This window comes from Dictyoglomus sp. NZ13-RE01, from assembly GCA_002878375.1.
In the GTDB taxonomy this organism is placed as follows: domain Bacteria; phylum Dictyoglomota; class Dictyoglomia; order Dictyoglomales; family Dictyoglomaceae; genus NZ13-RE01.
Window position 1 is genome coordinate 1 of record NIRF01000010.1, and the last position, 57,671, is coordinate 57,671.

General features: G+C 35.2%; 49 protein-coding genes (1 of these 49 running past the window's edge). 29 read left to right on the plus strand and 20 right to left on the minus strand.

From position 1 onward, the window contains the following. Positions 1-269: 269 nt before the first annotated feature. The 12 genes from CBR30_07195 to CBR30_07250 all read left to right on the plus strand — a co-directional run bounded on the left by CBR30_07195 (position 270) and on the right by CBR30_07250 (position 11,876). A complete protein-coding gene (locus CBR30_07195; protein ID PMQ01141.1) occupies positions 270-1,034 on the plus strand; it encodes a DeoR family transcriptional regulator in 765 nt (254 codons plus the stop codon). Positions 1,035-1,050: 16 nt separating this feature from the next. Next, positions 1,051-1,851, plus strand: coding sequence for an SgcQ protein (locus tag CBR30_07200; GenBank protein ID PMQ01142.1), 801 nt, complete (start codon positions 1,051-1,053; stop codon positions 1,849-1,851). Next, on the plus strand, positions 1,848-3,320 hold the full coding sequence (locus CBR30_07205) for a carbohydrate kinase (protein PMQ01143.1): 1,473 nt from the start codon (positions 1,848-1,850) through the stop codon (positions 3,318-3,320). Before CBR30_07200 ends, CBR30_07205 begins: the two co-directional genes overlap by 4 nt. 2 nt (positions 3,321-3,322) lie before the next feature. After that, on the plus strand, positions 3,323-4,105 hold the full coding sequence (locus CBR30_07210) for a 3-ketoacyl-ACP reductase (GenBank protein PMQ01144.1): 783 nt from the start codon (positions 3,323-3,325) through the stop codon (positions 4,103-4,105). Between the two features lie 24 nt (positions 4,106-4,129). Continuing rightward, entirely contained in the window at positions 4,130-5,200 is a 1,071-nt protein-coding gene (locus CBR30_07215; GenBank protein PMQ01145.1) for a spermidine/putrescine ABC transporter ATP-binding protein, read from the plus strand. Between the two features lie 75 nt (positions 5,201-5,275). Continuing rightward, on the plus strand, positions 5,276-6,385 hold the full coding sequence (locus CBR30_07220) for a hypothetical protein (protein ID PMQ01146.1): 1,110 nt from the start codon (positions 5,276-5,278) through the stop codon (positions 6,383-6,385). 61 nt (positions 6,386-6,446) lie between these two features. Continuing rightward, positions 6,447-7,277 (plus strand): hypothetical protein, encoded by an 831-nt coding sequence (locus CBR30_07225; protein ID PMQ01147.1) that lies wholly within the window; start codon positions 6,447-6,449, stop codon positions 7,275-7,277. 3 nt (positions 7,278-7,280) lie between these two features. Beyond that, positions 7,281-8,063 (plus strand): hypothetical protein, encoded by a 783-nt coding sequence (locus CBR30_07230; protein ID PMQ01148.1) that lies wholly within the window; start codon positions 7,281-7,283, stop codon positions 8,061-8,063. Between the two features lie 12 nt (positions 8,064-8,075). Continuing rightward, positions 8,076-8,789, plus strand: coding sequence for a hypothetical protein (locus CBR30_07235; protein ID PMQ01149.1), 714 nt, complete (start codon positions 8,076-8,078; stop codon positions 8,787-8,789). Next, complete coding sequence (locus CBR30_07240; protein ID PMQ01150.1) at positions 8,770-9,591, plus strand: ABC transporter permease; 822 nt, start codon at positions 8,770-8,772, stop codon at positions 9,589-9,591. The genes CBR30_07235 and CBR30_07240 overlap by 20 nt, the downstream gene beginning before the upstream one ends. 72 nt (positions 9,592-9,663) lie before the next feature. Next, positions 9,664-10,953 (plus strand): ABC transporter substrate-binding protein, encoded by a 1,290-nt coding sequence (locus tag CBR30_07245; GenBank protein ID PMQ01151.1) that lies wholly within the window; start codon positions 9,664-9,666, stop codon positions 10,951-10,953. Then, positions 10,950-11,876, plus strand: a complete 927-nt coding sequence (locus tag CBR30_07250; protein PMQ01152.1) for a sugar ABC transporter permease — start codon at positions 10,950-10,952, stop codon at positions 11,874-11,876. The genes CBR30_07245 and CBR30_07250 overlap by 4 nt, the downstream gene beginning before the upstream one ends. Positions 11,877-11,919: 43 nt before the next feature. Here the strand turns inward: CBR30_07250 and CBR30_07255 are convergent, their stop codons facing one another. The 7 genes from CBR30_07255 to CBR30_07285 form a co-directional block, all read right to left on the minus strand. Continuing rightward, a complete protein-coding gene (locus tag CBR30_07255; protein ID PMQ01153.1) occupies positions 11,920-14,232 on the minus strand; it encodes an alpha-glucosidase in 2,313 nt (770 codons plus the stop codon). A 45-nt stretch (positions 14,233-14,277) separates the two neighbouring features. Then, positions 14,278-15,018, minus strand: coding sequence for a sugar ABC transporter permease (locus CBR30_07260; GenBank protein PMQ01191.1), 741 nt, complete (start codon positions 15,016-15,018; stop codon positions 14,278-14,280). Between the two features lie 105 nt (positions 15,019-15,123). After that, the gene (locus CBR30_07265; GenBank protein PMQ01154.1) at positions 15,124-15,999 is read right to left on the minus strand and encodes a sugar ABC transporter permease; all 876 of its coding nucleotides are present in this window, start codon (positions 15,997-15,999) and stop codon (positions 15,124-15,126) included. Between the two features lie 55 nt (positions 16,000-16,054). Beyond that, positions 16,055-17,257 (minus strand): ABC transporter substrate-binding protein, encoded by a 1,203-nt coding sequence (locus CBR30_07270; protein PMQ01155.1) that lies wholly within the window; start codon positions 17,255-17,257, stop codon positions 16,055-16,057. Between the two features lie 49 nt (positions 17,258-17,306). Continuing rightward, positions 17,307-20,822: a hypothetical protein gene (locus tag CBR30_07275; GenBank protein ID PMQ01156.1), complete on the minus strand. Its 3,516-nt coding sequence runs from the start codon at positions 20,820-20,822 to the stop codon at positions 17,307-17,309. Positions 20,823-20,881: 59 nt separating this feature from the next. Then, the gene (locus tag CBR30_07280; protein ID PMQ01157.1) at positions 20,882-23,245 is read right to left on the minus strand and encodes a glycosyl transferase family 36; all 2,364 of its coding nucleotides are present in this window, start codon (positions 23,243-23,245) and stop codon (positions 20,882-20,884) included. A 68-nt stretch (positions 23,246-23,313) separates the two neighbouring features. Continuing rightward, entirely contained in the window at positions 23,314-24,330 is a 1,017-nt protein-coding gene (locus CBR30_07285) for a LacI family transcriptional regulator (GenBank protein PMQ01158.1), read from the minus strand. Positions 24,331-24,549: 219 nt separating this feature from the next. Here CBR30_07285 and CBR30_07290 point away from each other — a divergent pair, with 219 nt between their 5' ends. The 6 genes from CBR30_07290 to CBR30_07315 all read left to right on the plus strand — a co-directional run bounded on the left by CBR30_07290 (position 24,550) and on the right by CBR30_07315 (position 33,194). Next, positions 24,550-25,794: an ABC transporter substrate-binding protein gene (locus CBR30_07290; protein ID PMQ01159.1), complete on the plus strand. Its 1,245-nt coding sequence runs from the start codon at positions 24,550-24,552 to the stop codon at positions 25,792-25,794. Between the two features lie 58 nt (positions 25,795-25,852). Beyond that, positions 25,853-26,725, plus strand: coding sequence for an ABC transporter permease (locus CBR30_07295; protein ID PMQ01160.1), 873 nt, complete (start codon positions 25,853-25,855; stop codon positions 26,723-26,725). Positions 26,726-26,748: 23 nt separating this feature from the next. Beyond that, the gene (locus CBR30_07300; GenBank protein PMQ01192.1) at positions 26,749-27,573 is read left to right on the plus strand and encodes an ABC transporter; all 825 of its coding nucleotides are present in this window, start codon (positions 26,749-26,751) and stop codon (positions 27,571-27,573) included. Between the two features lie 95 nt (positions 27,574-27,668). Continuing rightward, the gene (locus tag CBR30_07305; protein ID PMQ01161.1) at positions 27,669-29,168 is read left to right on the plus strand and encodes a hypothetical protein; all 1,500 of its coding nucleotides are present in this window, start codon (positions 27,669-27,671) and stop codon (positions 29,166-29,168) included. A 54-nt stretch (positions 29,169-29,222) separates the two neighbouring features. Then, on the plus strand, positions 29,223-30,026 hold the full coding sequence (locus CBR30_07310) for a pullulanase (protein PMQ01162.1): 804 nt from the start codon (positions 29,223-29,225) through the stop codon (positions 30,024-30,026). Between the two features lie 18 nt (positions 30,027-30,044). Beyond that, positions 30,045-33,194: a glycoside hydrolase family 57 gene (locus CBR30_07315; GenBank protein ID PMQ01163.1), complete on the plus strand. Its 3,150-nt coding sequence runs from the start codon at positions 30,045-30,047 to the stop codon at positions 33,192-33,194. Positions 33,195-33,235: 41 nt separating this feature from the next. Here the strand turns inward: CBR30_07315 and CBR30_07320 are convergent, their stop codons facing one another. From CBR30_07320 to CBR30_07335, 4 genes are all read right to left on the minus strand, one after another. Then, a complete protein-coding gene (locus tag CBR30_07320) occupies positions 33,236-34,414 on the minus strand; it encodes a glycosyl transferase family 2 (protein PMQ01193.1) in 1,179 nt (392 codons plus the stop codon). A gap of 62 nt (positions 34,415-34,476) precedes the next feature. Beyond that, positions 34,477-35,226: a hypothetical protein gene (locus tag CBR30_07325; GenBank protein PMQ01164.1), complete on the minus strand. Its 750-nt coding sequence runs from the start codon at positions 35,224-35,226 to the stop codon at positions 34,477-34,479. Then, a complete protein-coding gene (locus CBR30_07330; protein ID PMQ01165.1) occupies positions 35,223-37,016 on the minus strand; it encodes a hypothetical protein in 1,794 nt (597 codons plus the stop codon). Before CBR30_07330 ends, CBR30_07325 begins: the two co-directional genes overlap by 4 nt. Next, positions 37,000-37,944 carry a hypothetical protein gene (locus CBR30_07335; protein ID PMQ01166.1) on the minus strand — a complete coding sequence of 315 codons (945 nt, stop codon included), beginning with the start codon at positions 37,942-37,944 and terminating at the stop codon, positions 37,000-37,002. Before CBR30_07335 ends, CBR30_07330 begins: the two co-directional genes overlap by 17 nt. A 38-nt stretch (positions 37,945-37,982) precedes the next feature. On the opposite strand from CBR30_07335, the gene CBR30_07340 reads away from it, so the two are divergent. Next, entirely contained in the window at positions 37,983-38,843 is an 861-nt protein-coding gene (locus CBR30_07340) for an endoglucanase (protein ID PMQ01167.1), read from the plus strand. On the opposite strand, the gene CBR30_07345 is transcribed toward CBR30_07340, so the two are convergent. Together CBR30_07345 and CBR30_07350 are read right to left on the minus strand one after the other, a co-directional pair. Continuing rightward, complete coding sequence (locus CBR30_07345) at positions 38,844-39,302, minus strand: methylglyoxal synthase (GenBank protein ID PMQ01168.1); 459 nt, start codon at positions 39,300-39,302, stop codon at positions 38,844-38,846. A 23-nt stretch (positions 39,303-39,325) separates the two neighbouring features. After that, positions 39,326-40,000 carry a hypothetical protein gene (locus CBR30_07350; protein PMQ01169.1) on the minus strand — a complete coding sequence of 225 codons (675 nt, stop codon included), beginning with the start codon at positions 39,998-40,000 and terminating at the stop codon, positions 39,326-39,328. 31 nt (positions 40,001-40,031) lie between these two features. Here CBR30_07350 and CBR30_07355 point away from each other — a divergent pair, with 31 nt between their 5' ends. From CBR30_07355 to CBR30_07380, 6 genes are all read left to right on the plus strand, one after another. Further along, complete coding sequence (locus CBR30_07355; GenBank protein PMQ01170.1) at positions 40,032-41,066, plus strand: alcohol dehydrogenase; 1,035 nt, start codon at positions 40,032-40,034, stop codon at positions 41,064-41,066. Between the two features lie 189 nt (positions 41,067-41,255). Next, the gene (gene tsaA, locus CBR30_07360) at positions 41,256-41,699 is read left to right on the plus strand and encodes a tRNA (N6-threonylcarbamoyladenosine(37)-N6)-methyltransferase TrmO (protein ID PMQ01171.1); all 444 of its coding nucleotides are present in this window, start codon (positions 41,256-41,258) and stop codon (positions 41,697-41,699) included. Next, entirely contained in the window at positions 41,696-42,454 is a 759-nt protein-coding gene (locus CBR30_07365) for an ATP-binding protein (protein ID PMQ01172.1), read from the plus strand. The genes tsaA and CBR30_07365 overlap by 4 nt, the downstream gene beginning before the upstream one ends. Before the next feature lie 11 nt (positions 42,455-42,465). Then, a complete protein-coding gene (locus CBR30_07370; GenBank protein ID PMQ01173.1) occupies positions 42,466-43,548 on the plus strand; it encodes a hypothetical protein in 1,083 nt (360 codons plus the stop codon). Continuing rightward, positions 43,514-44,626 (plus strand): iron ABC transporter permease, encoded by a 1,113-nt coding sequence (locus CBR30_07375; GenBank protein PMQ01174.1) that lies wholly within the window; start codon positions 43,514-43,516, stop codon positions 44,624-44,626. Before CBR30_07370 ends, CBR30_07375 begins: the two co-directional genes overlap by 35 nt. Further along, positions 44,617-45,372, plus strand: coding sequence for an iron ABC transporter ATP-binding protein (locus CBR30_07380; protein PMQ01175.1), 756 nt, complete (start codon positions 44,617-44,619; stop codon positions 45,370-45,372). Before CBR30_07375 ends, CBR30_07380 begins: the two co-directional genes overlap by 10 nt. On the opposite strand, the gene CBR30_07385 is transcribed toward CBR30_07380, so the two are convergent. Both CBR30_07385 and CBR30_07390 read right to left on the minus strand, forming a co-directional pair. Continuing rightward, positions 45,369-46,121 (minus strand): hypothetical protein, encoded by a 753-nt coding sequence (locus CBR30_07385; protein PMQ01176.1) that lies wholly within the window; start codon positions 46,119-46,121, stop codon positions 45,369-45,371. The genes CBR30_07380 and CBR30_07385 overlap by 4 nt on opposite strands. A gap of 4 nt (positions 46,122-46,125) precedes the next feature. Continuing rightward, the gene (locus CBR30_07390) at positions 46,126-47,337 is read right to left on the minus strand and encodes a serine/threonine protein phosphatase (protein ID PMQ01177.1); all 1,212 of its coding nucleotides are present in this window, start codon (positions 47,335-47,337) and stop codon (positions 46,126-46,128) included. A gap of 142 nt (positions 47,338-47,479) precedes the next feature. Between CBR30_07390 and CBR30_07395 the strand changes: the two genes are divergently transcribed. Next, a complete protein-coding gene (locus CBR30_07395) occupies positions 47,480-49,216 on the plus strand; it encodes a hypothetical protein (protein PMQ01178.1) in 1,737 nt (578 codons plus the stop codon). A 76-nt stretch (positions 49,217-49,292) separates the two neighbouring features. On the opposite strand, the gene CBR30_07400 is transcribed toward CBR30_07395, so the two are convergent. After that, a complete protein-coding gene (locus CBR30_07400; protein PMQ01179.1) occupies positions 49,293-49,748 on the minus strand; it encodes a lactoylglutathione lyase in 456 nt (151 codons plus the stop codon). An 89-nt stretch (positions 49,749-49,837) separates the two neighbouring features. Between CBR30_07400 and murQ the strand changes: the two genes are divergently transcribed. Further along, positions 49,838-50,734, plus strand: coding sequence for an N-acetylmuramic acid 6-phosphate etherase (murQ, locus tag CBR30_07405; GenBank protein ID PMQ01180.1), 897 nt, complete (start codon positions 49,838-49,840; stop codon positions 50,732-50,734). A gap of 2 nt (positions 50,735-50,736) precedes the next feature. Here murQ and CBR30_07410 read toward each other — a convergent pair whose 3' ends face one another. Continuing rightward, positions 50,737-52,509 carry a beta-glucuronidase gene (locus CBR30_07410; GenBank protein ID PMQ01181.1) on the minus strand — a complete coding sequence of 591 codons (1,773 nt, stop codon included), beginning with the start codon at positions 52,507-52,509 and terminating at the stop codon, positions 50,737-50,739. Between the two features lie 18 nt (positions 52,510-52,527). Then, positions 52,528-53,616 (minus strand): uroporphyrinogen III decarboxylase, encoded by a 1,089-nt coding sequence (locus CBR30_07415; GenBank protein ID PMQ01194.1) that lies wholly within the window; start codon positions 53,614-53,616, stop codon positions 52,528-52,530. A 149-nt stretch (positions 53,617-53,765) separates the two neighbouring features. Between CBR30_07415 and CBR30_07420 the strand changes: the two genes are divergently transcribed. Together CBR30_07420 and CBR30_07425 are read left to right on the plus strand one after the other, a co-directional pair. Beyond that, positions 53,766-54,461 carry a short-chain dehydrogenase gene (locus CBR30_07420; protein ID PMQ01182.1) on the plus strand — a complete coding sequence of 232 codons (696 nt, stop codon included), beginning with the start codon at positions 53,766-53,768 and terminating at the stop codon, positions 54,459-54,461. 18 nt (positions 54,462-54,479) lie between these two features. Further along, positions 54,480-56,204 carry an N-acetyl-beta-hexosaminidase gene (locus CBR30_07425; protein ID PMQ01183.1) on the plus strand — a complete coding sequence of 575 codons (1,725 nt, stop codon included), beginning with the start codon at positions 54,480-54,482 and terminating at the stop codon, positions 56,202-56,204. Here CBR30_07425 and CBR30_07430 read toward each other — a convergent pair. Both CBR30_07430 and CBR30_07435 read right to left on the minus strand, forming a co-directional pair. Next, complete coding sequence (locus tag CBR30_07430) at positions 56,190-56,954, minus strand: hypothetical protein (protein ID PMQ01184.1); 765 nt, start codon at positions 56,952-56,954, stop codon at positions 56,190-56,192. The two genes, CBR30_07425 and CBR30_07430, sit on opposite strands and share 15 nt — an antisense overlap. Then, positions 56,951-57,671 carry the end of a glycosidase gene (locus tag CBR30_07435; protein ID PMQ01185.1) on the minus strand. It continues 1,301 nt past the right edge of the window, so the window shows 721 of its 2,022 coding nt (coding positions 1,302-2,022); the start codon falls outside the window, past its right edge — the gene reads right to left on this strand; it ends in the stop codon at positions 56,951-56,953. Before CBR30_07435 ends, CBR30_07430 begins: the two co-directional genes overlap by 4 nt.

The following is a 57,671-nucleotide window of genomic DNA, read 5'->3' on the forward strand; positions in this document are numbered from 1 at the left end:
TTGTAGGCTCATAACTCCCTAATGCTTGCTTTATATTTCCAAATACCTTCCTCTTTTCCCCTTCTTTTTTTCTTCTCTATTTCTTTCATTAATATCTATCGTTCTCATCCTCATATTACATTATTTTAGCTTATTTCCTTTAGCAAAAAATTTTAAAGCAAATTCATTCCTAAATCAAAAAAAATTTTCTTGACAACAATCATTTTTTGTTTTAAAATGAGCGTAAAGCAATCAATTTTTGAACATAAATATGTTTGAAAGGTGAGCAAATGAATAAAAATGAGAGACTTTCAAAAATATTGGAGATCTTAAGAGCAGAAGGAAATGCATCTACGAAATATTTGGCAAATATCTTACAAGTTTCTGAAGCAACCATAAGAAGGGACCTATATAAACTCTCTTTAGAAGAAAATCTTCCTGTGAAAAGGGTTCATGGGGGAGTAATTTACTCCTTAGAAAAAATAGGATTAGAACCTATGTTTGACATCAAACTTTCCCAAAGGGTAGAGGAAAAAAAGAAATTAGCAAAGCTTGCCTCCAGTTTGGTAGAAGATGGAGATACAGTAATTTTAGACTCTGGAACTACCTGTTATTATCTTGCGAAAGAATTAGCCCAAATGAAGGGATTAAAGATTGTGACTGTAGATGTAAAGATAGCAGAAGAACTTGCAAGATATCCATCGATACAAACAATCTTAGTAGGAGGAGAAGTGAGACCTGGATATTTTAGTATTGGTGGGGAGATGGCTACAAAGTATTTATCTGAAATTCGAGCAGAAAAAGGGTTTTTAGCTACAGATGGTTGGGACATTGAAGGTACTTATAATGCGTCTATGTTTGAAGTAGGAGTAAAAAGGGCTATTATCAAAAGCTCTATAAAAACTTATCTTATTGCGGATCATACCAAGTATGGCAAGATTGCTTTTATTAAAATTGCTGATCTGAGTTCATTTGAAGGAATTATTGTAGATAGAGAATTACCTGAGGATGTAATGAAAATTCTTAAAGAGAAAAATATAAAAATAATTTTTTAAAGAAAGGAGATAAGTCATGGATATTGAAAAAATTTTTGGTAAGAAAAAGGTGATTATTGGAATGGCTCATTTCCCACCACTTCCTGGTTCTCCTCTTTATGATGACTCAAAAGGATTAAAACACATTATTGAATGGGTGAGGGAAGATGTAAGAAGCCTTCAAGAGGGTGGAATTGATGCCATTATGTTTTGTAACGAAAATAACAGACCTTATAAATTGGAATCAGACTATATAACTGTAGCTGTAATGGCAAGAGTAATAGGGGAAATTATAGATGAAATAGAAGTTCCCTTTGGTGTTGATGTTCTTTGGGACCCTATAGCTGCTATATCTCTTGCAAAGGCAGTAGGGGCTTCCTTTGTTAGAGAAATTATTACAGGAGTTTACGTCTCAGATATGGGACTTTGGAATACGAATGTAGGCGAAGTATATAGATATAGAAAATTAATTGATGCTAATAATATTGCCATCTTTTTCAATATTTCTGCAGAATTTGCATACAACTTAGATAGAAGACCCATAGAAGAAATAGCAGAAAGCGTAGTTTTTTCATCCTTAGCGGATGTAATTTTAATATCAGGTCCAAGAACAGGCTCTGCCCCATCTATTGAGATGCTTCAAAGGGTGAGAGAAAAAGTTAAGGATGTTCCAGTCTTTGTTAATACTGGGTTGAAACCAGAAAATGCCAAAGAACTTTTAAGTATTGCGGATGGAGCTATAGTTGGAACAAGCCTAAAAAAGGATGGAATTACATGGAACCCTATAGATAAAGAGAGAGTTAAAAGATTAATGGATATTGTTGAGGGGTTAAGATGAGGAACTTAGTTCTCGGTATAGATATTGGAACCACAGGAGTGAAGGCTATTTTGATTAATGAAGAGGGATCTATTGTATGGGAATCCTATAGACCATGTGACTTGATATCTATAAAACCAGGATTTGCAGAAGAGGATCCTATAAAGTGGTGGAACAATGTGGTTTCCATTTTGGAAGAGCTAAAAAGTACCAATTACAGGGATAAAGTAGGAGCAATAGGAGTTTCAGGTATGGTTCCCACCCTTATATTATTAGATAAAGAAGGGAATCCAATAAGATATTCTATTCAACAAAATGACGCCAGGGCTGTATCAGAGATTGAGTACTTCAAAAAAATTATTGATGAAGAAAAATATTTTGAGGTAACGGGGAATACCATAAATCAGCAGGTAATTTTTCCTAAATTTCTCTGGCTAAAAAAGAATGAACCTGAAAACGTTGCAAAAGCAAGATATATAATGGGCTCCTACGATTTTATATCCTATAAACTTACAGGCGTAATCCATACAGAATTAAATTGGGCTTTGGAAAGTGGTTTATGGGAAATAAAGGAAAGAAGATGGTATAAAGAGATTTTGGAAAAGGCAGAAATTCCAGAAGAGATGCTTCCTCCTGTGTATGAGCCTATCCAAATTATTGGAGAGACCAAAGATATTATTCCAGGAATACCTGTAATAGCAGGTTCTGCAGATCATATTGCTTCCGCTCTTGGAATGGGACTAAGAGAAGAAGGAGATCTTTTACTAAAAATTGGTGGAGCAGGAGATATTCTCTTTGTTATTGATAGATTAACCATAGATAAGAGGCTCTTTATTGATTATCACGATATCCCTTCCAAATTTGTACTTAATGGATGTATGGCTTCCAGTGGATCGATAGTAAAGTGGTTCAAGAATAATTTTGTTAAAGAGCTATCCTATGATGATCTTACAAGTCTTGCAGAAAATAGTAGTATTGGTTCCAATGGTTTAATTCTTCTTCCCTACTTCTTAGGAGAGAAAACACCAATCTTTGATCCCATTGCTCGAGGAGTAATTTTGGGGCTTGGACTTCACCATAATATAGGGGATATATTCAGAGCAATCTTAGAAGGGGTAGCCTATGGATTTTTGCATCACGTAGAAGTGATTAAGGAACTTAGCTTCTCCGTTAAGAGAGTATTTATATCAAACGGTGGAGCAAAGAATACTTTATGGCGACAAATTATAGTTGATGTCATAGGGAAAGATGCCATTTACATAGAAAACCATCCTGGCTCATCTTTGGGCGCTGCTTTTATAGCAGGAAAAGCTATAGGCTTATTTAAGGACTGGAAAGACATTGATCTATTCTTAAAAGAATCAAAGAAAGTGATCTATAATCCAGAGAATCACGAGAAATATAAGGAATTTTACAAGATATATAGAGATTTATATCCTATTCTAAAACCTTTTTATCAAAAACTTTATCAGATATCAGGAGGGAAATAAATATGAAAAGATTTCAAGATAAAAATATTTTTATTACAGGTTCAGCTCAAGGAATAGGAAAAGCAATCGCAACAGCCTTTGCTAAAGAAGGAGGAAATTTAGCCCTAACAGATATAAATCTTGAAAAATTAGAGGAGACAGCAAAAGAACTAAGAGAATTTGGCACTACTATAAGGACTTATCAACTCGACGTTACAAAGGAAGCTATGGTCAAGGAAGTAGTAGCACAGGCTATTAAAGATTTTGGTACCATTGATATCTTAGTAAATAATGCAGGAGTTTCCACTATGAATTGGTTTTGGAACTTAACGGAGGAAGAATGGGACTTTAATATGAATGTTAATGCAAAGGGAGTTTTTTTAGTCACAAAACACATAGTTCCCCATATGATGGATAGAAAAAATGGAAAAATTGTGAACATAGCATCTATGGCAGGAAAGATAGGAGCACCTCTTCTTGCTCACTATTCAGCATCAAAGTTTGCAGTAGTAGGATTTACCCAAGCTATAGCTAAAGAGTTAGCTCCATATGGGATTAATGTTAATGCAGTATGTCCAGGATTTGTTAAAACATCTATGCAGGATAGGGAAGTAGTTTGGGAGGCAAAACTAAGAGGTATTGACGATCCTGAAAAAGTTAGAGAGGAGTATATAAAACAGACCCCCCTTGGGAGACTTTGTTATCCAGAAGATGTAGCAAAGGTTGTTTTGTTCTTAGCTTCAGAAGATGCAAACTTTATGACAGGACAGGCTATAAATGTAACAGGTGGAGCCTGTATGCATTAATTCTAAATTAGAAGGTGGAGAAAAATGCAAAATGCAGTTGAGATTATTAATGTGACAAAGCGTTTTGGAGAGGTTACTGCAGTAAATAATGTATCCTTAGAGATTAAGGAGGGTGAGCTTGTTACTCTACTTGGTCCCAGTGGCTGTGGAAAAACTACTCTCTTAAGAATAATAGCAGGCTTTGAAAGGGCGGATAGCGGTATTATTAAAATCTTTGGAAAGATTGCTAATAATATTTCTCCTGAAAAGAGAGAGGTAGGAATGGTTTTTCAAAATTATGCTCTTTTCCCAAACATGAACGTGGAAAGGAATATTGCTTTCCCCATGAATATTGCCAAAAAACCAAAAGAAGAGATAGATAGAAAAGTAAAAGAGCTTTTAGATTTAGTTAAGCTTCCAGGATTTGAAAAAAGAAAAATTACAGAACTTTCAGGAGGGCAAAAACAAAGAATTGCCCTTGCAAGAGCATTAGCAAGAGAGCCTAAAGTTTTACTTTTGGATGAGCCTTTAGCAGCCTTAGATGCAAAGGTGAGATTAGAACTTAGGGTTGAAATAAAAAAGATACAGCAGAAAATTGGAACAACAATGGTCTATGTTACCCATGATCAGGAAGAAGCCCTTTCCATCTCTGATAGGATCGCAGTTATGAATCATGGAGTTATATATCAGGTGGGTACACCAACAGAAATTTATAATAATCCTTCCCATCCTTTTGTGGCACATTTTGTAGGTATCATGAACTTTCTTAATGGTAAAGTATCAGAAAATGGGGATGGAATAATATTAGGAGGAAAATTCTTTGCTTTCAAAGATGAAAAAATTAAGAATTTGAAAAATAAAGAGGTCCTTGTTGCTATAAGACCTGAAAGAGCCTATCTAAGTAATAGAGTTTCAAATTCTTTGGATATATTTATACCTGGAAAAATAACTGTGGTTAACTTTATAGGTTCCATCGTAAGAGTAGAGCTGGAACTCCCAGAAAATCAAGTATTCACTATAGACATGAGACCCGAAGAATTTTCAAGGGTAAATATATCTGAGGATCTTTATGTAGTTTTCTCTCCAAGCTCCACTATTATTTTTGAAAAAGAGTAAGGGGGGTGATATAGAAAAAAATGGAAATTTTCCGTTTAGAGCTTCAAAATAATAAAAAAGGAGGGAAAAGGAAAAATGAAAAAGCTAATATTAATTACCATTTTATTAGTTTCTCTCATTGTTTTTAGTTCCTCTGGTCAACAATGGACGTGGGATCAGATTTCAAAAGATCTACCTGAGGAGTTAAATACTCCTATCATTCGTGCTCTTTGGGAGAAAGCTATAAAAGAAGGAGGAGTAATTTTCTCCTATGGTATGCCCGATATATGGGCAAATTATGGAGGAATATTTGCAGAGTTTAAGAGATTATTTAAGATAGAGCACTCAGACATTGATATGGGAAGCTCCATAGTACTTGCAAGAATGACAGAAGAAAATGCAAGCAAGAATGATATTGCAGACTTGAAGCCATCTCTTGCTCAAGAATTGGCAAAAAGAGGATTAACTTCCAACTACAAGCCTCGTTTATGGTACCTAATCCCTTCAAATCAGAGGGGACAAGCAGATAATGGCAGTGTATGGCAAGCTGGATATAGAGGAACCTTAGGCTTCATTGTTAATACAACTATTGTAAAGAAAGTTCCAAGAAGATGGAAAGATCTACTGGACCCTCAATATAAAGGATTGTTAGAATATCTTGACCCAAGAGCTACAGGAACAGGAGTAAATACAGTAGAAGCAATATCATACGCAGTAAGTGGTGATCCATATAACTATCAAGCAGGAATAGACTTTTTGAAGAAACTACACGATATGGGAGTTGTACTTTCTGTGGAACCTAAGGTAGAAGTGGCAAAATTCCAAAGAGGAGAAACAGGAATATTAGTCAACTTTGACTATAACTTAATGAAATGGAAGAATGAGTTAGGGGTTCCATCAGAAATTGTAATTCCTGAAGATGGAACTGTTGCTTCTGGTGGAGGAATAATTATGGCAAAGAATGCTCCCCATCCAAATACAGCAAAGTTATTCATGGAATTTATCTTCTCAAAGTATGGGCAATCATTATTCTATGAAGGATATGTAACTCCAATTATACCTAATATTCCTGTACCTGAGAGATTAAAAGATAAATTACTACCTCCATCCGCTTACAAGAAAGTAGTATTTGTAAATTATACCAAAGATGCAGAAATAACTCCAAAACTTCAAGAATACTATAACAAAGTGATTGGAGGTAAATAATCAGAAGTTTGGGAGGGGAATTTTTCCCCTCCCTTATTTTTCTAAGGAGGCCTTTAGAATTATGTTAAAAAAATCATTATTAATATTTCTTCTCTCTCCAATAGTTATATTTATATTGCTTTTTATCATCTATCCATACATAAATATACTTGTAAATAGTTTTAAAACGCAGTGGACAAATGAATGGACTTTGAAAAACTGGAAAAATGTTTTTACCTATCCTCAGTATATTAATGCATTAAAAAATTCTATCCTTTTTGCAGGAAGTTCTACGCTAATTTCCGCCATATTTGGATCTTTAATAGGGTGGATCTCTCTTAGACTTTCTGATAAGAGTATAGATACCATAAGGTCCATTTTTTCAATTCCCATGACCCTTTCAGGACTTGTAGTTGCTTTCTCCTTTATGGTGCTTTTGGGTAGATCTGGAATATACAATACTCTTGTCTCTCTTTTAGGATTAGAATTTCTACATTTCAATCTCTATTCATGGGAGGGACTTTTGGTTGTCTACGCTTTTTATAACATTCCTCTTTTCTCTATAACAATGATAAGTATATTTAGAAATTTGGATATAAGTTTAGTAGAGGCTGCAAGAAATCTTGGTGCTAATAGAATACAAACATGGATTCATGTTATAATTCCCAATTTAGCTCCTGGATTTGTAGCTGCAACAGCATTAGTTTTTGCAAGTATGATGGGAGCCTTTGGAACTGCCCTTGCTCTAACAGGTCTTTCTAAGATTCTACTTTCTCTTCTTATCTGGTCTACCGCCTCGGAAAGTAATTTTAACATTCCTCAGGCAAATGCGTTAGCCATTCTTTTGGGCTTAACCATTTATATTACTCTCTATATCTTCATGAAAATTGAGAAAAAATTAAAAGGGGAATAAAATATGAAAAGTAGATTTCTGGACTATATAATAGTTTTATTAGCAATTTCCTATGTTTTAATCCCATTATCCATGCCAATTATTTATTCCTTTAGTGTTTTCTGGCAAGGGCTCTTTCCACAAGGGTTTACTTTAAAATGGTATTCTTTCTTGTATAATAACCCAAAGATTACGCCATCTTTAACCATCTCACTAATAGTTGCTATAAGTGCTGTTATCCTGAATATTATTGTTGTAGTTCCTGGTGTTTACGGAATTAACCATATCCCAAACCAAAGATTAAAATATTTGTTTAGACAGTTATTTTCTATTCTACCTTTGATATTTCCTCCATTAATTATAGGTTTGGGGCTTCTCCAAAGCTTCAATAAGCCTCCATTACAAATTTCAGGCACAATCTATATGGTTATAATTGCCCATTCTCTTTTAGGATTTCCCTTTATGTTTAGAAATGTTGATGCAGCCCTTAGAACTATAGATGAGGTTACACTTTCTGAAGCAGCAGCAAGTTTGGGTGCAAATTTTTGGCAAAGAATGAGACACGTAATAATACCTAATATAATGCCTGGAATCCTTTCGGGCTCTCTTCTTGTATTTGCCATATCTTTTGGAGAGTTCGAAGTAACAAGCATGGTAGCAGGTTTTAACACAAGAACTCTTCCTTTGGTTCTTTTCCAACAACTTAGAGATGATTTCAGAGTTGCAAGTGCCATGACCGCCTTTCTTGTGTATATCTCTCTTCTTGCCTTTACTTCCATAACTATCATAGGAAGAAAATTTAAGTAAGGAGTTTTAAAGATGCCGGATGTATATGCTCATATTATATGTGCAGATTTAGTAGCAAAGAATTTTAAATTAAAGTTGGATGACATGGAGAAAAAACTTTTATACTTTGGTTCCCAAGGACCAGACATAATAAGCTTTATATATCCAGATCTTTCGGAAAAAATGCACGGATATTATGAAGATTTCTTAAAAATTATGTTATCAAAATCAGAATTTCTACCTCTTTATATAGGATATCTATCCCATTTCAATCTTGATAAGATGTGCCATCCTATAATTGAATCCTATTCTGATTCTATGGAGGATCATCTTGCAATAGAAGCCTATTTGGATCAGGTCATAGTTAAACTATATTGGGATAAAGATATTAAAGATTTAGATCTTTCCCATTATATCCCATACGAAATACCATCTAATATAGCTTCCTTTATTTCACAAGTTATATATGATATCTATGCCTTCAGATTGCCTTTAGGATTCTGGGAGAATGCCCTGAGGAATTATCATGAGATATATAAAGAAGCCTCAAAAGGAAGAAGTAATCTAATTAAGTATTCTGAAAATCCGTTAAGCTCACTGGAGGAGATTTTAGGGAAAAAAGATACAAAGTGTATTTTATTATCCTTTAGAGATGCTGTGAAAAATACAGTGTACGCTCTAAATAGTACATTCAAATTAACTCTTTTTAAGGGAGTGAAAATTAAAGATGAAAAAATTGAGTTCTAAGAAAAAATGGAATGTATTTGCTCATTTAATTTTAATAGTTTTCTCCCTTGCTATTTTATTCCCAATTTTTTGGGTATTTAGAACATCCCTTGCTCCAGAGGTTGTAGCTTATCAGTCAAAACTTAACTTCTCCCCAACCTCGGACAATTACAAAGATCTTTTTAATCGCAACAAATTTGGTAGAAATATAGTTAATAGTTTAATAGTCTCTATAGTATCTACCATTTTAACAATAATTTTCTCTGCACCAGGAGCCTATGCCATAGTAAGGTATAGACCTGGAGGAAGTATAACACAATTTCTAATTTTAGGCACCGATCTGCTTCCACCCATAGTTATAGTTATCCCTCTTTTCACCCTATTTAGAAGCTTAAAATTAGTTAATACCCTTAGTGGTCTCATTTTATCATATTTTGCCTTTAATATTCCTTTCCTTTTATGGATGCTTATGGGATATTTTGAAGGAATTCCTAAGGATTTGGAAGAAGCAGCTCTCATAGATGGGGCAAATAGACTCCAAACCTTTATAAGGGTAATATTTCCTTTAGCAGCACCAGGAATTATGGCAGGAGCTGTTTTAGGTTTTATTATAAGTTGGAACGAATTCCTTTTTGCTTTAGTGTTATCAAGTGGAAAAACATCCACTATTCCTGTGGCTTTGGCAGCTCTCCAAACCTCTGCAGGTGTAAGGATTGGTAATGTCTCAGCAGGGGTAATTATTGCAATTTTACCCATGCTCCTAATTGGTCTTTCTATGCAGAAATATTTAGTCAGAGGGCTTACCTTTGGTGCCATAAAGTAAAATGAAGGGAGGTGGTAAATATATTAAGTAATTTTAAGAAAAATAAAATAATCAAAAAAGGAGGAAGAAAGTATGAAAAAGGGTCTTAAATATTTCCTTATCTCATTAGTTTTTTCCCTATTAATAATTGGATTTTCCTTCTCACAAGGTATCACTTTACACATGCTAATGGAAGATGTTCCCGAGACCCACATTATCCAACAACTTCTTCCAGATTTTGAAAAAAAGACAGGAATTAAAGTAGAGTTTGAGACTATTTTATACTCAGATATGCATCCAAAATTAGTACCACAACTTATGAGTCCTAACTGCCAGTATGATGTTCTTGAAGTTGATAATTACTGGGCAGGAGAGTTTCCAGCAGCAGGATGGTTGGAGCCTTTAGATGAGTATGTTAAGAGAAGCAATTTTGATCTTTCAGTATATATACCTTCCTCATTGGAAATGACTGGCTATTATAAGGGCAAACTTTATATGATTCCTATGTATAACTATGCTATGGCTTTAATCTATCGTACCGATATCCTAAATGATCCGAAGATAAAGGCAAAATATAAAGAGATTAAAAAGAAAGACTTAACTCTACCTAAGACATTAGATGAATATGTGGACCTTGCAAAGTTTTTGAAAAAGTATTTCGGAATTGATGGCTCCGCTATGCAAGCCCAAAGAGGAGATCCAATAGTAATGGAGTGGACCAATTATCTATATGCCTTGGGCGGAAGCTATTATGATAAGAATTGGAAAACCACAATCAATGATTATCTTGGAGTAAAAGCCACAAATTTATATATTGATTGTTTAAAGAATGCAGCTCCATTAGGTGCTCTTTCCTTTAATTTGGATGATGCCTTTAGGGTAATGTCGCAAGGTAAGGCATTCAGCTATATAACTTATTGGTGGATGCTTCCTCAGCTTCAAGATCCTGAAAAGTCGGTAGTAGCAGGAAAGGTTGCAATAGCCCCAGTTCCTGGGAAAGGTGGTTTAAATGGTGGTTGGGGATGGGCAATTCCTAAGAATCTACCTAAGGAAAGAAAAGAAGCAGCATGGAAGTTCATAGAATGGGTTGAATCTTTTGAAATAGCAAAGAAGAGGGCATTAATGGGAGGAGCTCCAACAAGATATGATGTCTTTAAAGATCCTGATGTTTTAAAGAAATATCCAGAATATAAAATAGTTATGAAGGTTATAGAAACTGCAAGACCAGTCCCTGAATTTCAATATTCTGCAGAAATGATTGAGATAGTAGGAAGAGAACTCTCCTTAGCAGCAACAGGTGAAAAGGATGTAAAGAAGGCTTTAGATGATGCTGCCAAAGAATTAGATCAATTGGCTGTAAAGGCAGGTTTGAGAAAGAAATGAGCGTGAAAATTTTTAAGAAAAAAGGGGGAGAGGGGAACCTCTCCCCCCTAAAAAGAGCAGAAAAGAGAGCAGGAATTTTCTTCCTTCTTCCTTCTCTATCCATATTGCTTCTTGTTATTATATTTCCATTAGCCTTTTCTCTTATTGTTAGTTTTTATAACTATACCTTTATAGAACCAGGATTCAATAAATTTGTGGGCTTTAAAAATTACTTAAAGATTTTTTCAGACCCATACTTTTGGAACTCTTTATGGGTTACTTTTAAATTCGTCTTTTTGGTTGTCTCCTTAGAGTTTTCTATTGGTTTCCTTATAGCATTAATGCTAAATAGAGATATTGCTTTTAAAGAAGTATACTATACTATTCTTACAATTCCTATGGTTATGTCTCCTGTTGCTGTAGCTCTTATTTGGAAAATGCTCCTACATCCTAACCTGGGAATAATAAACTTTCTTTTAGAAAAGATAGGTCTTTCTCCTATAGATTTCTTGGGAGAGAAAAATAATGCCTTTTGGTCTGTTCTTTTAGTAGATATATGGCAACAGGTATCCTTTATGATATTGATGCTTTTAGCAGGGCTTGTTTCTCTTCCTACTGATGTTTTTGAGGCTGCTGAGATTGATGGCACTTCTGAAATACAAAAGTTCTTCTATATCACCCTTCCCCTTATGAAACCAGTAATCTTTGCTGCTATAACCCTAAGAATCATTTTTGCCTTTAGAACTTTTGACTTAGTTTATATTCTTACCAGAGGGGGACCAGGGGTTGCAACAGATGTTCTAAGTTACTACGTATATAGACAGACCTTTATGGGACTTGATTTAAGCACGGCATCATCTGCATCCTATATACTATTAGGAATAGTAATGATCTTTATCGTGCTAATCTTTAAAACTATTTTTAGAAGAAGCTTTGAATATTAAAAAAGGGGATAGTCTAAAAAGACTATCCCTAAATTTAAAGTCTCTACTCTAAGATTATTTCAATATTTCCATTATCCTCTATCTCTATAACTTTCCCCTTCAGAGGAACTATCCTAAATATTTTTCTTTCTGATTGATAACCCTTATGGATATACTCTATCTTTAAATTACCTTCCTTTTTCAAGGAGAACTTTACTAAGTTGAATTTTCCCTTTTCATAATCCCAGGTTACTCCATCATCCTCATAATATATAAATTCTCCTTCTCCTGGAAAAACCCTTAATTCTAAAACATCCTGTTTTTCTTCTCCTACATAATTTTGGCTTTTCCAGAGAGGAAGAATGGTTCCTGCCTTTACAAAAATAGGAATAAGTTCTATAGGGGATGATACAGATATATAAGCTGGTCCCTCTAATTTTTCTTCTGTCCAGAAGTTATACCATTCTCCATGAGGAAGGTAAACAAGTCTTGCTCTTGCCCCCTCCCTATATATGGGCGCCACTAAAAGATGTGCTCCAAGCATAAACTCATCATCATTATGAATTGCTTCCTTATCCTCTGGATATTCCAAGATTAGAGCCCTCAAAGGAGGAATACCCTTCTCCTTTGCTTCCCAGAAAAGAGAGTAAAGGTAAGGTATAAGTTGATACCTAAGGGTTATATATTTTCTTGCTATTTTCTCCGCCTCCTCGGAAAAAGACCATGGCTCCTGTCTTCTTGTATTAATAGCGGAATGATTTCGGAAGAAGGGATAGAAAATGCCTGCCTCAATCCATCTTATAAAAAGCTCTTCTGTGCAATCTTCCCCAAAGCCTCCTACATCAGCCCCAATAAATGGTACCCCTGATATACCAAGGTTTTGGAGCATAGGAAAGGACATATAAAGGTGCTCCCACCAACTTTTATTATCTCCTGTCCATACTGAGGAATATTTTTGCACTCCAGAAAAGCCAGCCCTTGTAATTATTAGGGGGCGTAAATTGGGTCTTGCCCTCTTCCATCCTTCAAAGCTTGCCTTTGCCATCAAAAGACCATACACATTGTGGATCTCGTCATGAGTAAATCTATCCCCTTTTCCATGGAGCACATCTTGAGGGAAGGTCTTTAAATAGTACTTTGATTCTTCTGGATCTTGGGTTTTTCCCCAAAAAGCGGAGGCATTTTCAAAGGATGCTGGCTCATTCATATCATTCCATATCCCAGAGACTCCCTTTTCAATCAAGCTTTTTTGTTTTTCTCCCCACCATACCCTTACCTCTTCTCTTACAAAATCGGGAAAGGCGCACTCTCCAGGCCAAACATGTCCAATATATACGGTTCCATCAGATCTTCTACAGAAATAATCCTTCTCCACCCCCTCTTTATAAACATCGTAATTTACATCCCTTTTTACGCCAGGATCTATTATAGTTACAATCTTAAAACCTTCCCTATTCAAATCATTAATCATCTTTTCAAAGTTTGGAAATCTTTCACAGCTCGTGGTAAATACCCTAAATCCCTCCATGTAATCTATATCAAGATAAATTACATCACAGGGAATTTTTCTTTCTCTAAAGTTTTTAGCAATCTCCCTTACCTCTTCCTCTGAGGCATAACTCCATCTGGACTGTTGATATCCCAATGCCCAAATAGGTGGAAGATAGTATCTTCCTGTAAGATAGGTATACTCCTCTATCACATCCTTAGGAGTTGGTCCATAAAAGAAGTAATAGTCTAATTCTCCATTCTCTGCATAAAAATAGTAGTATTTATTACTCTCTTTCCCCATATCAAAATAACTTCTAAAGGTGTTGTCAAAGAATATTCCATAACTTTTTTTGGGATTCCAGGCAATAAAGAATGGATGGGACTGATACAAAGGATCTGTCGTAGGATAATGATTGGGATCATCAGTATTCCAATTTATTAATCTTTTTCCCTTCTTGTTTAGACCTCCCACCCTTTCTCCAAATCCTAAAAATGCCTCTTCATTTCTCAATTCTTTATATGAAAATACCTTATTCTTAAATCTTCCATACCCTAAGTTCTCATAATCAGAGAGGATTAAATCACCCTCTTTATCAAAAATACTTATCTTTCCTTTCTCTTTATTTATGGCTACAACTAAAAATGCAGTAGAAAGAACTATTTCTCCATCCTTCTCCGTTACAGTAAAATCTTTAAGAGGAGGAAATTTTTCTATGACAAAAGAATAATTATGATTCCAATTCTTATTTTTTGAATAATGAAATCTAACAGTTCTTTCAGATAGCACATCAATCCTTAAATCTTCCTCCTCTCCGAAGACAAAAAGTGATTTATCCCTTTTTTCAAAACCTACCACTTTTCCCCATGGCTTTATCCTTGAGACCATAGCATCCTCCCTTTCCTCTTTTTTCCATTTATTATGATTGAAATATTAGAACTTTAAGCCTGTCATTGCAATACCCCTTATTACATACTTTTGAGCAACTAAAAAGACGATCAAAATAGGTAAAACAACAACAGTAGAACCCGCAAGAATTGTTCCTATATTTTCCCCATACTGACCTGCTATTATAGATACAGCCACAGGCAATGTATACATCCTCTCATCGGTAGCAATGATAAGAGGCCAAAGGAAAGAGTTCCATGCACCAATAAAGGCAAAAACGAAAGAAGTTACAAGGAAAGGAGTAGAAAGAGGCAAAATGATTCTAAAATAAATATGGAGTTCTGATGCACCATCAATCTTGGCAGACTCTATAAGATCGTTGGGAATTCCGTTTATAAATTGTCTCCAGAAAAATATGCTTCCTGCCCCTACAAGTCCAGGAATAATAATCCCTCTATAGGTATTTAACATGTTTAGAAATCTTACTATAAGATACGTTGGTATTAATGTCATTTGTCCTGGTATCATCATAGTGGCAAGAATTATTAGGAAAATAGCATCCCTTCCCTTGAATTTAAATTTAGAAAAGGCATACCCTGCCATAGAATTAAGAAGTATAGAGAGAGGTGGAGCAACAAGGGCAATTATTATGGTGTTTAATAATGGTCTCCCAAAATTCACCCCTTTAAAAAGATCTATGTAGTTTTTCAAAGTGATTTCTGAGGGGATAAATTTGGGGGGAATAGTGTATATTTCTCTTGGTGTTTTAAAGGATGTGGATATCATCCAAAAGAATGGAGTTGCAGTCACAATAGAAGCCAAAATTAGAAATCCATGTACTAATATTTGTTGAATGGGACTTACTTTTCTTTTCCTCAATTTCTTCGCCCCCTATTCTTGATATATTCTTAACTTCATCTGAATGTAGGTTAATGCGAAAATCATAAGGAATAGAATAAAAGCAACGGAGGAAGCATATCCAAATTCAAAGGCTCTAAATCCTTTTTGGTAAAGATACAAAACTATGGATAATGTGGAGTTTAATGGACCTCCTCCTGTAAGCATATAAGGTTCTTCAAAGAGTTGAAGATAACCAATTCCAAGCATTACAGATACAAAAAGAAGAACTGGTCTAAGACCGGGAAGAGTTATATGCAAAAATTGTTGCCATCTATTAGCCCCATCAATCTCCGCAGCCTCATAAAGTTCTTCAGGTATTCCTTGAAGCCCTGCAATAAAAAGAAGCATGTTAGGACCTATCGCTTTCCAAACTACAAGGGACACAACTGCAAGCATTGCCCATCTTGTATCAGAAAGCCATTCCTGTGGAGGAATGCCAAAAAGTCCTAAGAACCAGTTTAGAAGTCCATATTTTGGATTCAATATCCAGGACCAAACCACAGCAATAGCTATGGTACTTGTTACTGAAGGTAGATATATAAGAAGGCGAAAGAAGTTCTTAAAGTAAGTTTCTTCTCTATTTAGCAGAAAGGCAAAAAGCAAGGAGAAAAATATAGTAGTAGGATAAGCCAAGATGAAGGCGTAAAAGGTGTTTAAAACGGCTTTCCAAAAAAGATCATCATGAAGGACATCAATAAAGTTTTGAAACCATACGATTTGGGTTCTACTCCAATCCATAAAGGAGTAGGCATTGAAATCTGTTATGCTTAGAAAAAGGGAAGTAATTACAGGAAGAACTGTAAAAACTAGAAGAAGAAGTAAAGATGGTCCAATAAATAAAATTATCTCTTTAAAGGTATTTTTCATGTACACCTCCTCCTAAATAAAAAAAGCCCAGTGGATAACCACTGGGCTTTAATACCTACTTCTTCAAAACTTTTCTTAGGTCTTCATATAAAAGTTCTACAGCCTCTTTTACATCTCTTTTTCCAAGACATGCTTCCTCTACTCTTCTTCCTAAGGCTGATTCAATTTTATCCCACTCTGGCACGATTGGTGTTGATTTTGCATCCTTTAACTGTTCTCCAAACACTCTTGTAAAGGGATCATTGGCAAGCTCAGGACTATTCCAAGTTTCTTTTACTGCAGGAAGATTCCTTAAAACCCTATACCACTCCAACTGATTTTCAGGTTTTGACATAAACTCTATAAATTTCCATGCAGAATCCTTCTCTTTTGATGTGGTAAATATTACCCAGTTTGATCCTCCTACAAAGGATGTTCTCGTCTTTTTCTTTGGCATTACAGCAACTGCCCATTTTCCTGTAATCTTAGGAACCTGCTCCTTTATCATGGAGACCATCCAAGGTCCAGAAAAGAACATGGGAAGAAGCCCGGATTCAAAATCTACGAATACATTGGCTCCACCTTTTGCCACAAGATTTTCTCTATAAAATCTTGCATAGAAATCAAGAGCTTCAACAAACTCAGGGTTCTTTACAAGAATGTTTTTATTCTTATCTATAACATCCCCACCATTCTGCCAAACAAAAGGCATAAAGTTGGCAGCTTCTGTAGGACTTAAGCCCAAGCCACAATTTCCAAGACCATACTTTTGGGCAAGCTTCTTAATTGCGTCATAAAGCTCATCCCATGTATCTGGAGCCTTTTCGTATCCTACCTCCTTAAGCATATCCGTTCTATAGTATAAAACTCTCACATCTACATACCATGGTACTCCATAAACCTTTCCGCCATAAACAACTGTTTCCCAAGAGCCTGAAAAGAATTTATCAGGTTTTACTACATTAGATTTTGATATATATTTACCAAGGTCCTCAAAAGCTCCCATAGCAGCAAAAGGTGCCATCCAAGTGGTTCCCATCATAGCCATATCTGGGAGCTGTCTACCTGCAATACCTGTTAAAATCTTACTGAAAGCTGCAGTCCAAGGAAGTGCTTGAACCTCTACCTTTATTCCTGTCTCTTTTGTAAATTTATCCGTCATTACACTTAGATTCTTCGCCTCTTCTCCCATTGCCCAAATTCTTATGGTTTTAGTTTGGGAAAAGGAAAGAGAAGAAAGAAGCATTAGAACCAGAAGAATTATAGCTATTTTCCTCATCTTTTTACACCTCCCTAATTTTGGGGCAGGATTAACCTGCCCCTATTTTTTATTTCAATTCCAATGTGCCCCAAAGTTCTGGATGAGCCCATATATCTCCAAGAGGTATCCAAGAAAGCATGTTCTCTCTTACATAGGCTCCAATAGCTGCATCTTTCTTATTGGAGTTATGAATGGTATAGCAGAAGCCAAGCTTCAAACCTTCCTGAGGTGTTACACCTAAGTATTCAAAGGGTATTGCAACTTCTATGTCATAACCATAATCTGTCCTCTTGGAAGCTACTTTAACTTCTGGTGCTACATCCTTAATATTTCCAGGTTTTGCATCCTCATGTCTTACCGCTTGAACATTGCCTGCAGTATCAAAAGGTAGAACTGCAAGTTTGAAGACTCCTGCATTAGAGCCTGCTATTTGAGGATTGAGATAAAACTCTATAGAGTCTGTTCTGTAGAAGGCTCCAATGTCATTAGGTGCAATATTAATAACTACATACTCGTCATATACCTTGGCAAATAGATACAGATATTTATCATCCCACATAGCATAGAACTTGCTATGGAGTATCTGAGATTTCTTATCTACTTTAGTAAATCCTGGGACATTCATATCTTCGGTTACTTCATTCTCTTGTGCCTTGTTCCATGTCTCCTCAAATAGACCATCAATAACAGGAGGAGTATCAGTTTTTATCGCTACTGCAACCTTTTGTAATGCCTCTAAAGCTTTCTTCTCATACTGTTGTTTATACCATGGAGTAACAGCATAATCCGCCCTCTTATAAGTAAATCCTATTTTTCTCATAGCCTTTTGTACATACTTGTTCTTCATAAAGTACTTCCAAACCATTCCTGTTCTGTAATTTTCTATCATTAGAATGATTGTTCCTTGATCAATTCCTACATATTCCTTAGAGAACCAATTTTCATCTACATTAAAGCCACTTACAAATCCGTATTTGCCCCAGATTAGTGGACCATACTTACTTAGCATCCCTCTTATTGCCTTCATAGCAAGATCTGGTACAAAGGGGAGAGAGCCTATTGATGCGTATGGTGCTATCGTGCCGTCATGGTTTCCTTCAGAAGCTCCATAGGCTCTGTATCCTCCAGGTCCATCACAGGCGGAAAGTCCCCATATATCCTCATCGTAGGTTTTGTATTCACCTTTTCTCAAGAAGGTAAACATCCAGTTGTATCTTGCTGCAGCTGCTGCATTATTGAAATAGTTTGCATATTTATCCTCTTTATTCCTAAAGTCTATCCAAATATTAGGATATTGGTATACGAAAAGTACCTCGTTAGGATAGGAAATATAAGTATCATTTATAGGTCTTGTAATCTCATCCCAAGAGGATGCAGGGATTGGATATGTAGGAGATCCTATAGCAAGAATGTAGGCAAGAAGACCCTCATCAAAGGTATCTCCCCATCTTCCTCCGAGGAATCCACCTTCTGGCTTCCAACCCATAGAAAGTTTCTTTCCACCAGCAAGCATCCATTGCCAATTGACTTCTCTATAAATCTTATCCGCAAGTTTTTCTATTTCTGTCCCTTTGAAGTACTCTCCTACAAATATTACTCCTGCAAGAAGAAGGGCTGTGTCTATAGAGGAAAGCTCACAGTTCCAAACTCTCTTCCCTGTTTTCATATCTACAAAGTGATAGAAGAAACCATTATATCCTTCCACTTTTCCTTCTGCGAAGCTCTTTAAAGTAGTTAAAACCCTATTGTATCCCTCTGTCTTTGTGATCCAACCTCTTTCAATAGCAATAGGGATAGCTGTTAGTCCAAAACCTACAGCTGCAATACTTGAAGGAGAATCTGCAGTGCTCCTATCTTTGATAAGCCCGTTTTCTGGATTTGCTTCCTCCCAGAAGTATCTAAAGGTCTTTTTCTGTATTTCGTCTAAGAGGGCATTATCACTTAGATCAAGTAGTCTTGCTACCTCTGCCTTTATAGCTGGATCTGCCTTCTGAAGTAGATCCTCGAGAGTAAGCTTCTTTTTCTCAAGCTTCATGTAAAGTCCATCAATATAGAAGGGCTCTGTAAGAGGTATTTTGTTCCTGTTTTCATCATAAGCTGCAAAGGCAAGATAAACCATGTATTTTCCGCCTGGTTCTGGTCTTGTCATCTCTCCTGCAAGCTCAAAGGTTATAGCATTCCATCCATCAGTAGGCTTTGTTTGAGAGAATACTCCTCCTACCCATCTCCATTCTTTGGTTACATCCGCCATTCCAAGGAAGAACATCTCTGGCTTATGCTTCATATCTGGAGGAATATATACATTCATAATAATCTTGTTGCCTTTATTCCATGTCTCAATCTTATCCTGTGGTATAGGCATTGCCACTTTTGTTTCAACACTATTCCCACTTGGAATTACCTTCATAGAAGCTTTACCTTCAATTACATATTCAGTGTTTAATTCAAAGGTGGCGCCTGTGTTGTCATTACCAAAGGTCTTTATCTCATCCTCTGTATCCATGCTCCAAATATAGGCGTATTCTCCAACAAAGTTTACATAAAGCCCATCAATATAGAAGGGTTCTGTAAGAGGTATTTTATTCCTATTCTGATCAAAGCCTGCAAAGGCAAGATAAACCTTGTATTTTTCATTTTCCTTAAGAGATTTCATGTTAGGTGTTAGTACAAATTCTATATCATTCCATCCATCAGTAGGCTTTGTTTGGGAAAATACTCCATCCACCCATTGCCAATCCGATGTTACATCCGCCATTCCCATAAAGAACATCTCTGGTTTTGTTTTCATCTCTGGTGGAATATAAACCTTCATAACTACTTTATCCGCCTGATTCCATGCATCAATCATATTTTTGGGAATAGGAAGAGCCACTTTTGTTTCTAAACTCTTTCCATTAGGGATTACCTTCATTGAATTAGTACCATTTGCCACATAGATATCACTTAGCTCAAAAACTGCACCAGTGTTGTCATTATCAAAGGTCTTAATTTCTGCTAAGGAATCCATGCTCCATATGTAGGTCTCCTGAGGTTCATCAGGATTTTCAATAATTATCCTATCTACATAGAAGGGATCTTTTATTGGAACTTTCTTTCCATCCTTTTCGTAAATGAAGGCGAAGTATAGCATATATTTTCCATCGGTTTTAACCTCTCTCATCTTAGGAGAGAGCTTAAACTCGACCACATTCCATCCATCTTTTGATTTAGTATCTGAGAATACTCCATCTACCCATTGCCAGTCCGATGTTACATCCGCCATTCCAAGGAAATATTTTGTTGGTCTTGTTTCTGCATCCTTCTTAATGTAGACAGAGATCTTTAGAGATTCCTTTTCTGCCCACTTTGATAAAATATCTCCTGAAATTTGAAATGCCATCTTTGTCTCGTCCGCTGTTCCTGATGGAATAACCTTTATAGAGTATTTTCCACTTGCCACATATTCTGTAGATAATTCAAATTTTGCTCCTGTGTTATCGTTGCTTATTCCCTCTAATTTCTCCATAGGATTCACTACTTCATAGGAAAAAGCCAAAGTTAACAGGAGAAAGAGAGAAATTAAGATACCTAAAAGCTTCCTCATACTAAAACCTCCTTTAAAAATTTTTAGGAGAGAAAAAGTTTTTTATCTTATCACCCCCTTCAAATATACACTTCTACCTTTACCACATCTTTAGGACCTTGATAGTTAACAATATCGCCCTCTATCCTCTCACCTTCTAAAAATATCTCGAATTTTCCCAATCTTTTAATGCTAATCTCATAAACCTTTCCTCTAAATAATCTTTTTACTTTTACCTCATTCCAATCCTCTGGAAGATTAGGGTCTATCTTTAATCCTTCCCAAGTAGGTATAATTCCTAAGATTCCCTCCATTGCTGAGATAAAGTACCAGCATGCAGAGCCCGTATACCAGCTCCAACCCCCTCTCCCAAAGTATTTGGAATCAGGACCATCCACATTACCACAAGTTACATAAGGCTCCGCCTTATAAAGGTCTGGCTCCAATCCCCTATAAATAGGCATAAAACTTTTATAAATCTTATAAGCATCTCTATCCTTCATCTTGCAGGAAGCCAAAACTGCCCAACATCCAGCATGAGTATATAAACCGCCATTCTCCCTAACCCCAGGAGCATACCTTGTGAGATAACCAATCTCAGGATCCGGAGAAGTATATGCAGGATAGAAAAGTAAAGGACCAAACTCCCTAAAAAGGTAATTTTTAGCAGAATTATAGGCTTTCTTCTTTCTTTCCTCTGGAGCTGTATCATTAAGAATTGCCCAGGTTTGAGCATTTAAAAATATTTTCCCCTCCTTGCAAGCTTTACTTCCAATAGGCTCTCCACTATCTTTGAAGGCTCTTATATACCATTCCCCATCCCATCCATAACTATTTATCGCCTCTTTAAGCTCTTCCGCTCTTTTCAAATAGTAATTAACCCTCTCATAATCCTTATGCTTTTCAGAAACCTTTGCAAAATCTATTAATATTCCATATAGGAAGTGGGCAAGCCATATACTCTCACCTTTACCACCTGTTCCTACCGCATTCATCCCGTCATTCCAATCCCCATCCCCTATAAGAGGAAGCCCCCTATTACTAAATTTCTTTAGGCTCAAATCTATAGCTTTACAGCAGTGTTCATATAAAGTTCCACTTCTACCATCCAAATAGGGAATCATCTCGTGAAGAATAGACCAATCATCCGTATTTTTTAGATATCTAATAACTAAGAAGGGAAGCCACAATCTGTTATCAGAAATCTCGTTTCTATGTCCTATTTCAGAGATAGGATGCCACCAGTGATACACATATCCGTCAGAAAACTGATGTCTCGCATGAAGCTTTATCTGATCTTTGGTTCTTTCCGGATTAAGATATAAAAATATTTGACTATCCTGAAGCTGATCTCTAAATCCGTAAGCTCCTCCCAACTGATAATAGGCAGTTCTTGCCCAAAGTCTCCCTGATATTGCTTGATATTTTAGCCAGTAATTATTCATGATGTTGAAGGCAGGATCTGGAGTTTCCACCATTGTTTTTGAAAGAAGATCTTCCCACATCTTTTTAACATCAATTAAGGCTTTTTCCACCTTATCTTCAGTATTGTATCTTTCAACTATCCTCTCAATAGACTCATCGGAGTTGTTTTTAATAGCTCCCAATGCAAAAACAATAGTTTTTTCCTCTAAGGGATTAAGGGTAAGATCAATTCTCAAAGAAGCAATATCGTCCTCCCACTTTCCAAAGGTATTTGTTAATCTTCCTTCAATAAGAGCCTTAGGAGACTTTAAATCTCCAAACATTCCAATAAATTCCTCTTTAGAACCTTCCGCCTCAATGGCAGGAATATTTGCCCAATGAAAGGCAGTGTACTCCCAATCTCTATTCCAATGTTGTCCCTTCTCATTAGGAATCTCCCATAACCTTTTTTTAGAAAATATGTAATTCCCCTCTTTATTAAAATAAGTTTCTATAAAGGTTTTATGAAACTCTCTATGCCAATCAGGAGAAGCACCAAGATTCCATTCCAAATAGGTAAAGAGTGAAAGATGCTTAGTTTTTGAAGATTCATTCTTTATCCTTAGAAGCCAAATTTCAACGGGATCATTTATGGGTACAAATATGGTAAACTCAGACCTTATTCCATAATATTTTGTATTAAATATGGAATAGCCAATACCATGAATAAGTTCAAAATCCTCGTAATCCTTACAGACTGGTTTCCATGGTATAGACCAAAATTCTTTAGTTTCATTATCTCTTATATAAATATACTTTCCCCAATCATCCTTTATAAGGTCTTGATTCCAACGAGTTATTCTATTTAGGGAAGCATGGGTTCTAAAACTATAAGAGGAACCAGTATTTGAGATCACAAGACCATAATCACCATTAGATATAACATTAACCCATGGTCTTGGAGTTTTTGGTGTTTTTATAACATACTCTTTTCCATTATCTTTAAAATAACCATATTTTGTCTCAAATAATCTTTCCATTTTTCTCTCCTTTCTTAACCGGTTAATTTTAAATCAAAAACCAAAAAATAATGCAAGGAAAGAAAAATTTAAATTCTACTACATGACCTGCGCTCAATAAGTTGCGTCTTCAAGAAGTATTTCTTTTGCTCTAAAACTTCACCTGAAAGTAGTCTTATAAGAATCTTTGCAGATACTTCCCCTAATTGATAGATAGGCTGCATTATTGTAGTAAGGGGAGGATTACTTAATACGCTTGCCTCAATATTATCAAAGCCTATAACAGAAACATCCTCTGGAACCCTTAATCCTTCTTCCTTTAATGCCTTAATAGCGCCCAATGCCATATGGTCATTGGCAGAAAAAATAGCAGTAAATTTTTCGCCAGTGCTAAGAAGGGATTTTACCGCTTTATATCCTCCCTCTCTTGTAAAATCACCCCTTAAAACAAGCTTCTCATTAAAAGGAATATTATATTTTTCCAATGCCTTAAGATATCCTCTAAATCTAAACTCGCTATCCCATGCCTCCTTAGAACCATGAATAAACGCAATTTCCCTATGTCCCAAGGATATAAGATATTCTGTTGCCTTAAAACCACCATCCTCATTATCTACAACAACAGAATAAATATTTTCACCATCATAGGGATAATCAATAAAAACGAAGGGTATTTTTGAATCTATAATTTTATTTATAAAGCCTTCATCGATGTGGTAAGCCATAACAATTACTCCATCTACAATACCCATATTTAGAAAATCAAAAACTTGATGTTCTTTTTCTGGATTAGCATGAGTACTATAAAGGTTCAAAAAGTATCCATGTCTACTTAAGGTTTTTTCAACCCCTTTTATTATTTTTGCATAAAAGACATCACTTATATCCGGTATTACAAGGGCTATAAAATTAGTTTTCTTTCCAGCAAGGGCTTGTGCCAGCTTATTAGGTTTATACCCATATTCTTCTATAATACGAAGAATTTTTTCTCTGACCTCTTCACTAACCCCTGGTTTGTTATTCAATACATAGGATACAGCCCCTTTAGAGACCCCCGCCAGTTTAGCAATATCATTAATTGTAAGCTTATTCTTCTCTCTCTTCATATTACTTAACCGTTTAAGTTACTCTGGGGAAATTTTATATTAAAAAATTTTTAATGTCAATACCCCTTTCCCCCTGACGAAAATTTTTAAAAGTGATCCATATTAAATTGTGTTAATTAACATGTGTTAGTAAAGGAGGTTGGGAAAGAAAAAATAAAAAGTAAACATATTTCTCCAGGTTTCCTTCCTCTATTTTAATTAATTTGAGGAGGTGCTTTTATGAAAAAGTTTGGTTTGATTCTTTTGTTACTTTTAGTTTCCGTTTTTGTAATGACTCAAATCAATGCCGCTTCTCCAATTAAAGTAGTAATATGGGAACAAGACGATCCAACAGGCGATGAACTCATGGACAAATGGGCACAAGAAATAAATAAACTCTATCCTGATATTGTAGTTGAGAGAGTACATTATAGCACCGAAGATCTAAGAAGCAATTTCCAAACTGCCGCTTTAGCTGGAAAAGGACCTCATTTAGTTTATGGACCTTATGATAACATTGGGCCTTTTGTTACAATGGGAATTATTCAGCCCTTGGATAATTTCGTTCCAAAGGACTTCTTAGCAAAATTTGATCCCACTGCCTTAAAAGGAAATATGTATCAAGGAAAACTTTGGGCACTTCCTGATAGAATTGGAAATCACCTCTGCCTCCTTTACAACAAGAAATTAGTAAAAGTTGTTCCAAGAGATATGGATACCTTTATTAAATTAGCTAAATCCTTAACTAAGGACATCAACAAGGATGGTAAGATAGATCAGTGGGGATTAGTATACAATCTAAATGAACCCTATTGGCTTCCACCATTCTTAGGAGGATTTGGTGGATGGGTAATGGATGATAACGCAAACCCCACTTTAAATACAGATGCAATGGTAAAAGCATTGCAACTTGTACAAGACTTTAAATTTAAGCATAAAATTGTACCCCCAGATTGCGATTACAACTTAGCAGACACATTATTCAAAGAAGGGAAAGCAGCATTCTTGATAAATGGTCCTTGGTCCTTTGCAGGATATGTGGAAGCAAAAGTAGATTTTGGCGTAACTCGTATTCCTAAGATTAACGAGACAGGTTTATGGCCTACTCCAATGAGTGGTATGAAAGGATACAGTGTTTCTAAAATAGTAACCGATCCAAAAGAAAAAGATGCTGTTCTTAAGGTTTTAATGTACTTTACCGATGAGAAGGCTCAGAAAGAGATGCTTAGAAAAGTTAAATGGCTACCTACCAATAAGAACGCCTTAAAAGACCCATTTATAAATGAAGATCCAATACTTAAAGGTTCTGCATATCAGTTAGAAGTTGCAAAACCTATGCCCATTGTTCCTGAAATGAGAGCTATTTGGGATGCTATTAGAGGTCCTCAAGAATTAGTTATGGCAGGAAAGATGACTCCAAAAGATGCTGCAGAAGCAATGCAAAAGGATGCTGAGAAGAGAATTAAAGAAATGCTAGGAAAGTAATGATTTTAAAGGGAGGGAGGATAGCTCCCTCCTTCTTTTAAGAGGAGGATAATTAGAGATGCAAAGAAAAAAAATTATACCATATCTTCTCATTGCTCCAGCCATGCTAATAATGATAGCAGTAACTTTTTATCCTTTGGTTTACAGTTTTTATATTGCAATGACCAATATGAGTATGTACAGTTTCTTTAATCCCAAATTTATTGGCTTAGAAAACTTCAAAAAGATATTTTCCGACATAGAATTTTATATTTTATTTTTTAGAACTGTAATTTGGACTGTTGTAAACGTCTTTTTCCATGTGGTTATTGGAGTTATGTTAGCCTTATTGCTAAACAAAAGACTTCCTGGGAGCGGATTATTTAGAATTCTCTTGATCCTTCCATGGGCAACTCCCCAATATATAGTGGCACTAACCTGGAGAAATATGTTTAATTTTAGATATGGAGCCATCAATTTATTATTAGAAAAGATAGGTCTGCAGCCTATTCCTTGGCTTTCAGATCCATTTTGGGCTTTTGTTGCCGTAATAATAACTAATATTTGGCTTGGATTTCCATTTATGACAGTTGTAACCCTTGGAGGGCTTCAAGCTATACCTCCTCAACTTTATGAGGCTGCAGATGTGGACGGTGCAAATCCAAGGCAAAAATTATTTAAGATAACTTTACCATTATTAAAGCCTGTTTTAATACCCGCTATCACATTAGGTGTGATTTGGACCTTTAACATGTTAAACGTTATTTTCCTAATAACTCGTGGAGGACCTGGAGAGAAAACCCATATATTGGTAACTAAGATGTATACTTCTGCTTTTGATTTTTATAGATACGGATATGCATCCGCACTATCAGTCGTAGTATTTATAATTCTCCTTATATTCTCCGCTTTCTTTATAAAACTAAGTCAAAGTAGGGAGGTAGCAAGATGAATAGCAGTATAAAAAGAAGAAAAATCATATCTAACATCTTTGCTTATTTAATTCTCATTCTATTCTCTCTTATTTCCCTATATCCTATTTTAAATGTACTTTCAGTCTCACTAAGACCTTACAATAGAGTATTTGTAACCTCCCTAAGGATCATTCCTGAGGACGCATCCCTTGAAAACTATTATGTTCTTTTTACCAAAAGACCTTTCTTAAGATGGATGCTAAACAGTATCATCGTATCTGTTTCTGTAAGTATAATAGGAGTTGCAGTTGCATCCTTAGCTGCCTATGGATTTTCCCGTTTCAAGTTTATTGGAAGACAAATTAGCCTACTTTCCTTTTTGGTAACCCAAATGTTTCCTCCTGCCATGTTTCTAATTCCTATATATCTCTTATTAAATAAGTTTAACCTTTTGGACAGTTTTAGAGGCTTAATAATTCCATACATTCCTTTAGTTCTACCTATGGCAGTTTGGATTTTAAAAGGATATTATGATTCTATCCCTATAGATTTAGAAGAGGCAGCACGCATTGATGGAGCAACCTTATTAGGAGCCTTTTATAGAATAGTCCTTCCTTTAGCATCTCCAGCTTTGGTAATTACCTTTCTCTTTTCTTTTATGAGTGCATGGTCTGAGTATATTATTGCAAGAGTGGTTTTAAGTAAAGTAGAACTTTTTACCCTACCTTTAGGACTTGCGAACCTAATAATTAATGAATTTCAGACAGATTGGGGAACATACTCTGCAGGAGCCTTAATTGTAACTATCCCAGTTCTAATAATATTCTTAAGTATTTCCAAATATATTGTAGGAGGTCTTACCTTAGGTGGAGTTACAGGAGAATAAAAAGGAGGTGAGATCCTTAAAAAACCTGTTAAAATTTTTAATTTTTATTCCTTTTTTAAATTTTCTTACAAAATTTTCAATGAGGAGGTAAAAAGATGCGTAAGTTATTAGTTCTTTTAGGTATTTTTATCTTTGTTCTCTTCTCTCTTTCTTATGCACAAGAAGTAACTTTATACGGTTATAGTGAGATAGGAGTAAAAAGCGAATTTTTAAAGGACGCTAATGGGAATTACACAAACACTTTAGGACCTGTAACCTTACAATATTGGAATACATACTTCAAAATAAAGGCAGAGCCATCAAGCTGGCTTGAAAGCTACTTTGAGTTAAAAATGTATCCAAGTTATTTGAATAATTATTCTTTCACATATACTTGGAAAGATGATTCGGGTAACACCCATACAGATACATTTTCAGTAAATGTATTTTATCCTGGGATTGAGATTCAAAAAGCACACCTTACTGCAAAAAGCTCCCTCTTAAATGTAAGAGTCTATTACAAAGAGGATGCAACTCCCTTTGATGATCCATTACAGTTAAATAAGCCTGGAGATCTTCCTGGTTCCTCTTGGATTTGGGGTAATGGTATTGAGCTTTCTGGAAAGGTATTTGATACAAACTTCTTAGCAGGAATCAACTCATCTGATCAGATCTCCTATCTAAGATTAAAGAGAGCTTTACAGCCTCTTACCGTTGGATTTACCGCAATGGGAACAAATTGGGGAGAGGCAAATAAGGGTAAGAGCCTCTTTGCAGTAGATGCTACTGGAAAAGTAGGACCAGTAGATCTAAAAGCAGAGGGAATTTATGGTAAATGTGTATGGGGACCAAATCCAGAAGATTCTGAAGGTGGAATGGTTCTTTATGCAGATCTTTCCTCTCAGGTAACACCAATGGTTAAGGTCTATGGTACTGCAAAGAAGGTAGATCTTGGATATATGCATCAATTCAACTGGTTCAAAACAGATCAAACCCAATTAATCCCTGGAACAAGTGGTTCTGCAGGTACATACCTTAAAGTAGGAGCAGTAGTAACACCTCTTTCCAATCTTTCTGTAGAACCTATTGTAGAGCTAATTAATAGAGAGGATACAACAGAAAAAACAACTAAACTTACAGGAATTGTAACTTTCAATCCAACAAAACAAGTATCCCTGAAAGGAACCTTAGTAAACTCAAAAGTAAATGATAATGAACCTTCCACAAATATAACAGGAGAAGTAACAGTAACACCAGCTTCTAACGTAACATTATATGGAAAGGTATATTATCCATTTGGTGGAAAACCATCCTTATATGGAAATGCAACAGTTACTCCTCTTACCAATTTAACATTATATGGAGCAGTATCCGCTGATCTAAGCGGAAGCACCACTTGGGTATTTCTAAAGCCAAGCTATAAATTAGCAAAAGATGTAACACTAACAGGAATATATCAATTGAAGAAGATTGGAGATACCGAAACTCACACCACCTACTATGCAGATCTAACCTTCAACAATGCCACTATTTACTTTGGATCTGCACCATCTGAAGAAGGTGCAACCCAAGACTTCGTAAAACAGATTGGAGCAAGAATTTCCTTTGATTTCTAATAGAATAATCGGGGAGGGCTCTCCCTCCCCGAAATTTCAAAGGAGGTTATTAGGATGAAAAAGATTTTGATTTTTGTATTTCTCCTTCTTCTTTCCACATTTATTTTTGCAGAGCCTGTTAAGTATCCATTAGTTTTCAATGATCCTACAAATGATGATAAAGGACCTGGAACATACACTTACCCTACAGATGCAGTTTTTAAGCCAGGATGTTTTGATCTAACCAAGGTAGTTATAGATGCAGACAATGATAATGTATACTTTAAAATCTCCTTTAGAGCACCAATAGAGAATCCATGGGGAAGTGCTTTAGGACTCTCTGTACAAACAATCCACATCTATATTGATAAAGATCATAAAGAAAACTCTGGATTTAGGGATTTTATTCCAGGAGTTAGGGCTCAAACAACTCCTGAAAGTGCATGGGATGTAGCTATATTAGTAGAAGGATGGCAAACAGAGCTTAAAAGTGCTGTAAAATCAGCAGCTCCTGAAATGTATAAGGCATGTATTTTCCCAACAAAAGGAGTATCCGTAGAAGGAAATACCATAGTAATTCCTGTTCCCAAAAAGAGCTTAGGAGGAGATTTTGAGAAAGGATGGGGCTTCCAAGTATTCATCTTAGGGCAAGAAGGCTTCCCTACTCAAGATCCTGTCTCCTGCAGAATCAGAGAAGTAGTATCTACATCCCAGCAATGGAGATTTGGTGGTGGAGATGATTACTATGGAGATCCCAATATTATTGATCTATTAGATTATGAAGGAATAAATCAATTTGAGGTTCTAAGCAAGTATAAGAGTGATGCAAAATTTGAAAAGAATGTTTATGCACAGGTACCATTCGTATACGTCAAGTAAAAAGGAAGGTGAAGGAGCATGAGGGGTAGAAAATTACCCTACCTTATCACAATAGTTCTTCTTATTCTTTTGACCTTTGGATTCTCACAGGAGATGCTTCCTGTGGGAGAGCCTCCTGTTAAGCCATATATATCCTCTACACAAAAAGTAGAAAAACCTCTGTATCTTGCTATCTTCTGGCATCAGCATCAGCCCTTCTATTATGACTCTTCCAAAAATATGATGCTTCTTCCATGGGTTAGGATGCATGCCATAAAAGACTACTATGATATGGCAAGCATCCTTCAAAATTATCCCCAAGTAAAGGCAAACTTCAACTTAGTTCCATCACTTCTTTATCAATTGGAGCTTTATTTAAAGCATGGAGTAAAAGATAAGTATTTAGTATTAACAGAGAAATCTGCAGATGAGCTTACTGATGAAGATAAAGATTTTATTCTAAGAAGATTTTTTGATACTAATTGGGATAGGATAATAAAGAGATTTCCAAGATACTGGGAGCTTCTCCAAAAAAGAGGAGCATCTGCCACCGACGACGTAATTTTAAAGGCTATAAAAAGCTTCACTGTACAAGACTTTAGAGATCTACAAGTTTGGTTTAACTTAGCCTGGTTTGATCCTGATTTTCAAGAGAACGATCCAGACTTAGCAAGATTAATTGAAAAGGGGAAAGACTTTACCGAAGAAGATAAAAAGATCGTAATAGCTAAACAATACTACATAATGTCACAAATAGTGAGTATCCATGAAAAATTACAGAGGAAAAAACAGATAGAAGTTACCACAACTCCTTTCTTCCATCCCATTCTACCTCTACTTGTAGATTCAAAGTCCGCCCGAATTGCTATAGAGGACATTCCTCTTCCCAAAGCTACTATAAGTTATCCTGAGGATGCACTCGCTCAATTAAAGATGGCAGTAAACTATTATAGGGCGAATTTTAAACAAGATCCTAAGGGACTCTGGCCTTCAGAAGGTTCTGTAAGTAAAGATATTATCCCTTATGTGGCTCAGGCTGGAATAAAGTGGATGGCAAGCGATGAGGAAGTTTTATCAAAATCCTTAGGAGTTCCCATAGTAAGAGACTCTAAAGGAAATGTACTAAATCCTGAAGTACTATATCAACCTTACTATGTAGAAAAAGATGGTAAGAAAGTAGCAATGGTATTTAGGGACAAAAATCTATCAGATAAAGTAGGATTTGTTTACAGTGGAATGAAAGGGGAAAATGCTGCAAAAGATTTCATGGGTTATTTGGAAAGGATCTATGAGAAAGTGAAAGATAAGGATGAGCCATATCTTGTAACAGTAATATTAGATAGAGAAAACTGCTGGGAATGGTATGAAAAGGATGGAAAAGAATTTCTACATACACTATATAAACTCCTAAGCGATAGTCCCTATATTGAGACAGTCCGTTTAAGTGACTACTTAGAAAAATATCCACCTAAAAAAACTATAGAGAATTTACATGCAGGATCATGGGTAGATGGAACCTTCTCCACATGGATAGGAGAGGATGAAGAAAATAGGGCATGGGATCTATTAGATACTGCACGCAAGGAATTAGTTTATGCCACTTTAAAGGCTCGCCAGGCAGTTTCTCCCGTCCTAAATCCTGATAAATTAATGAATAATTTCCATAAGGCATGGTTTGAATTATACGCAGCAGAGGGAAGCGATTGGTTCTGGTGGTATGGAGATGATCAGGATTCAGGAAACGATCTTGGATTTGATCAACTTTTCAGACAACACTTAACAAATGTATATAACTTAATAGGGAAAGAGCCACCTCCCGCCTTATCCTTACCCATCGTAAAGATTGGAGAAGAAAAACCGGTCCAAGCTCTACAGGCAAAATTCACTCCCAAGATTGATGGAAAAGTAGATCCTGAGGATGAATGGAAGAACTCTGCAATTTACGAGGCTAAGAAGGGAGTAGGGCTTTTTGCTCAACCTGCAGAATACATTGAAAAACTATACATGGGAATGGATAACGACTCTCTCTATTTCTTAGTTGAATCTAAAAAAGATCTAAAAGAATTCTTAGGAAAACCCTACTATCTCGCCATATACTTCTCCCATCCTACATGGGACATGATAAATGTTTATCCCAGAAACTCTAATGAATCCTTAGGCTATCCTATCTCCTACGAGGTAATATTAGATCTTTCTAAAGTATCAGAGTTTGGAGTGGTAGATGCAGTTGTAAATCAAGCCCAAGGAAATAACAAATGGAAAGAAGTTGATAAAGTCAAAGCAGGAATCTCCTCAAAATATATAGAAATAGGAGTACCATTTAAAGTTCTTGGATTAAAAGGAAGAGAAAGGGTATCCCTCAATGTAGTATTTGGGAAAGAAAAGCCTGAGGATGTAGTCCCTTATTATATACCTATATCTGTCACCGTACCTGAAGCAAAATTAGAAGTAGTTTACTTTAGCATCGATGATCCTGTGGGAGACGATTATGGATGGGGCGGAATAGTTTATCCTACAGCACCTGTATTTAAGCCAGGAGTATTTGATATAACCCATGTAGAAATGGGAAAGAGCAAGGATCAGATAGTATTCAAAGTAAAGATTAGAGGAGATCTTGAAAACTCTTGGGGCTCTCCAACAGGATTATCTGTCCAAACTATTGATATTTACATTAATGATGGGAAAGGAGGACCCCTCTACTATAAAGCACTACCAGGAAGAAATGCGGATATACCTGAAGGATGGAACAAAGCTATATGGGCAGAGGGATGGTATCCTTCCTTTGTAGAACCCGTTATAGATGAAAAAGGAAAGTTAACTCTAAAGGATACAAAAGGAATAGTACAGGTAACGACCGAGCCCACAGAAAAAACAATAATTATATCCGTACCAGAAAAGGTTTTGGGTACTCCTAATCCAGATTGGAAAATCCTCATAATCCTCTGTGGACAAGAAGGATATCCAAGACCTGGAAGCTGGAGAGTAAGAGAAGTTGAGGAAATGGCTTCCCAGTGGAGATTTGGTGGCGGAGATGACTACTACGGAGATCCCAACATCATTGATATGATTGTTCCACCAGGACAAAGGCAAGAAGATATTCTTTCTGGTTGGGTAAGTAGTGAGAATGAAGAAGAAAACGTATATGTGAAACTCCCCTTAATCCCCCTTAGGGACCTGCTAAACCAATAAAGAGGAGAGGGGGATGGCCCCCTCCCCTCTCCTCCAGATTATTAATTCCCATTTCTAAACCTTGGCGTTTTCTCCCAAGTTATATTTCTCCTGAAGATTAGCCAAGTAAGAGCATCCCAAAAACCTAAGGAAATATAGTACATGTTAAAAAAGAATACAAATAAAATTAAAGGGATTAACCTTATTCTATAGATTGCTCCATCTAAAAAAGAGGCAAGTACTATTTGATAGAAAGGAGCAAAATTTCCAAAAGTATTTGTGGAAGATATAAAAAGAAAGAAGAAGATAGAAGAAATTATAGCCATTTCACCTGCAAAAAACAAAAAAAGAGAATCAATAATACCTAATAGTAACAAAAATGGAATTAAATAAACACATAAAAGAAGTACTCCATCGACCTTTTCCCAAATATTAAGATTTTTAGATCTTATCAATGGTATAATATATTTAAACATTACCTGATTATGTCCTCTGGACCATCTTCTTATTTGTCTTCCCCTTATCCTCCAATCTTCCGGTACTTCCTCATAACATTCTGTCCTATTGGAGTAAGCTACTTTCCAGCCATTTATGTATAAACGAAAAGTAAGTTCGGTATCCTCTGCTAAAATATTTTCATCAAAGTATCCATACTTTTCCAAAAGGTCTTTCCTCACTCCTCCCACAGTTCCCCCATATTGGGGAATTAATCTCAAGTTAAATCTTGCCTGCTGATCAACCTGATATCCCGCAGTTCTTTCCAAATCGAGTATTCTCGTTAAAAAATTCTTATCTGTATTTAAAGGTACAACTCTACCCATAACTGCTCCCACTTCTGGATTTTTGAAAGCAACCACAAGATCTCTAATTATTCCCTTAGAAGGTAAATAGTCTGCATCAAAAACCAATATTATCTCTCCTTCTGCTATTTTAATGGCATCATTTAGGGCAGATGGTTTCCCACGCCTACCATTATTTCTATGAAGAGGTTTTATAAAAGGATACATAAGGGTGTAGGTTTCGAGAATTTCTGGGGTTGAATCTTCGGAGTGATCATTTATAGGTATGATTTCTAACTTTTCCTTAGGATAATCAACATTTACTAAAAGATCCAATATATCCTTAGCTACATTTTCTTCGTTATGCATAGGAATCAAGATTGATACATATGGAAGCTCACTGTCAATTATATCATGATAAAAGATCCTCTGTCTTCCAAAAGCTCTATTTATAGTAAAGATAAGATGCCTTATATAATATATAGTTAAAATAACTGCAAGGAAAAATATATAAAATTTTCCAACTAATATAGCCATTTCCATACCTCTAACTTATTTTTATAACGATTTGCCAAAATACTTACATAAAAAGAATAAATTCCAATTACATAAACAAAATCCAGAAGAGGACCAAAGTTGAAGAAGAACAAGGGCATTACCAGATAGGATAATTTCTTAAGAAGGAAGAGAAAAAGAGTATATCTAACCGCAGAAAAAACAATAGAATAAGTGAAAATGCCAAGAACTACGATAAAATCTAAAAATATAGGAGATGGAAGAATCGAAAGTCCAATTCCTAAAGAAATAATACTAAATAATATTATGCCTATTTGCATCTTTATATATAATTCTGAAAAGGTCTTTATATCATAGGGAAATCTTTCTTTAAAGAACAAAAAGTAAAGAGCGGAGATTAAAAGTATTATAAAATTGTAAGAGATAAAAAGATAAAAGGGAATGGGAATATTTACTTTTCTAAGAAGTATTATAAATAAGATGCTTACTACTATGGCGAATAGACAGAGAGAGTTTGTTGGATATGGAGCACTAAACTCAATTAGCTTAAGCCTCCAAAATAAGAAATTAATTTGTGTTGTACTTACATAAAAATAAGAAGAAAGATGGTATAAAGAAAAATCAGAAATAAAATCTATAATTTTTTCTAAAAAAAGAAGTATTATCGTTAGAAATGGCGAAGTAAGAAGGATAAACTCAATAATAAGATCTTTATAAGACTTACCAATTTTCCTGTAAGATCTATGGTATTCTATCATAATCTTCTAAAGCTTAGCTCAATACTTTTTATTTTTTTATTAATTATTATATAATACCAATCATCATCTTTATCAACCAAAAGATTAGGATTCTTTAAATCAAAAGTAAATCTTTCCTTTGGTATTGCTATGGATATACCATACAGATCTATAGGATTTGAAAGCTTTACATTTAGACTATCATTTTCAAAACTAAATCTATAAGTTGTTTTCAAAAATCTCAATATAAAGTCAGCAAAAAATCCCATAGATTTAACCAAAACTTTTGATTCTCCAATATCTTTTATTAATCTTGTGTTAAGTAATTTAACTGCCCTTGGATATGTTGATAATATATCGTAAGGGTGAGAATATATAAGCCTTATAACTCGATTCCTTTCCACATAATCAACGATGCCCAGTAGCCATTTTTCAACCTTTTCCTCACTAACCTTCTTTTTCTTCATTTCATAAAAGGATGCGCTGTTCTCATAAGGGAGAATTGGGAAAGCCAAAACCTTATCTGAAACCATTTTTTCATTAAAGAAGGTTCTATTGGGAGATGATCCTGAATCTCCTGTATAATAATAACTATTGAAGCCTAACTCTTCCAAAATTTTGGTTGTTGTAGGTTGTGGATGCACTCCATTTGGAGCAGAATATTCTCTAATTTTATAATTTACAATCTTTTCAAGAGCGTCCTTATTCCTTTTGATAAAATCCTTTATCTGTTCATATGAAAATTTGTTTTTTATGAGACCATCAGAAAAATAATTATGAGCCCATCCCCCATGACATCCTATCTCTCCAAAGTCTTTCAAGATCGATACAAAGTTTCTCCCTTTACCTTCTGCATCAAAGCCTAAATTATCTCCTGGTACATCTCTAAAATCTCCTGCAGTAATATGAATGGAATATGGGATGTATTTTGAGAAGTAGTTTTCATTAACCAGTATTGGTATATTCTTCCATTCTATACTGGAATCTACATGCCAATTTATTACAAGTCCACCTTTTGCAAAAAAGGTATTTTGTAGATGAGGAATTTTCAATACTTTGAATAGATAAAATCTTAGGATTAATCTTAAAGGTAAGTCATCAGAATATGCTTTTAAATATCCTAATGGCAAGTTTACATAAAGTATCTTAGAATTATTTTTGCTACTTTTCAAAACAACAATAGGGATTTTATTATTCCTACCAGGCATAGCGTAACCATAAATATTGTAATTACTATCTTTTTGTATAACATTAGCTAAAGGATAAATGAGGGGACCATAAAAATAGCCAGAAAGTAATTTACCATCCTTCTTCTTACCTGGTGGGACCTCCAATTCATCCATAAAATATAGAAAACCATAAGTATAAACACTATCCTTAAAAGTGTTGTAAGGGCAATAATTAATGCCAACGATATCTGAAAATAGAGGCTCTTCTAAGAAATTTCCTCTCTTATCCTTTATACCTGCATCATAAATTATCGCAACATTTCCTCCCCAATTAACAAATTCCTCAATAAATAACTTCGCATCTCTTGGGAGTATTTGACATTCCCCATCAGGAAAAATAATAGCAGGGTAATTTTGAGCTATAATCTTAGGAGAAAGGGACAAAAGCTCATAAGGGTCCATAATCTTAAAAGGCACTCCCTCTTCTTCCAGAACACTTTTATAAGCCCCTAAAACATTAGAACCAATTTTATTAGATGAAACTAAAATTACACAGAAATCATCATTCCTACCATAAGAGGTAGATAAAAAAAGGAGAAGTAACAAGATTATTAGGATTAAAATTTTATTCAGTTTTACCAATTCCCTCAGTTAAAACTTGACCATATATCAAAATATTGCTTTTTAATACTACCCCCTCCGCCCCTATAACAGATTTAATTTTTCCTTCATCACCTATTTTTACTCCATCAAGAATAACCTTTCTTTGTGAAAAAATATCTCCATTTACTTCTATATCTCCCCTTAAAGATACGTCTCCTTCTGCAAATATGTTCCCATTGATAATTAATCCTTCCTCCATATCAAGATTTATCCTACCATCTATTTTAACACTACCATTTATCTCATTTCTAATCTCTTCCCTTTTTCTTTTCTTACTAAATCCTGAAGCTAAAATTACCGGTTTTCCAAAGAGCCTTTTAAAAGTAACTCTTCTTCCAAGGCTAATAGACCTTTCAGAAGTTAGACTAAGCCCAAGTGAACAATTATCATTAACCTTTACATCCCCCAAAGCATCCGCCCATCTTATTATTCTTGTTCCTCTTCCCAAATCCAAATTTCCATCTACAGCTATTGCTCTAATTGTATTAAAAGGTCCTATCTTAGCATTGCCTCTTACATAGATTTCCTTATTAAATGTTGTAAAAGGCTTAGTTTTTAAATTTTTAGCTACTACAATATGGTTAATCTCCAAGCTCTCAGGTATATATTCCTCTTTTATTGAAAATTCTAATTTTTCTTTTTCATCTCTCTTAATATTTACCTCAAAAATTTGGTCTGAATCTAAATTCTCCTCTGAAATACCCAGAACCTCAATAGTCTTTCCTATAATATTTCTAAAGGATTTTCCAAAGTATCTAACATCCTTGGAATAATTTAAGTCAATAAAAAGAGGCTTTGTATCCCTCGGTCTTTTCAGCTCAAAAAAAGAAGGGATAAAAGGTAAAGTTAATAGTATTAAAAAAATGCCAAATATTGTTAGCATGGTTATAATTATATCATGATACATAAAACTTTCTCAAGCTTAAACTAAAGGAGGCTTGAAAGATGAGTATGGGAAAGCTAATTTTAGTAATTCTTCTTTTCTCCCTCATTTTTTCTATGGGTCTTGCACCAAAGTATAAGGATGCCTTTATTTTGAATAAGCCATCCTCTGGAGATATAAAGACTAAAAATCTTCCCCTTACTATGGAGCTTAATTTTTGGAATATTGCTACATACGAAGGGGAAACTTGGATGGCTTTTTATGAAAAGGATGATGCTATAAAATACTATGCGGATATAAAGAATATTGTACTTAGAAGTCCAAGCTCCTGGGTGCATGGGTATCCTGAAGTTTATTATGGATACAAGCCATGGTCTTCCCACGGTATTTCACTTCCAAAGCTTCCTCTTCCTGTGAAGGTTTCAGAATTTCCAGAAGCCAATTTTGTAATGAAATATTCCCTATGGTACGAAAAAAATCTTCCTATAAATTTTGCTATGGAAACATGGATTACAAAGACTGAAAAACCAAACACTGTAACAAATGGAGATATTGAAATGATGGTATGGTTATACGCCAATAATTTGGGTCCGGCTGGGAAAATTGTTGATACTGCCAAGATTCCTATTATTTTAAATGGAAAAGAAAAAGAATTAATATGGGATATATACTTCTCACCTGGAGGATGGGATTACATTGCCTTTAAATCAAGAGAGAATATAAAGGAAGGAGAAGTTAAGATTCCTATAAAGCTTTTCTTGGTAAAATTGAAGGATGTAATTTCCAAATATTCATCTAAGGTTACCGATTACGATAACATGTATGTTTTAGATTGGGAAATAGGAACAGAGTTTGGAAGTCCTTACATAAAGGATGCCAAATTTGGTTGGATCTTTTCTAATTTTGATATTGAAGTAAAGTAGCTACTTTTTAAATCTTTCCCTGTAGCTTGTATAGTCTGGAACAAGCCTTTTATATTCACCCTCCATAAGAGGAGAGGAAATAAGGAAGTCCGCAGTAGATCTATTACAAGCTACAGGGATATTCCATACTACTGCCAATCTAAGAAGAGCCTTAACATCGGGATCATGAGGCAATGGCTCTAAAGGATCCCAGAAAAAGATTAGAAAGTCTATCTCTCCCTCCGCAATCTTTGCACCAATCTGCTGATCCCCTCCTAAGGGACCGCTTTGAAGTTTTGTTATTTGAAGACCAAGTTCCCTTTCAAGGATCTCCCCTGTGGTGCCTGTTGCATAGAGCTTATGCTTCGAAAGGGTTCCCTGGTTAAACCTTGCCCACTCTAAAAGCTCCTGCTTTTTATTATCATGGGCAATAAGGGCAATACTTTTTTGAGGATACAAAGGCACCTCTTTATAATTCATATTTCCACCTCCAAATATATATTTTATGCAGAAACCCTCACATCTTTCTCTTCCCTCATTATCTTTATAATCTCTAAGTTTATCCTTTCGCTTTTTTCATATTCTAATATATTAAAGGCTGGTTCTCCACATACATCTATACCAACTATCTTCTCTCTTGGAACATGAGAAAGAATATGGTAAAGATCAAGAATCGATAAATCTCCTTGCTTCCAGCTTGTCCTTAAATATTTCTCAGAAAGTATATCCTTATCAATACTTATATAGATGGGATAGGGTTGGGATATTACAAAAAATAGATTACTTTCTATTTTTTCTCTGGAATTGATAAATACTATATTTTTAACATTTTTTAGTTTTTTCACCTCTAAGATCCAGGACCCACAACTTATATAATTTTCAAAGGTCTCAAAGCCATCCCAGTGATTATCTATTACTAATAGGGAAATGGGATACTTTATTCTTTTTACAAATAGATAGGTCAAATAATGATAATCTCCTCTTCCTAAAAAATTTATACTACTTTTTAGGCTTGGAATTTTCTCATCAAGCATTTTCAACCTATCAAAGGAGCACATATACCTTATTTCAGAGAAGCTCCTAAGATCTATCTCCCTTCCTATGGAGCAAAGATTGGGCTGGTAAAAGTACGTATCATCAAAATGAAGAATCAAAATATCTAATTTATAACTTTGCATCTCACAACCCTCCCTCTTTATATAGTATAATATAATTATGAGAGCAATGATTTTAAAAAGTATTAAAGATCTTTCAAAAGAAAGAAATCCTCTTGAACTTGAGGAAATCCCTATTCCTACTCCAAAGGAAAAAGAGATCTTAATTAGAGTACATACATGTGGGGTTTGTAGAACTGATCTTGACATTATTGAGGGAAGAACTCCTCCTTCCAAGCTTCCTATCATTCTTGGGCATCAAATCGTTGGAACTGTTGAAAAATTAGGGGAAGGGGCAGGAAGGTTTAAAATAGGGGATAGGGTAGGAGTTGCATGGATAAATTATGCTTGTGGAAAGTGCAAATATTGTCTTTCGGGACAAGAGAATCTATGTGAACATTTCAAGGGGACAGGAAGAGATGCAGACGGTGGATATGCAGAATACACAGTAGTTTTAGAGGATTTTGCCTATAAACTGCCAGAAAACTACAAAGATGAAGAATCAGCTCCCCTTCTTTGTGCAGGAGCTGTAGGATATAGGGCACTAAAATTATGTAATTTACAAGATGGAGAAAATATTGGGCTTTGTGGATTTGGTGCATCTGGTCATTTGGTACTAAAAATGATTAAGGCAAAATATCCAAACTCAAAAATTTTCGTCTTTACAAGGAACAAAGCAGAGCAGGAGTTTGCAAGCAAGCTTAGAGCATATTTTGTTGGAAACATAGAGGATGAACCACCTGAAAAAATAAAGGCAATTATAGATACAACTCCAGCATGGAAACCAGTAGTAGAGATGCTAAAAAACTTAGAAAAGGGAGGAAGATTAGTAATAAACGCCATAAGAAAGGAGGAAAAAGACAAGGATTATCTCACAAGAATAAGCTACGAGAGGGATCTTTGGATGGAAAAGGAGATAAAATCTGTTGCCAATGTAACAAGAAAAGATGTAATAGAATTTCTTGAACTTGCCAGCAGAGTGGATTTAAAACCTGAGGTGCAAATTTACCCCTTAGAATCTGCAAACACAGCCTTATTAGAGTTAAAAGAGGGAAAGATAAAGGGAGCTAAAGTCCTTAAAATTTTATAGATTTGAGATAATGTCACTTTAAAATTTTGTAATTTCCATCATATTAGAAACCTTTAGGGGATACCATCTTCCTTCCGTGTTCCAAATACATAAAAATCTCCCATTGTTTTTATTTTTCTGTTGTGATATAATCTTTTACCAAATGGTAGCACTTTTTTTAAAAAAAGTAATACTTAAAGGAGTATCCTTATGAGAGAGGATATAAAATTATTCCCTATAGGAGTTATACATTCTCCATATAAGGAAAGGGGACTATATCAGGGAAGATTTAGCGAAGAGGTATCAGAGATTGAAGTTTTTGATGAGTACAAAGAGGGGCTAAAGGATGTAGAAACATGTTCTCATCTTATCATTCTCTATTGGCTCCATAGAGCAAGAAGGGATATTCTTTTAACCCATACCCCCCATGATAGTGAGATTCATGGTGTATTTGCCACGAGATCTCCTAATAGACCAAATCCTATAGGTTTTTGTGTGGTTGAGCTTTTGGAGATAAAGGGAAATATTTTAAAGGTTAAAGGGCTTGATGCCTTAAATGGGACTCCTCTTATAGATATTAAGCCATATTCTTCTGCCATTGATGCTGTAGAAAATGCAAAGATTGGATGGTATGAAAGGAGGAATAGGGAATGAAAATATTAGTATTAGGGAAAGGAGGAGCAGGAAAGAGCACTGTCTCCGCTCTTCTTGCCAAAAGTTTTGCAAAGAAGGGATTTAAGGTTTGGGTTTTGGATGGGGATGAGTCTAATTTTGGATTATATAGACATTTAGGAATTAATCCCCCTGAAGAACTCATGAATCTATATGGAGGTAAAAAGGGAATAAGTGAGAAGTTAAGAAGATTTTTTACAGAGAGGGAATCTGTAAAAATCACTGACACTGTAAGTAAAGAGGAGATTCCAAAGGAATATATAGCGGAAAAAGATGGAATAAGTTTATCTGTTATAGGTAAGATAAAGGATTTTGGGGAAGGTTGCGCATGCCCTATGGGTGCTCTTCTTAGAAATTTCCTTAAAAGTCTTGTATTAAAAGAGAAAGAGATCGTTATTGTAGATACTGATGCTGGAATTGAACATTTGGGAAGAGGGGTAGAAGAGGGTTGTGACCTTTGTATTTTTGTAATTGACCCCACCTATGAATCCATAATGCTCTCTAAAAAAGTAAAAGAAATGCTTAAGGAAACGGGAAAAGAACTGATTATAGTATTAAATAAAGTTAATGATGAAAATAAAGAGATACTGTTAAAACATTTAGAAGATGAGATTTCCTGTATTATTCCTCAAAATAAGGAAATACTTGAGTCAGGTTTGAAAGGAGAGGAAATAAACATTCATCTTCCAGAGATAGATAATTTTACTTCAACCCTAATTGAAAAATTTATAAGCTGAGGAGGAGAAAAATGAAGGGTATAAAGATATTTTTAGTTTTTGTTCTATTATTGTTACTTTTTTCATCTTTCTCTGAGAGTAAAACAAAAAAGATAGTAGATATGGCAGGAAGAGAGGTAGAGGTGCCTATAAATGTAAAAAGAATTGTGGCTGGAGGACCTGGAGCCTTACGCCTCATATGCTATATGAAGGCTTGGGATAAAGTGGTAGGGATAGAGCAGGCGGAGAAAAACTGGGGACCTTCTGGAAGACCTTACGCTTTAGCACATCCAGAGCTATTAAATCTACCTCCAATTGGATTAGGAGGACCTGGAAATATAGGAAATGGTCCAGATCCAGAGCTGGTGACAAAACTAAATCCTGATGTAATCTTTATGACCTATATGGAAAAAGGGAGAGCGGATGATTACCAGGCAAAGGTAAAGATTCCTGTTGTTGTTCTTTCCTACGGTGTTCTTGCAAGTTTTGAAATGGATGAGATCTTTGGATCCCTTCGAGTAATTGGTAAGGTTTTAAATAATGAAAAAAGGGCAGAGGAAGTTATAAGATTTATAAGGAGCTGTTCCAATGAGCTTAATATTAAAACAAAGTATATTTCTGAGAATAAAAAGCCGAAGGTTTATGTAGGAGGGCTTGGTTCAAGAGGAAACCATGGTATAACAAGTACTTCATGCAATTTTCCACCCTTCATGGCAGTAAATGCTAAAAATGTAGTAGATTCTCTAAATAAAGAGGGACAACTTTTCATAGATAAAGAACAGTTACTTATCTGGGATCCTGACTACATTTTCATAGATGCAGGTGGATACGACTTAGTAATGCAAGACTTAAAGGATCCATTATTTAAATCCCTAAAGGCGATAAAAAATGGCAATCTCTATGTAATTCTTCCTTTTAACTTCTACACTACAAATATAGATACCGCTCTTTGTGATGCCTACTATATTGGTAAGGTTTTGTATCCTGAAAAGTTTAAGGATTTAGATCCTGAAAAGAAAGCGGATGAGATTTACGAATTTTTGGTAGGCAAACCCGTTTATCAGGAGATGAAGAAGAGTTATGGAGGCTTTAGAAGAATACAAATTACAGAATAAAATCTTAGAGGGATATCTAAAATATACGAGGAGAAAGCTTTTGTTTATTAGCTTTCTCCTTGTATTTCTCCTAATTTTCTCATTATATGCCCTATGCATTGGCACATATAATTTAACTATTGGGGAGGTTATCTCCTCCCTTTCTTTCTCCAAAATATCCGCCTTTATAAATAATAGGGATGTAGATAGTAAAAGTTTGATCCTTTTGAATGTAAGACTTCCCAGAATAATTTCCGCAATCATTGCTGGGATAATCCTTTCTATATCTGGAGCAGTAATGCAAAGCATATTAAGAAATCCTTTAGCCTCTCCCTTTACCTTAGGAATATCACAGGGTGCTGCCTTTGGTGCCGCCTTTGCAATTGTAGTACTAAATGCGGGCTCTGTACATTCCCATAGTAGTGATGCCATATTAATAAACAATCCATACCTTACAACTACCTTTGCCTTTATTGGCTCCCTTATCGGTACCATTACTATTCTTCTCTTAGCAAAATGGAGAGGGCTTTCACCTACATCCGCCATCCTTGCTGGAAATGCCTTAGCTTCCCTTTTCAATGCAGGAACTACTCTTCTTCAAACCTTTGCCACTGATGTTAAGGTAGCATCCATTGTTTTTTGGCTTTTTGGAGATTTAGGAAGAGTTAATTGGAGAGATATTGGGATCATGTCCATTGCATGTATTATTGGACTTTTATATTTTCTTAAGAATCGCTGGAATTATAATGCCTTAGAGGAAGGAGAAGATACTGCAAAAAGCTTAGGCGTTAATACTCAGAGATTAAGAATTGAGGGTATGCTAATCTCATCCTTTATTACAAGTGTAGTAGTATCCCTTATGGGAGTAATAGGATTTATTGGCCTTGTAGCTCCCCATATGGTGAGAAGACTCATAGGAAATGATTTTAGGTTTTTACTTCCAGCATCCGCCCTTTTAGGGGCACTATTATTACTAATTTCAGATACCCTATCACGCACCATTATATCTCCTATAATCCTACCAGTGGGAGTAATCACATCCTTTATGGGAGCACCCATATTTTTATATCTCCTGATAAGGAGCAAGAGATGGTCTTAGAAGTGAAGAATTTAGAATTCTCATATGATGGAAAGCCTGTTCTAAAGGGAGTAAACTTCTCCGTAGATAGAGGAGATTTTGTTTCCATCCTTGGTGTAAATGGGGCTGGAAAATCTACCCTCTTAAAGTGTATAAATGGAATTCTAAAGCCAAAGAGAGGAAAGATCTTAGTAAATAATATGGAAATAAATAAGCTATCTCAGGAGGAGATTGCAAAAATAATTGCCTATGTCCCCCAAAGAGCAGAACAATCTCATCTAATAGTTTTTGATGGCATCCTTTTGGGAAGAAAACCCCATATAAAATTTGATGTTACAAAGAGAGACTTAGAGATAACTAAAAACATAATAGAGATGCTTAATCTTGAGGAGTTTTCTTTAAGATATATGACGGAGTTAAGCGGGGGAGAGCTTCAGAAAGTAGTTATAGGTAGAGCTCTTGCCCAAGAGCCTCTAATTATGCTTTTAGATGAGCCTACAAACAATTTGGATCTAAAAAATCAAATAGAGGTAATGAGTTTAATTAAAAAGATCTGTAAGGAACAAAACATAGCGGTATTAACTGTTATGCATGATATAAATCTTGCCCTTAGATTCTCCGACAAATTCATTCTCTTAAAGGATGGAAGGGTTTATGCCATGGGAGGTCTTGAAGTAATTACATCAGAAAATATAGAGAAAGTTTTTGGCGTATCAAATATTATAGAAAAAGTAAGAGGAAAACCAGTAATGATTATAATGGATTAGTTTTCTAAAGGAATCATTTTATCCTCAATTCCATCATCGGTTACCTTAATAAGTATAAAGTGGGGTTTACCATTAATAGTCTCAGGGGATACATAGGGGGAGGCTCCTGCAACCCCAGAAATTATATAGACAACTTTATTTATAACCTTTCTATAATACATATGTATATGTCCAGCAAAAACATAGTTTACTTTTTCCTCCTCAAAAATCTTCATCAATCTTTTTGACTCTGATGGATCCGCCTTATGGAAGGAGAGGAAAAAATTTGGAGCAATTACAGGCTGATGCATAAATACAAATTTATACTTTCCTTTTGCAGACCTAAGCACTTCTATAAGCCAATTTATCTGCTCCTCTCCCAATTTTCCAAAAGCATTATTAAGTATAATAAATCTTGCATTTTTATAGTCAAAATAATAATATAAGGGCTTTCCTGTAAAATCTTTAAAGGCTTTAACAGCCATATCCCCCTTTATATCATGATTTCCTGGAACAAAATATATAGGTAGCTTTGTCTTGCTAATCTGTCTCTTTAAAAATTCATACTCCTTTGGATCGCTATTATTCAAAAAGTCCCCCAAGTGGATTATAAACTCTGCATTTGTTTTAGATATCTTCTCTAAAAGGGATTCAAAAACAAGGGGAGCTCCTCCCTCCGCCCTACTGTCTCCAAGCACTGCAAACTCAAAGGAGTAAGCATAAGTTATAAGAAAGATTAAAAGAAAAATTATTAAAGTTCTAATCTTCATAAGATTATTCTAAGGGATTCACGATCCTCCCTATAAAAAGAATTATTCCCGTCCTCCTATCTCTTATGAGAAAGATAAAGGGTCTATCCGCCTTAAAAACTATAGGCTTATAAACTGCCTTTAGCTCAAGAATAACAGCTGTTGCTGCGGATGCCTCTGTCCCCTCCTCATTCACCTCTATATAGGTTTTGTGAATCATCTTACTAATTACTAAGTCCTTATCCCCTGTTATCCCTGAGAAGTCCGCCAAATTCCTATCAAAGGGGTCTATCATTCCCAAATCTTTCAAAGGCTCATTTAATAAATATCTCTTCTCTGTTTTAAACTTTGGAAAATATACATCCAAATAGTTTTCCCTTAAATCTGAGATTAACTTATTTATTTCCTCTAAGGATAAATATTTTTCTGCTACCTCCAAGCTTTTTTCCTTTTTTGGAAGTATAATCAACATGGATAGATCCCCTCCTGCATAGGGCAGTTCTAATACCTGTATATCATCATTCTCTGTATAATTGAATTTGTTCTTTTGGTGCATCATTGGAACAGTTAATTTTTTATCCTTAGACAGGTAAAAGTCCATGGGATTTGTTTCCTTAGGATCAAACTTATACTCCCAGTTTCCTTTAAAGTATAGAGCATTGACTAAAACAAGCCTTGTTAGATAGGTTAAATCATCGGGAAGAATTAGATCTTTTATCTTATTATTTGTATTATCTTCAACCCATTTATTTATCCTTAATCTTGTCTTCTCCCTATTTTCTTCATTAATAAAGTCAACCTCATAAAAACCTGCCCCATAATTTTCCTTTATAAGATCTACAAAATCTTTTTTAAAAGGATAGTCAATTTGTCCCCAAAGAGAGTTTGCAATAGCAAGCTGATAATTCTTGTTAGGAGCATTAAATAGATTATTAATTTCTGAGAAGGTTTTATGTAGATGCTCATCCTCTAAATTGAAGTGCAAAACCTTCTTCATTTCAAACTTTGTGTTTCCTCTTGCTCCAGCATAGGTCATTGCCAATGCAGAGGAAATACTGTAAGGTGAGACTAAAATATTTCCCTCTTTTCTTGCCAAAACCTTGTATAGATCAAAGGCAAAAAGATTATTTCCATCCGCCAAAACTTTCACATTATCATTAGCAGGATATATTAGAAAAAGACCAATGGAAAATAGGAAAATAAGGGAAAAAACCAATATATATAATATTTTTCTCATAATTTTCTCCTTCTATTGAAAAACTTTTTATAATATTATAAACCTAAATTAATGAAATTGCTAAGTTTAGGCAAAAAAGGTTTACTAACCTTATATTATCATGTATAATTTTTTTAGATAATGTTTTAAGGAGATTTTTATTATGTGTCCATTGAAAACTGCTTTAACATTCAATAATAAGAGTTTCACCATTGAGAACTTATTAAATGATATTGAAACGGGACTTATTGCATTACCCGATATTCAGAGACCTTACGTTTGGGATACCACTAAAGCACGAGATTTAATAGACTCTATATATAAGGGTTTACCTACTGGATCTATTGTTTTATGGGAGATTTACCAAGCGGATAGTGTAAGACCTATTTATCCTGATGCTAAGGTAAGTCCTAAGTACTTGGTAATTGATGGACAACAAAGGTTAACATCTCTTTTTTCAATTATTAAAAATAAAGAAATATTATCAAAAAGTGGTAAAAGATTTAAGATAAAAATTGCATTTAACCCTATTGAGGAGAGATTTGAGGTTTCTAATACTGCTATAGAAAAAGATGTAAAATGGATCTCAGATATAAGCTTGATATTTTCTGGTTCTACCTTTAGTTTCACAAAAGAATATCTTGAAAAACTGAAAGAAAAAAATTTAGAAGTTGATGAGAATGAAGTAGCAAGTAGAATTGAAAGATTAGCTCAGATTAAAAATTATCCATTCTCTGTAATAGAACTGTCTCCAGAATTAAACGAAGAACAGGTTGCCGAAATTTTTGTGAGAATAAATAGTAAAGGACAAAATCTTTATTGGAAAGATTTCATATTAACTCTTTTGTCTATATATTATCCTGAAGGAAGAGATAAACTTGAGGAATTTTACGAAAAATCCTTAAAACAGCCAATAGATAATAAGCCATCCCCTTTTAATATTATGAAGATGCCTGCAGCTCCTGAACATTTACTAAGGACAATTATAGGACTTGCCTTTAGAAGAGGCAGACTCATGTCTGGTTATGCTCTTTTAAAAGGAAGGGATTTTGAAAATAAAATTACAAGCGAGGAAGTAAGAAATCAAAATATTGAAAAGTTTAAAATTGCACAGGAAAAGGCTTTAAACCTTACAAATTGGCATGACTATATTAAAATAATTCACTCTGCAGGTTTTGTAAATAAAGACTTAATTAGTAGCCATATAGCATTTTTTATAACTTACTGCTTTTATCTAATAGGAAAAGAGTATAATGTAGATTATAAATTATTAGAATCTTACATTAAAAAATGGTTTGTTTTTTCCATTTTAACTCAGAGATATACAGGCTCTCCTGAATCTGTAATTGAAAATGACCTGAGCAATTTATCAAAATACGATTTTATCTCTTACATTGAAAATCAATTGAAAGTAAACTTAACAGAAGACTATTGGAATATTCAGTTGCCAGAAGTATTACAAACTTCCAGTGTGACAAATAATGCTTATTTAGTATATCTTGCTTCCTTAATCAATAGTGACATAAAAATTTTGTTTTCTAACATAAAACTCAAAGATTATTTGAATCCTTTTATTGTACAAAAGAAGAAACAAATTGATATACATCATATATTCCCTAAAGCTTATTTAGCAAAATTAGGAATTACCCAAAAAACTGATGTAAATCAGGTTGCTAATTATATTTATTTAGAATACAAAGATAATATAAAAATTACTGATAAATCTCCTTCTGAGTATTTCCCCTTATTAGTAGAGAAATATGAAAATGGTGATTTTAATAAGGTCTATCAGACCTATGACTTACCATATGAATTTTGGAACATGAATTATTTTGATTTCTTAAAGGAAAGAAGAAAGTTGATGGCAAAGAGGATAAGAAATTATTTTGAAAGCTTATAAAACTAATATATATTCCTACCCTCCTAATTACAGATTAGGATATTAAACTCTGCCCCTATAAAAAATTATAGGTCTTTCAGTCGTTTTCCAAAAGTTCTATTATAAACTTTAGCTTCTCAAAAGTATCTATGTAGGCGTATCTTCCACCTTCGTACTCTCCTTTTTGTGCCACTTCAAAGCCTAAGTTTTTAAATTGCTCAATTTTTTCCTTCATTCCCTTAATCTGGAAGGCTAAGTGGTGAACTCCCTCCCCATGGGTATCTAAAAATTCTCTCCAAGTAGATGAGTTCTCATCAGGCTCTATCAATTCAATAACCACATTCTTAAAGTTGTTGAAGAATGCAAGTTTTGCCCTTGCCTTTGTGGGACTTCCCTTATACTCGGTTTTTGCCTTCTCATATTCATCTGTAATTATGATCTCTGGCTTTTCCACATTGAAAATTCTTGCAAAATCCTCACAAGCTTTTTCTATATCCCTCACTACAATACCAATTTGTACAACCAAATCGGTCCCTAAAATCTCATTTGCCATACCTATTACCTCCTAATGGAAAATTTTTATTTTAATGATAATATATTTATAGGTATAATAAAACAAAAAATTAAAAAGGGGAATTTAATATGAGTGAAATCTTAACAGAATCTATAAATCCAAATTCAAGAAATATAGATGAAAAAAGTACTGAAGAGATCCTAAGGATAATAAATGAGGAAGATAAAAAAGTCCCCTTAGCTGTTGAGAAAGAGATTCCAAAGATAGCAGAAGTTGTTGATGAGATTGTAAAAAGAATTGAAAAAGGGGGAAGAGTATTTTATGTAGGAGCAGGGACCAGTGGAAGATTAGGAGTGCTTGACGCATCAGAAATTCCTCCCACCTATGGAGCGGATCCTAACCTTTTCCAGGGGATAATAGCAGGAGGAGATTTTGCTTTAAGATTTTCCGTAGAAGGGATAGAGGATGATGAGGAGAGAGGGAGAAGGGATTTAGAGGAAAAGGGCATAAATGAGAAGGATACTGTCATTGGTATAGCTGCAAGCGGTAAAACACCATATGTTCTTTCCGCACTGAAATTTGCAAAGGAGAAAGGTGCTTTTACAGTTGGTATTGTTTGTAATGAGAATACTCCCATGGAAAAGATCTGTGATAAAACTATTAAAGCCTTGGTGGGGCCAGAGGTAATTGCCGGCTCCACAAGAATGAAGGCTGGAACAGCCCAAAAACTTATTCTCAACATGATATCTACAAGCGTTATGATAAAATTAGGAAAAGTTTATGATAATCTCATGGTAGATGTACAGGTATTAAATAAAAAATTAAAAGAAAGAGCAAAAAGGATATTAAATATAACATGTAATTTGGGGGAAAAGGAAGCAGAAGAAATATTAAAAAAGGCAAATAACAATGTAAAATTGGCAATAATAATGGCAAAATCAGGTGTAGACTATAACACCGCCAAAAATCTTTTAGAAAAACACAAAGGTAGAATAAGGGATGTATTAAAAGAGATTGGGGGATAAACCTACTTCCTCCCCCATCTTTCTTTTAAATAATGGGCTACAAGTTTTGGTTGTCTCTGTCTTGTAAATACTCCCTTTCTATTGCCCATAACCCTTCTTACTTCCTGCTTTGTGGCAAAATCCGCAAAATTCCATACATGCTCACCTATAATAAAATCCAATCTATCTAAGACATTATTAAATCTTTTAATCATTTCTAATTGATACTCCTCAGAAAACATCTGGGGAGGGTCTGAATGAAACCCCGCTATGGTATCCGCTCCATACTCCGTTAAAAATACAGGCTTTTTATATCTCTCATACCACTTTTTTAAATCCTTCTCCAACTGAAACTCTATGATCTCTAAATTTCCAGGATCTGTATACCAGGAGTAATACCTATTTACACATATAACATCTACGTATTTTGTTACCTTTGACTCAAAGGGATCCTTTTCATGGGGTGAAAAACAGTCCACAATAGTAACAGGTCTTGTTGGATCCATCTTCTTTGTTTCTTCAATAACCCTTTTGAAGTAGTCCTCCGCTTCTTTTTCAAAAGATGCAGGCTCATTTGCCACACTCCACATTACTACAGAAGGATGATTCTTATCCCTATCAATTAGCTCCCTCATTACCTGAATATGGTATTTTAGTGTTTCCTCACTTATCCTCTCAGGACAGAAAGTCTTTTTGCTTCCCCACAAGTTTAATCCTACTGCTGGTGCCTCATCAATAATCAATATACCAAATTCATCCGCAAGATCCATTATCTCTTCTGCATAAGGGTAGTGGGAAGTTCTAAAGGAATTAGCATTTATCCATTTTAGAAGATAAAAATCCTTTAGGGCAATAACAGGATCATACCCTTTTCCCCTTATATCCGCATCCTCATGCTTTCCAAACCCCTTAAAATAAATAGGTTTACCATTTAACAGGAATTTACTCCCTTTTACCTCAACAGTTCTTATTCCCACCTTCAAAGAGTAGCAATCTTCCAAATTATCATTGAATAATTCCACTTTGAAGTTATAAAGATAGGGGTTTGAAGGCTCCCAAAACTTTGCATCCTCTACTATTAAGGTCCCCCTTTCTCCCTCCATTTCTAAGATTTTTTCCCCTTTATCCCATAAGGATACTAAAATTTTTTCCGCCTTTCCTACTATCTTTACCTCGTAGTTTATGATCCCTTTTCTTTTCTCTATATCCGTTACAACTTTTATATCAGATATATAGTTTTGTGAGAGTGCATAAATATAGACAGGTCTATGAATTCCAGCATAGTTATAGAAATCAAAGTAGTACTCCTGAAATTTGTAATGGGGAGGATGGAAGGGATCATTAAGCTCAACCAACTCTCCAGGAGGAAGAAGAGTCCAATCCAGTATATTACTAACTGCAATAGTAACTCTATTTTCTCCTGAAAAGGAAACAAGGGAAGTTATTTCTCCCTCAAAGGGCAAAAATCCGCCTTTATGCTCAAAAGCCTTTCTTCCATTGATCCAAACAATAGCACTATGAGTAGCACTTCCAATCCTCAGAAAAATCCTCTTACCCTTCCAATGCTCCGGTATATAAAACTCCCTTTCATACCACACATACCCAATATGATCCCTAATTGATGGATCTTGGGTTATATCGTTGTAGCTTGATGGAACTGGCATAGGGATTGCATCTTCTAATGGTTTCTCATACCATCTCTCCTCTATCCCTCTATTACTCTTATCAATCTTAAATCTCCAAATACCAGATAAATTTTTCAACTCTCTCTTTTCATTCTCCTTAGGGTATAGCATAAGGTTTCCCTCCTATAATTAAAGTCTACAGAATTTATCTACTGCCCACATATAAAGCTTAATATTTTCCAAAGGAGTTCCTGAAGCTACACTGCCCGCAGTACACTCTACAAAATTTCCATCCCCTCCTAAACACTCCATATCCCTTTTTACAATACTAATAATCTCCTCATAGGTACCATTTCTTAATGTAAAGGGAGGCATCTGTCCATAAATCTTAGCCTTTGGCATTGCGGTTCTAATCTCCTTAGGATGAATCTCAGGTCCAAAGTTCACCTCATTTATTCCTAAGTCATTTAATATGCCCATTAAGTGTTTCATATTACTATCGGAGTGCTGATATCTTAAGTGATGAGGAAGAGGAGCAAACTCCTTGAATATCCTTTCTAAAAAGGGAGCACAAAACTTCAAATATTTCTTTGGAGGAAACAAAAAACAATTATCATCCATAATAGAAAAACCATACTCCTGGTTTTTTGTTGCCTTTCTCAATACTCTGCAGTACTCAATCAATTTTTCACATAAAACATTGTAAAATTCTAAGAGCAATTCCTCCTCTTCCATCATAAAAATGCATAAGTTTTCTGTTCCTAAAATGCTCGTAGCTAAAGTAGCAGGACCTCTACTTGAGCTTCCCAGTTTAATCTTTTTCCCTGTCTCCTTCTCATAAAGTTCCTTTTTCTCATAAAAATCCTCTGGAAGAGCACATTCTTCCATATTAACCTTTTCCATTTTCTTTATCAATTCTTTCACATCATCAATATCTCTAACTTCGGAAACAAGCCAAGGAGTCCCTCCCTCTGTTAACACATACTTTGCTCCCATTAGTACCTCAAAACGGTTGGGAGATGGAGGTTCTACAGGATCTTCTGGATAAAATTTTCTGCCCAATGCTTTTTCCAAAATTTGATTTGCCCTTTTATGGCAATCCAATCTATAGTTATAGTCAGTATAATATCTTATCGTGGATTCAATATCTATTAATTCAAAAAGGAAATGGTCATCAAGCCAATAAAAAATAGGAATCCTGGTTTTATTTTGAAAATTCCTTAAACAGTAATCGTTTTCTTCCCAAAACTCTTTTAGGTCAAAATTTTCAAGATCTATTTTCATAGGATTAATGATAACATATAAGAAATTTTGGTGTAAAGAGAAGAACTTTCCATTAGTAAATTAACTTTTTTGTTCATAAAAATCTTTTCCATTGATATAATATAAAAAGATAGTTTTTAAAACAAACAAAAGGAGGATTTGTTATGTACAATGTGCTTATCACAGGTGCCTCAAAGGGTTTAGGTTTTTCCCTCACAAGGATATATCTTGAAAGAGGTCATAAAGTTATTGCCACTTATAGACAGAATTTAGAGTATTTAGAGGAGATAAAGGATAAATATGAGAATCTGATATTGTATCCCATGGATGTAGCCTCTGAGGAGTCTGTGAGAACCGCCTATAATTTTATAAGCAGTAAAGTGCCTGCCATAGATATACTCATAAACAATGCAGCGATATATATTGAGGATAGAACAAGGACCATAGAAAATATAGATATTGATAGAGTGGTTTGGACTCTTAATGTAAATGCAGTGGGACCTCTTAGAGTACTAAAGTATTTCTATCCTTTAGTGGAAAAGGGGAATAAAAAGCTCATAATAAATGTATCATCTGAGGCAGGAAGTATAGGAAACTGCTGGAGAGATAGGGAGTATGGATACTGCATGTCAAAATCCGCTCTGAATATGGCATCCGCCATATTACAAAATTATGGAAAGGAGAAAAACATTAAGGTCCTTGTAATACATCCAGGATGGATGAGAACCGATATGGGTGGAAAAGATGCAGATATCTCACCCGATGAGGCAGGGGAAGGCATATATTCTTTGTCTATGAAGGATTGGAAGATCGATAAAGATATTTATATGGATTACAAAGGAAATAAAATGCCCTGGTAAAAAAGGGAGGTATTTTTTATGAGTGAAAGAATTTACATTGTTCCTGAGCCAAAAAGGATGAGTTTTTCTGGAAGATGGTTTCCCTTTGATGGCTTTGAAAATTTACCAGATTTTATCTCAAGGGAGTTTAATATTCCAAAAGGAAGCTGGAGAATTGAAAAGATTGATAGAGAAGGGATAGGAGTAGAAATAAAGGAAAAAATTGTGAATATATGGGGAAACGAACATATTTGCTATGCTACTCTCATTCAAATCCTAATGCAAAAAAAGAATATAATGCCTGAGGTAGAGATTGAGGAGGAATTTTCATTCTCCTTTAGAGGATACCACTTGGATATTGCAAGAGGAGGAGTACCAAAGGTAGAAACCCTAAAGAACTTACTAAAATGGCTCTTTTTATTAAAATATAACTATTTTGCGATATACTTTGAAGATCTTTTCCCATGGAGAAAATATCCACAAATTGGAAGATTAAGAGGAAGAATGACGGAAGAAGAGCTAAAAGAGGTCATATATTTTGGGAAAAATCTTGGGATAGAGGTTTTTCCATCCTTGGAGCTTTGTGGACATATGGAGCATATCTTATCTCTTCCCGACTTTAGGACCTTTAGTGAGTGGCATAGACCCCAAGAGGGATGTCTAAACGTTTCCAATGAATCAGCAAGATCCTTTGCCTATGACCTATTGAAAGAAGTTTTAGATTTCTTCCCATCAAAGTACATATTAATAGGGGGAGATGAAACCTGGGCTTTGGGAAGAGGAAGGAGCCTGGATAAAAAAGGTATTTTTGAGGGACCATCCCTTTATGAGATGCATCATAGAAACATGGTAAATATTGTGAAGGAGAAAAATAAGGAGCCCATCCTATGGGGAGATATGCTTACAGGTATGTATCTCACAGAAGAGGAGAGAGAAAGATGGAAGGTGGCTTTAGAGAGCGAAATATGGGATGAGGTGATAATCGCCAATTGGGACTATAGTGCTAACTCCATAGAGCATTTTAGAAATAAGATAAATCTATTTGGGAAAAGAAAGGCAAAGGAGCTTGCATGTCCAGGGCTTGCCAACTGGAATAGGTATTATCCAAACTTTGATATGGCACTAACAAACTTGAAAAACTTCTTGCTCCCTGCAAAGGAGGAAAAACTGCCAGGTTTTCTGGTTACTGCCTGGGGAGATGATGGGGAGGAGTGTTTATTCTCCTTCTTAGACCCTCTAATTCTTGCCAGCATGGAAATAGCGGAAGGGGATGGAAACTGGGAGGATAAATGGGTTGCCCTTACAGGTGAAGAGAAAGAAGTTTTAGATTTAAGAAAGGATTTTGGAAATACTATAATCTCAGAAACTTTAAAGCATGTTCTCTTTAAGGATTTTACCTATAGGTATTACACAGAAATAGTGGCAAGTAAAGCATCTGAGAGGAAGAAAACAGGGGACTTTTGGATGGACTATTACATGAGCTTACTTGATAACTTAGCTAATAAGGAAAAATTAATAGAAATTTATGAAAAGGTGTATGAAAAGGCAAACAAACCCAATCTTCCTGAGGATCTATCCTTAATAAGGGATCTAATTGGGATAGGTATTAATAGATTAAAGAATAAAAATAATTCAGCGGAGTTTATTGCAGTCTCCTATAAGTATAAAAAGCTATGGCTTTCTGAAAGGAAAGAAGAGGGCTTAGAAAATATTATTACAAGGTTTTGGGGCTCTGCAGGAAGGGCGGACTTAGAGATCATCTAAAGTAATCTTCTTATCAATTATTTTATCGTTAACCTCTATAAGGATAAAGTGAGGATTTCCAGCCTCATAAATGGAGGTGTGGGGGATACTTCCCCCACTCCCCGATATTATGTATGTTACATTTCCAACCCTTTTCCTAAAATATAGATGAATATGTCCTGAGAATACATATTTTACTTTCTCTCTCTCAAAAAGATCCATGAGAATTTTTGTCTCTTTTAAATCGTGTCCTAAATAGGGATAAAATCTTCTGAAAAACTCCAATATAGGTGGAAGGACAAGTGGTCTATGCATAAAAACAAACTTAACTTTATCCCCCGAAGAACTTAAAACCTCCTTTAGCCAATTTATCTGCTCCTCTCCCAATCTTCCCAAAGCATTATTAAGGATGATGAATCTTGCATTCTCAAAGTCAAAATAATAATATAAAGGTCTTCCTGTAAAATCCTTGAAATTTTTACCACCATCCTTTGATATATCATTATTCCCAGGCACAAAATATATAGGGATTGGAGAAGAGGAGAATTGTTTCTTAACTAATTCAAGTTCATTTCCTTCCCAGCTATTTATAAAATCTCCTAAGTGAATTATAAAATTAGCGGATGTGCTATATATTTTATTTAGAAGAAGAGCTGTTATGCTTGGTATTCCATCATAACCCTCACTATCCCCTATAACCGCAAACTCAAAGGCATAGGAGTAGGAAGTAAAAATCAAGCAAAATATAAAGATAATTAGAATAAATTTCATAGCTCCTTAGGAACTAAATCTCCAATCCTTCCTTCTGCAAGAGCCATTACCTCATCCGCTCCACCGTAATAAACAAGGATCTCATCATTCTCATCCAATATTTCTGTAGAGTCTTTGTACTTTGGTACAACCCCACAGGTAAAGACTACTTCAGGCACCCATCCCTCTACCTCATAATATTCCTCAGGCTCTAAGATGGGATATGGAGAGCGATATATTACCTTTTCTGGATTTTCCAAAGAGGTAATCACTATACCTAAGGCATATGCCTTTTTCCCTTTCCATCTTCCTACCCCATGATAGATATGTAGCCATCCAAACTTAGTCTTTAGAGGGGGTGCTCCTGCCCCTATTTTCTCGCTATCCCAGTAGTTTGGACGTGGCATTAAAAAGGTTCTTCCCACAGTTGCTCCTTTATATGGGATCTCGTGGGTAAATAAGATCTGCATATCAGGAGGAATCCTATGGATCAAAGCTACCTTCTGATGGTATAGTTCTGGGAAAAGATTTATAAAGTTTCCTTTATACTCCTTCTCTCCCAATTTTATATCATCTTTTCTCTCCTCAACGGGGAATAATACTGCATCCTTATCATCAAGCCCCTTAAAAATAGGACCATTTCTCTCCCAAACCCTTTTCCACTCCTCATAGGATTTGAATTCCTTTACACCCCTTAAAAAGTCATCTATATGGATCTTTGTTAGAGAAAGCTGAATT

What these genes read in the sequence shown, in the direction of transcription:
- CBR30_07195 (PMQ01141.1), top strand. Translation starts at nt 270, where the DNA reads ATGAATAAAAATGAGAGACTTTCAAAAATATTGGAGATCTTAAGAGCA.
- CBR30_07200 (PMQ01142.1), top strand. Translation starts at nt 1,051, where the DNA reads ATGGATATTGAAAAAATTTTTGGTAAGAAAAAGGTGATTATTGGAATG.
- CBR30_07205 (PMQ01143.1), top strand. Translation starts at nt 1,848, where the DNA reads ATGAGGAACTTAGTTCTCGGTATAGATATTGGAACCACAGGAGTGAAG.
- CBR30_07210 (PMQ01144.1), top strand. Translation starts at nt 3,323, where the DNA reads ATGAAAAGATTTCAAGATAAAAATATTTTTATTACAGGTTCAGCTCAA.
- CBR30_07215 (PMQ01145.1), top strand. Translation starts at nt 4,130, where the DNA reads ATGCAAAATGCAGTTGAGATTATTAATGTGACAAAGCGTTTTGGAGAG.
- CBR30_07220 (PMQ01146.1), top strand. Translation starts at nt 5,276, where the DNA reads ATGAAAAAGCTAATATTAATTACCATTTTATTAGTTTCTCTCATTGTT.
- CBR30_07225 (PMQ01147.1), top strand. Translation starts at nt 6,447, where the DNA reads ATGTTAAAAAAATCATTATTAATATTTCTTCTCTCTCCAATAGTTATA.
- CBR30_07230 (PMQ01148.1), top strand. Translation starts at nt 7,281, where the DNA reads ATGAAAAGTAGATTTCTGGACTATATAATAGTTTTATTAGCAATTTCC.
- CBR30_07235 (PMQ01149.1), top strand. Translation starts at nt 8,076, where the DNA reads ATGCCGGATGTATATGCTCATATTATATGTGCAGATTTAGTAGCAAAG.
- CBR30_07240 (PMQ01150.1), top strand. Translation starts at nt 8,770, where the DNA reads ATGAAAAAATTGAGTTCTAAGAAAAAATGGAATGTATTTGCTCATTTA.
- CBR30_07245 (PMQ01151.1), top strand. Translation starts at nt 9,664, where the DNA reads ATGAAAAAGGGTCTTAAATATTTCCTTATCTCATTAGTTTTTTCCCTA.
- CBR30_07250 (PMQ01152.1), top strand. Translation starts at nt 10,950, where the DNA reads ATGAGCGTGAAAATTTTTAAGAAAAAAGGGGGAGAGGGGAACCTCTCC.
- CBR30_07255 (PMQ01153.1), bottom strand. Translation starts at nt 14,232, where the DNA reads ATGGTCTCAAGGATAAAGCCATGGGGAAAAGTGGTAGGTTTTGAAAAA.
- CBR30_07260 (PMQ01191.1), bottom strand. Translation starts at nt 15,018, where the DNA reads ATGATATCCACATCCTTTAAAACACCAAGAGAAATATACACTATTCCC.
- CBR30_07265 (PMQ01154.1), bottom strand. Translation starts at nt 15,999, where the DNA reads ATGAAAAATACCTTTAAAGAGATAATTTTATTTATTGGACCATCTTTA.
- CBR30_07270 (PMQ01155.1), bottom strand. Translation starts at nt 17,257, where the DNA reads ATGAGGAAAATAGCTATAATTCTTCTGGTTCTAATGCTTCTTTCTTCT.
- CBR30_07275 (PMQ01156.1), bottom strand. Translation starts at nt 20,822, where the DNA reads ATGAGGAAGCTTTTAGGTATCTTAATTTCTCTCTTTCTCCTGTTAACT.
- CBR30_07280 (PMQ01157.1), bottom strand. Translation starts at nt 23,245, where the DNA reads ATGGAAAGATTATTTGAGACAAAATATGGTTATTTTAAAGATAATGGA.
- CBR30_07285 (PMQ01158.1), bottom strand. Translation starts at nt 24,330, where the DNA reads ATGAAGAGAGAGAAGAATAAGCTTACAATTAATGATATTGCTAAACTG.
- CBR30_07290 (PMQ01159.1), top strand. Translation starts at nt 24,550, where the DNA reads ATGAAAAAGTTTGGTTTGATTCTTTTGTTACTTTTAGTTTCCGTTTTT.
- CBR30_07295 (PMQ01160.1), top strand. Translation starts at nt 25,853, where the DNA reads ATGCAAAGAAAAAAAATTATACCATATCTTCTCATTGCTCCAGCCATG.
- CBR30_07305 (PMQ01161.1), top strand. Translation starts at nt 27,669, where the DNA reads ATGCGTAAGTTATTAGTTCTTTTAGGTATTTTTATCTTTGTTCTCTTC.
- CBR30_07310 (PMQ01162.1), top strand. Translation starts at nt 29,223, where the DNA reads ATGAAAAAGATTTTGATTTTTGTATTTCTCCTTCTTCTTTCCACATTT.
- CBR30_07315 (PMQ01163.1), top strand. Translation starts at nt 30,045, where the DNA reads ATGAGGGGTAGAAAATTACCCTACCTTATCACAATAGTTCTTCTTATT.
- CBR30_07325 (PMQ01164.1), bottom strand. Translation starts at nt 35,226, where the DNA reads ATGATAGAATACCATAGATCTTACAGGAAAATTGGTAAGTCTTATAAA.
- CBR30_07335 (PMQ01166.1), bottom strand. Translation starts at nt 37,944, where the DNA reads ATGTATCATGATATAATTATAACCATGCTAACAATATTTGGCATTTTT.
- CBR30_07340 (PMQ01167.1), top strand. Translation starts at nt 37,983, where the DNA reads ATGAGTATGGGAAAGCTAATTTTAGTAATTCTTCTTTTCTCCCTCATT.
- CBR30_07345 (PMQ01168.1), bottom strand. Translation starts at nt 39,302, where the DNA reads ATGAATTATAAAGAGGTGCCTTTGTATCCTCAAAAAAGTATTGCCCTT.
- CBR30_07350 (PMQ01169.1), bottom strand. Translation starts at nt 40,000, where the DNA reads ATGCAAAGTTATAAATTAGATATTTTGATTCTTCATTTTGATGATACG.
- tsaA (PMQ01171.1), top strand. Translation starts at nt 41,256, where the DNA reads ATGAGAGAGGATATAAAATTATTCCCTATAGGAGTTATACATTCTCCA.
- CBR30_07365 (PMQ01172.1), top strand. Translation starts at nt 41,696, where the DNA reads ATGAAAATATTAGTATTAGGGAAAGGAGGAGCAGGAAAGAGCACTGTC.
- CBR30_07370 (PMQ01173.1), top strand. Translation starts at nt 42,466, where the DNA reads ATGAAGGGTATAAAGATATTTTTAGTTTTTGTTCTATTATTGTTACTT.
- CBR30_07375 (PMQ01174.1), top strand. Translation starts at nt 43,514, where the DNA reads ATGGAGGCTTTAGAAGAATACAAATTACAGAATAAAATCTTAGAGGGA.
- CBR30_07380 (PMQ01175.1), top strand. Translation starts at nt 44,617, where the DNA reads ATGGTCTTAGAAGTGAAGAATTTAGAATTCTCATATGATGGAAAGCCT.
- CBR30_07385 (PMQ01176.1), bottom strand. Translation starts at nt 46,121, where the DNA reads ATGAAGATTAGAACTTTAATAATTTTTCTTTTAATCTTTCTTATAACT.
- CBR30_07390 (PMQ01177.1), bottom strand. Translation starts at nt 47,337, where the DNA reads ATGAGAAAAATATTATATATATTGGTTTTTTCCCTTATTTTCCTATTT.
- CBR30_07395 (PMQ01178.1), top strand. Translation starts at nt 47,480, where the DNA reads ATGTGTCCATTGAAAACTGCTTTAACATTCAATAATAAGAGTTTCACC.
- CBR30_07400 (PMQ01179.1), bottom strand. Translation starts at nt 49,748, where the DNA reads ATGGCAAATGAGATTTTAGGGACCGATTTGGTTGTACAAATTGGTATT.
- murQ (PMQ01180.1), top strand. Translation starts at nt 49,838, where the DNA reads ATGAGTGAAATCTTAACAGAATCTATAAATCCAAATTCAAGAAATATA.
- CBR30_07410 (PMQ01181.1), bottom strand. Translation starts at nt 52,509, where the DNA reads ATGCTATACCCTAAGGAGAATGAAAAGAGAGAGTTGAAAAATTTATCT.
- CBR30_07420 (PMQ01182.1), top strand. Translation starts at nt 53,766, where the DNA reads ATGTACAATGTGCTTATCACAGGTGCCTCAAAGGGTTTAGGTTTTTCC.
- CBR30_07425 (PMQ01183.1), top strand. Translation starts at nt 54,480, where the DNA reads ATGAGTGAAAGAATTTACATTGTTCCTGAGCCAAAAAGGATGAGTTTT.
- CBR30_07430 (PMQ01184.1), bottom strand. Translation starts at nt 56,954, where the DNA reads ATGAAATTTATTCTAATTATCTTTATATTTTGCTTGATTTTTACTTCC.